Below are 57,210 nucleotides of genomic sequence, written 5' to 3' on the forward strand. Positions count from 1 at the left end.
CGCAACGTCATGTCCCTGACTCCATTACAACGCTACGCGCGCTCATCGCCAGTGCAATCGCAACTCAACTACAGCGTTGCCCTTGCTGCTTTCAGATTAAACTTACTTTGTGACACAGTAAGACTAGTACTGAATCGAGCAACAATCGAGGACGCCCTCGCGACATTTCGGACAAGCCTGGCCGTGCGCAAAATCGAGAACCATCGTTCCCTCGCGCTTGCAATGCGGGCAAATAATGTGGTCGGTAGAATAGTCCACTCCCCACTCTCCCGCACTTTCAGCAATCAGGAATTCGACGGTCGGTTCCAGGCGAAACGTGATGTGTGGTGGTTTCTTTTTATGAAACACATGAACGTCCCGTATGAGCTGATGCACAACGATGAGTTCGTCAACATGCGGGCCCCACCGATTGTCTGTTGGCAGCGCGAACGCTGTCAGGCAAGCATGACAGAGCATCTCGCTACAACCCTGATGATGGGAGTGACCACTGTAAAATTCGAAATCGCACGACCTGCATGCGCAGTGCTGACCCCAACTCATGCGTCGGTTACCGTGTCTGTCACATTGGTCTCTGTTGCCGCCCGCCCTTGTCGGCACCGATTGAGCGAATGCGCGATCCACAGGAGCAGGGCAGGCCAGAGCGACACCCCGATGCACCACAGCAGACATGGAACCAGGCCCATCGTCATGTCACTAAAGCGCGGCATCCCCACGATGAGGGCAAGGCCCAGCGCACTGGCAAGGAAAAAAATTGCCGAGAACAGCCAGCGGTTGCCCTTTCCTGCCACGGCAAGCATGATGCCGGGAGAAATAGCCGACCCCACCACCAAAAAGATCCCCCCGCCCAGCTTTGCGAGCATAAAGTAAGCCGTGACCAGCATGAACACCATCAAACCGACATGGAAATACCAGGGAAGGTACTTCGGGTGGTGCACCAGTGAAGATGACGTGCTTTCGGAGTGCCTGTTCATGAAGCTTCTTTCAGGTGCGCGACGGATTCGTCGCGACATGCGGTGTTGGTCGGCCGAGATGACCTTGAACGCCTGCGTAACAGCGCTGCGCGCAGTGACCACAGCTGCCGTCTCGCTCTCCGGCTGTCGATTCGCATGCGCGTCCACGCCCTACAGCGAGCGCACGTGGTCCGACAGCACCAGCACCGGCCCGCTCGCCACCAGTACCATTTCGCGCACCATCAAATTCAGCCGCATCTGCACCGCGTCGCGCAGCGGTCCCTGGATCGGTTTAAACCCGAACATTTTCAGCACCCCTTTCACGATCTCTTCCTGGCTGGCGCCGAAGTGGCGTTCCACCACCTGGATGATGGCCACCTCAATCTCTTTCGGCGGCAGCATGTCCGCGCGGCGCAGCCCTTCCGAATCGACAAAGGTGCGGTCGCGCGGCGTCACCGGGCTGCCCGGCTTCCACACAAAGCCGTTCAGGCGCGCCACCAGGCCCTGTGCCACGGCCGCATCGACCGCGCGCTCGGTGGCCGCCGCCATGCGCGGGCCGACCCGCTGCAAGCCCCAGGTATTGCGCAGCCGGACCACGATTTCGTCCAGGTGCACCGGGCCTTCGATGTAGACGATCTGCTCGACCAGGTCGACCAGCACATCGAGCGGCGCGTCGTGCAACTCGTAGTCGCCGCCCGGCTTGACCAGCACCGCTTCCACGTAGCGGTTCCTGCGCTGCGGCGCTTCCTCGGCCGGCGTGATCGCCACTTCGGTGAGGATCTCGCGTTCGATCTGCACCCCTTGCGGCGGTGGCGGTTTGTGCAGCTTCTTGCTTTCTTCGGCGCGCAGGTCGAGCGTCTTGCGCGCCTCGTTGATGGCGGCGATCGTGCGTTGCAGCTGCTCCTGCGGGCGCTGGAACCAGTCGGTGCTCCAGATACGGTGGATGATCCAGCCGTGGTCTTCCAGCACCGCCTGGCGCAGGCGGTCGCGGTCGCGCGCGGAACTCGACGAGTGATACGCCGCGCCGTCGCATTCGATCCCCAGCAGATAGCGCCCCGGACGGTCCGGGTCGGGAATGGCCAGGTCGATGAAGAAGCCGGCGATACCTACCTGCGGATGGACCTCGAAGCCGCGCTCCTGGAGTGCGTTCGCCACTTCGACTTCAAACAGGCTGTCGTAATCGCGCCCGCTGCGCACGGCCATGCCCAACTGCCCGGTGCGCGCATAGCGCAGGAACAGTTTGAAGGCATGCACACCCTTGCCCTTGCCGCGTTCGAGGTCGATGTCTTCGTCGGTGATCGACGCGAACACCTCGCAGCGGCGCTTGGCGCGGCTGATCAGGACATTGAGGCGTCGTTCGCCGCCGTCCGCGCTCAACGGCCCGAAACGCATGTTCACCGTGCCGTTGGCATTGCGCCCGTAACCGACCGAAATGAGGATCACATCGCGCTCGTCGCCCTGCACGTTTTCGAGGTTCTTGATAAAAAACGGCTCGCTCGGATGCGACTGGAAAAAGCTCTCGGCGCGCTGGTCGGTGCGCCGCAGCACTTCCAACTGGTCTTCGATGGCCTTGCGCTGCGCCACCGAGAAGGTGGCCACGCCCAGCGAATGCTGCGCCGACTGCAGCGCGTGCCGCATGATGGCCTCGGCCACGGCCCTCGCTTCCTGCTCGTTGGTGCCGGTGTTGCCGCTGTCGAAAACGCCGTCCGCCACGTGCGTGAACGACAGGCCCATGCCCGCTTCCTGCGTGTACGGACTCGGTACGATGAACAGTTTGTTCTCGTAGAACTGGCTGTTCGATACCGCGATCAGCGACTGGTGGCGGCTGCGGTAGTGCCAGCGCAGCATGCGCTGCGGCAGGCCGCGCGCGGTAAACAGCCCCAAAATGCTTTCGATGTCGGACACCTGCGCTTCGCCGCCGTCGGTTTCCTCCTCGCTGGCATTGTCGTCGGTCAGCTTGGCGAAAAAGCGCGTCGGCGGCAGCTGGCGTTCATCGCCCACCACCACCACCTGGCGGCAGCGCGCAATGGCGCCGAGGGCGTCGACCGGCTGGATCTGGCTTGCTTCATCCATCACCAGCAGGTCGAAGGTGAGCAGGCCCGGTGGCAGGAACTGCGCCACCGACAAGGGGCTCATCATCAATACCGGCTTGATCGCCTGGATCGCCGGCGCCGCCTTGAGCATCAACTGGCGAATCGGCATGTGGCCGCGCCGGCGCGCCAGTTCGCCGCGCAGCACGCCCAGCGGGCCGATCGCGCTGCCGCCTTGCGGAATGCGCTGGAAGTGCGCACGCGCCACCTGCAGGCCGGCGGCGCGGATGCGCTGGTGGTCCAGTTCCACGAACTGCTGCACTTCGCTGTCGTGCACCTGGCCGTCGAAACTGGCCAGGGCCGGCTCAAAGCGCACCTGCGATGCGTACAGCGCTTCGAAATAACTCATGTTGAACGAGGCCGGGGCCGCGCCGGTGGCGAGGCGGCCGCTTTCCATCTCGTCGACGAAGCGCGCCATGCCCATCAAACGCGCCATGCCGCTGCGCTCGCGCCAGGTGACCCAGCGCGACAACTGCTCGGCGTAGGTGATCCAGTCGGCAAAGCGCACCAGCAGGTCGGCAATCGGCACGTGGGCCGCGCTGTCGGTGCCGAACAGCGACTGGGCGTCGGCGCACAGCGTTTCGAACAAGCCTTCGAGTTCATTGTTCCAGGCGATGTAGCCCTGTTCCAGCGCCAGCGCGCGCTGCAAGGGCAGGTTGCGGTCGTCGTGGCGCGCAACCATCGCCGGCAGCGCCGGATTGGCGTTGATCCACTGCGCCGCGCCGATCAAAAAGCTCCAGTCCGAGGCCGCGCCTTGCCAGTGCGAGCCGAACGCCTGTTCGCCCAGCACGCGCGCGTCGTCGATGCTGGCCGCGATGCGCTGCGCCGTGATCAGGGCGTCCAGCACCGGCAGCAGGTCGGACAAATGGGCCGGCCGGAACGCCAGCGCGCTGCGCACCGTGCCCAGGGCCGCGTCGAGCGCGACGACAAAGGTGCCTACTTCGGCCAGGTTGGCATGTTCGACCGTCAGGATGTCGGGGAACATGTGGCGGATCGCCGCGCCGCAGTCGTTCCAGCAGTCGCGCAGCAGGGTCAAGGTGTTCTCGAGCGAGCGCTGGACGTGGTCCACGCGCACGCCGAGGGCAGGGCGGTCGCTCACGCTGGCGGCGATCAGGCGCGGTTCCGGCCCCATGCCGCGCAGGGTGCGCATCCACGCCACCAGGGCGCGCAGCGGCACCGGCGACGAGCGCTCGGCGCGCCAGTCGCCGCCAAAGGCGGCGCGTCCCAGCTGGTCGTTCTCGCGCAAGAAGCGCATGGTTTTCTGGCCGGCCGAGAGGCGGTCCAGGATGTCGATCTGGCTGACCAGCTCAATGTCCGGATTGCGCAGCACCGATTTGATCAGGCCATTGGCGCGCCGCCAGTCGTCGCGCAAAAAGCGCAGCATGCTGCTGCCGTGGATGGCAAGTAGCTGGCGCACGCCGGTCAGGTCAAGGTCCCAGGCTTCGTCGAGCACTTTGTCGGCCAGCCAGGTGCGGGCCTCGTGCAAGGTGGCCACCGCCTCGGCAAGGTCGGCGGCCTGCTCGATGCCGTGGTCCCAGACGCTGGCCGACAATACCTCGGCGCTGACGTCCGGCGCGCAGGCGATGCGCTGGCCCAGGACAAGGGCCTTGCCGATTTCGGACAAGGTGTCCGTGCGCGCCGCGGCGCCCAGGTGTTCGCGCAGGCGCTCGGTGTCTTGCAGCAGCGTCGGCAACTGTACCGCCAGGCGCGCCAGGCGCCCGAAGGCCGCGTCGCTCATGCCGGCCGGCAGGGGGCGCAGCGCGTGACGCACCGGTTTCAGGTCGAGATGCCAGGCGTCGGGCGTGGCTTTGCCTTCCAAAAAGGTGACCAGTTGCGCATATTGCGCGCCCTGTTCGACCAGGTTGGTCATGTCTTCGCGCTGCGTGGTCCACACCGGCGACGACAAGGCCTGGCGCGACAGGCGCGGCGCGCTGGCCACGCGCTGCGCCATGTCGGCGATGCGGGCAAAATCGGCGCAGCTGTCGGGCGGGCCCATGTCGAGCGCGGCGGCCAGGGTAGTCTGGCTGGCCGCCAGTTCCGACAAGCCGGCGCTGGCGCGCGTGATACGTTGGGCGAGGCGCTCCATTTCGGTGGGCGAGATATTCGTCATGCGCACCCCGCGCCACGGGTGCTGCGAAGGCAGGCCCATCTCGGCCAGGCGCTGCGCCAGTTCGCTCACCAACTGGTAGCGCTGCGCGCGTTCGTCGGGAGTCCAGGTTTCGGGCTGGTCGAACGGGTTGTTCAAGGGCGCCACGCGCTGGCGCTGCAGTTCGGTGATGTGGCCGATCACCTGGTAGGGCGTCAGGCGCGCCACCGGATGCTCGGCGTGCATGCGGTCCGCATGGCCGTTGAGGGTGTCGCGCGCCAGTTGCAGGCGGGCGTTGAGGGTGGCGGGCAGTTCGCCGCGCGGCGCGCCCAGGTCGGCGGTGCGGCGCAGTTCTTCGAGCAGCACGCGCTTGTTGGCTTTGTTGCTGTGCAGTTCGAGGCAGGCGTCGCCCACGCCGGCATGATCGAGCCGGCGCTTGACCACGTCCAGCGCGGCCATTTTTTCGGCCACGAACAGCACGCTCTTGCCGTCGGCGACCGCCGAGGCGATGATGTTGGCGATCGTTTGCGACTTGCCAGTGCCGGGCGGGCCCTGGATCACCAGGTTGCGCCCGCTGCGCACGTCGTGCACGGCCAGCGCCTGCGAGCTGTCGCAGTCGACGATGTGCAGCAGTTCGGCGGGCGGGATGACGGCGTCGATCGGGGTGCCGTCCGGGATCGTCAAGGTGTCGCTGCCAAAGCCGTCCGACAGCAGGCCGCGCATCAGCGGCTGGCCGAGCAGGCCTTGCTGCACCGGCCACACCGACGGATCGAGGTCGCGGTACATCAGGAATTTGGCGAACGAGAAAAAGCCCATCACCACGTCGTCGGCAAGCACCTTCCAGTTTTCTTTCGAGGCGATCGCTTGCGCCACCTCGTTGATGTAGGCGGTCGGGTTGAAGTCGTCGCCGCCCTCGAAGGCGGGCAGGGTGATGCCGTGCACGCGGTGCAAAAACGCTTCGAGCGAGAGGTTGGCCGACAGTTCTTCCTGGCGCCAGCGCAGCTTGAACTGTTCGGCCGCGTTGCCGCGCTGGAGACTGACCGGGATCAGGATCAGCGGCGCGTAGCGGATGTTCCTGGCGTTGGCCGGGTCGATCCATTTCAGGGTGCCGAGCGTGAGGTACAGGATGTTGACGCCCTGTTCTTCTTCCAGCGTGCGGGCGTCGTTGTACAGGTCGAGCAGGCGCTTTTGCAGGCCCTTGGAGGTCAGCTTGGTCTGCAGCTTGGTGTCGTTATGGCGCAGCATGACGCCGTTTTCATCGACTTCCTCGTCGGGCTGGGCCAGTTCGTCGAGCACGCCGGCGTCTTCGGCCAGCTGCGCCGCGGTGGCCACGAAGGCCGCGCTGTGCCCGGGCAGGAAGGTGAGCGCGCGGTTTTCCGTGACCAGCATGCGGAAAATATCGCTCGAACGCTCGTCGATCACGTCGATGATGCGGGTCGACTTGGCCGAACGCGGAATGTTCAGCAGCCGGTTGCGGGCCGACAGGTCGAGCAGTTCCATGCGCGCGCGTTCGAGCTTGTCGTGCGCGCTCAGGTTGCGATCAAGGAACTCCGAGATCTTTTCCTGCGCCGCATCGGGCGCCGCGCCGGCCACGGGGGCGGACGCGCCATCGGCCGTGCCATCGACCACGGGATCGATCTTCTTGCTTTCAGCTTCACTCATGAATTAATACTCGCGCCGATCCGGTTTGATTTCCTGCAAAATGGTGGTGGCGATTTCCTCGATGGACTTGGTGGTCGACGACAGCCAGCGGATGCCTTCGCGCTTCATCATCAGCTCGGCCTCGTTGACTTCGTAGCGGCAATTCTCGATCGACGCGTACTTGCTGCCGGCGCGCCGCTCATGGCGGATTTCAGACAGGCGCTCCGGCGTGATCGACAGGCCAAAAATCTTGTCGCGGAACGGCGGCAGCGACGAGGGCAGGCGGCCGCGCTCGAAATCGTCGGGAATGAGCGGATAGTTGGCCGCTTTGATGCCGTACTGCATCGCCAGGTACAAGCTGGTCGGGGTCTTGCCCGAGCGCGACACGCCCACCAAAATCACGTCGGCGGCCGACAGGTTCTTGTGCGACTGCCCATCGTCATGCGCCAGCGAGAAGTTAATCGCTTCGATGCGGTTCTTGTACTCTTGGCTGTCGACAATATTGTGCGAGCGCCCGATGGTGTGGGTCGACTTGACGCCCAGTTCCTGTTCCAGTGGGGCAACAAAAGTCTGGATCAAGTCCATGTGCATGCCGCGCGACTGCCGGATCACGTTCGACAGGTCGGGCTTGACCAGGGTCGAAAACACGATCGGCCGCTGGCCGTCGGTGGTCAAGGCCTCGTTGATCTTGCGCGCCGCGTCGTACGCCTTGTCGAGTGTGTCGATAAACGGCAGGCGTACCTGGCGGAAACGCATTTCGAACTGGGTGAGGACGGCGTGGCCGAATGTCTCTGCGGTAATACCTGTGCCGTCGGAAACGAAAAACACGGTCCGGGCGGAGGTGGGCAGGGGTGGGCGTGGTTCTGTGGTCATATTTGTCGTGTCGGCTTCCTGTGCTGCCAATGTTTCAAGTTGTGCGCTGTAAATTCGCGGCGCAAGCTGTAAAATGCTCTGCAACGCATCAATTGTGCGGCACGGCCCCAAGAATAACAAGAAAACATAGTCAGTTCCGCCCTGCGACCAGATTTCTACTATCAGTAAGGGTGTTTGTTATGACCAACTTGTCTACCGCAGCATTGAAGGAACCGGATCGCACTGGCGTCTACGTGGCATCGTTCGAAACATTGCGCATGGCGGATGTCGAATCCGTCGGCGGCAAGAACGCTTCGCTCGGTGAAATGATCAGCCAACTGGCTGGCGCCGGCGTGCGCGTGCCGGGCGGCTTTGCCACCACGGCCGACGCCTTCCGCGACTTCCTGGCGCACGGCATCGACGGCGGCCCATCGCTGGGCGACCGTATCGCGACCCGCCTCGAAGGCTTGAACATCGACGACGTGCGCTCGCTCGCCGCCGCCGGCGCCGAGATCCGCAAATGGATCGTCGAGACGCCCTTCCAGGCCCGCCTGGAAGAAGAAATCCGCACCTTCTACGCGCGCCTGGTGGCCGATTCCGAAGTCGAAATGTCGTTCGCCGTGCGTTCCTCGGCCACCGCCGAAGACTTGCCGGATGCGTCTTTCGCCGGCCAGCAGGAGAGTTTTTTGAACGTCGTCGGCATCGATAATGTGCTCGAAGCGATGAAGCACGTGTTCGCGTCGCTGTACAACGACCGCGCCATTTCCTACCGCGTGCACAAGGGCTTTACCCACGCCGAAGTGGCCCTGTCGGCCGGTGTGCAGCGCATGGTGCGCTCGGACCTGGGCGCCGCCGGCGTGATGTTTACGATCGATACCGAATCGGGTTTTAAGGACGTAGTGTTCGTCACCTCCAGCTATGGCCTGGGCGAGACGGTGGTGCAGGGCGCGGTCAATCCCGACGAATTCTATGTGCATAAACCGATGCTGGAACAGGGCAAGTCGCCTGTGATCCGCCGCAATATCGGCTCCAAGCTGGTGAAGATGGAATTTACCAGCGAGGCCAAGGCCGGTCGCTCGGTCAAGACCGTCGACGTGCCGATCGAAATGCGCAACCGTTATTCGCTCAATGACGCCGAAGTGGTGGAACTCGCCAAGTACGCCGTCATCATCGAAAACCATTACGGCCGTCCGATGGACATCGAGTGGGGCAAGGATGGCCGCGACGGCAAACTGTACATCCTGCAAGCGCGTCCCGAGACCGTCAAGTCGCAGCAAAAACCCACCGACGCCCAGCAGCGCTTCAAGCTCAAAGGCAGCGGCACGGTGCTGGCGCAGGGCCGCGCCATCGGCCAGAAGATCGGCGCGGGCCGCGTGCGCGTGATTCACGATCCGTCCGAAATGGAACGGGTGCAGCCGGGCGACGTGCTGGTGGCCGACATGACCGACCCGAACTGGGAGCCGGTGATGAAGCGCGCATCGGCCATTGTCACCAACCGTGGCGGGCGTACCTGCCACGCGGCGATCATCGCGCGCGAACTGGGCGTGCCGGCCGTTGTCGGTTGCGGCGACGCCACCGAAACGCTGAAAGACGGCATGCTGGTGACCGTGTCCTGCGCCGAAGGCGACGAGGGCATGATCTACGACGGCTTGCTGGAAACGGAAGTGTCGGAAGTGGCGCGCGGCGAACTGCCGCCGATCGCCACCAAGATCATGATGAACGTCGGGAACCCGCAGCTGGCCTTCGACTTCCAGTCGATTCCGAACGGCGGCGTGGGCCTGGCGCGCCTGGAGTTCATCATCAATAACAATATTGGTGTGCACCCGAAAGCGATTCTCGAGTATCCGAACATCGATGCCGACCTGAAAAAAGCGGTGGAGTCGGTCGCGCGCGGCCATGCTTCGCCAAAGGCGTTCTACGTCGACAAGCTGGCCGAAGGGATTGCGACGATTGCCGCCGCGTTCTGGCCGAAGCCGGTCATCGTGCGCCTGTCCGACTTCAAGTCGAACGAGTACAAGAAGCTGATCGGCGGTTCGCGCTACGAGCCGGATGAAGAAAATCCGATGCTCGGTTTCCGTGGCGCCGCGCGTTACCTGTCGCCCGACTTTGCCGAGTCGTTCGAGATGGAGTGCGCCGCCATGAAACGCGTGCGCAACGACATGGGCCTGACCAACGTCGAGATCATGGTGCCGTTCGTGCGTACCCTCGGCCAGGCCGAAAAAGTGGTCAACCTGCTGGCCAAGAATGGTCTCAAGCGCGGCGAAAACGGCCTGCGCCTGATCATGATGTGCGAAGTGCCGTCGAATGCGATTTTGGCCAACGAGTTCCTGCAGCACTTCGATGGTTTCTCGATCGGTTCCAACGACCTGACCCAGCTGACCCTGGGCCTGGACCGCGATTCGGGCATGGCGCTGCTGGCGGCCGATTTCGACGAGCGCGATCCTGCGGTCAAGGCGCTGCTGTCGATGGCGATCAAGGCTTGCCGCGACCAGGGCAAGTACATCGGCATCTGCGGCCAGGGGCCGTCGGACCATCCGGACTTTGCGGCGTGGCTGATGGGCGAAGGCATCGAGTCGATGTCCTTGAATCCCGATTCGGTGATCGATACCTGGCAGAAGCTGGCCGCGCTGTAATTCATCGGCACCCGGCGTGACTGCGCCGGTGCGACCATCGAACCCGTCGTTTCCGTCAATTGCGGAAACGACGGGTTTTTCGCCTGAAGGAACCCTGGCCGCCGATCTCGCGCGACCCTGTCGACCTGTTGCTGCTCGATGGCGCCAAGGCGCTGTACCGCGACGTGCTGGCGCTGCTGGAAGGACGCCTGCGGCCGGGCGTCCTGGTCATCGCCGACAACGCCGATCACAGCCCGGAATACCTGGCGTACGTGCGTGCGCCCGGCAGCGGCTTTTTGTCGTTTCCGTTTGCGGGCGATGTGGACGTGTCGCTCAAGGTGGGCTGAGGCGACGAGGCGCGGTATTCTGTAGTTGACACTTCCCCAGAACCCGCTAGACTAAGCGCATTGAAGTCAATCCAACGAACCCATTATAAAAACCGACTTTTCAACAAATTCGCACCCTCGTCGCCCATTCCGGGTCACGGGGGTTTTTGTTTTCTATAATCAGGAGACGTGTCATGGCTGACTGGACTTGGTGGCTGGCGCTGTCTGGCGCACTGGTAATTCTGGAACTCTTCACGGGCACGTTCTACCTGCTGATGATCGCCATCGGCGTGGCGTGCGGCGCGATCACGGCGCTGATGGGCTACAGCACCCCGGCGCAGATCCTCACCGCCGCCGTGGTCGGCGTGATCGCCACCGGGCTGCTGCACCGCAGCCGCTTCGGCGCGCCCGCTCGCCAGGATGCCGCGCGCGATCCGAACGTGAACATGGACATCGGCCAGAGCGTCTTCGTCGCCACCTGGACCGACGGCAGGGCGCGCGTCATGTACCGCGGCGCGCCCTGGGATGTGCAACTCGGGCCCGGCGCACTGGCCGAAGCGGGCAGTTTCAGGATCGTGGAAGTGCAGGGCAGTCGCCTGATCGTCGCCAACGGCTAACTAACAACAAAGAGGAGAAACAGGCTATGGAAGGTTTCGGAATATTGACACTCATCGTTCTCGGCGCGGCGGTGGTGTTCGTCGTCATGGCGGTCAATGTGGTGCCGCAGCAGCACGCCTGGGTGGTCGAACGCCTCGGCAAATACCACAAGACCCTGGTGCCGGGCCTCTCCATCGTGGTGCCGTTCGTCGACCGCATCGCGTACAAGCACATTCTCAAGGAGATTCCGCTCGACGTCCCGCCGCAGGTCTGCATCACGCGCGATAACACCCAACTGCAGGTGGACGGCATCCTGTACTTCCAGATCACCGATCCGATGCGCGCCTCGTATGGCTCGTCGAACTACCTGGCGGCCATCACCCAGCTGGCCCAGACTACCCTGCGCTCGGTGATCGGCAAGATGGAGCTCGATAAAACCTTCGAAGAGCGCGATCACATCAACGTCACCATTGTCAACGCGATCGACGAATCGGCCGCCAACTGGGGCGTCAAGGTGCTGCGCTATGAAATCAAGGACCTCACGCCGCCGCAGGAAATCCTGCACGCGATGCAGGCGCAGATTACCGCCGAACGCGAGAAACGCGCGCTGATCGCGGCATCGGAAGGGCGCAAACAGGAGCAGATCAACATCGCCACCGGCGAGCGCGAAGCGGCCATCGCCCGCTCGGAAGGCGAGAAGCAGGCCTCGATCAACCGCGCCGAAGGGCAGGCCAAGGCCATCGTGGCGCTGGCCGAAGCGAACGCCGAAGCGCTGCGCCAGATCGCGGCCGCCATCCGCGAGCCGGGCGGGCAGGATGCGGTCAACCTGAAGGTGGCCGAGCAGTACGTGCACGCGTTCTCGGAACTGGCCAAGACCAACAATTCGATCATCGTGCCGGCCAACCTGGGCGAGATGAGCGGCTTGATCGCCAGCGCCATGCAGATCGTGAAAACCCAGAAATAGGAGCGGCCATGCGCGTGATCGTCATTACCGGCAGTTCGGACGGCATCGGCGCCGACATGGCGCGTCAGCTGGCCGCCAGCAACGGCGCCGGCGTGGCGCTGGTGCTGGCCGCCCGCAATGGCGCCATGCTCGATGCGGTGGCGGGGCAGTGCCAGGCGCTCGGCGCGCAGACGCTGGCCGTGCCGACCGATGTATCGGTGCAGGCAGAGTGCATCGCGCTGATCGACGCGGCGGTGGCGCGTTTCGGCCGCATCGACGCCTTGATCAACAACGCCGGGCGCTCGGCCCACGCCTTGTTCGAGGACGTGCAGGACCTGGGCTGGTACGAAGACCTGATGCGGGTGAACCTGTGGGGCAGCGTGTGGTGCACGCATGCGGCCCTGGCGCACCTGAAGGCGTCGCGCGGGAGCATCGTGGCGGTGTCGTCGCTGGCGGGACTGGTCGGCGTGCCGGGACGCACCGCCTACGCCGCGACCAAGTTCGCCATGGCGGGTTTTTTCGAAGCCTTGCGCACCGAATTAAAGGGCGCGGGCGTGAGCGTGACAACCGCCTATCCGGGCGTGGTGGCCACCCAGATCCGCCATCACGGTTACAACGCGGCAGGGCAGCAGCTGGGCAAAAGTTTGCTCAAGGAAGAGGGCGCGATGTCGGTGGAAGAATGCGCACGCCTGATCATCGAGGGCATGGAGGGGCGCCGCCGCGAGGTGGTCATGACGGCCAAGGGCAAGGCCGGGCGCTTTCTCAAGCTGGTCGCGCCGGGCCTGGTCGAGCAGATGGCGCTGGCGGCGGTCAAGGCGTCGTAGCGAGCTTGCGAGCTGATGCCGGCGCCCGTCATCGACATTGCTAGTCTTTCTTCCGAGTGCTTTTCATCATGCAGGGCGGGCGGGCCGCGCCGGCCTTATCGGCAGGCGCGCGCGACGCGCCGTTCGGCTTCGGTGATCGCGGCATCGCGCTGCGGGTCCGAAATGAAATTTCGATTGCCCTTGTTGTCGACGGTATGGACGCCGCGCCCATCCCTCACGACGGCCAATTGCTGGCGCTCGTTGTTGCAGTCAATGGACTTGTTCTTGGCGCGGATTTTGGCATTGTCGGCTTCCAGCTTCTCGGCAGCCAATTTTTGCTCATACTCGCTTTTCGAGGAGCCTCCCGGCGCAGCTTTCTGGGTGGCTGCCGGCTTTGCTTGCGCCTGCACGCCTGGCTGGACCGGCGCCGTGACATGCACCGGCGGTGGCATCGACGCGGTCGGCTTGCGGCTCGGGTCCCAGTTGGCGCCGGGACGGTCGTCGGCGTAGCGCTCTTTCGTTTCAGCCAGCTTTTGCTGCCTGACCAAGGCATTGCGCTCGGCCAAGGTCGGCATCTTTTTCGCGTAGGCGCTGGCCGGCGGCGGGCACGGCGCGTTCTGGTAGACCGGGTGGCCGTTCGGGCCTTTGCATTTGTTCAGGCCCGCGTGGGCGCCGCTGCACAGGCTGGCGAGGATGAGCGTGAGGTAAAGCGAACGTGTTTGCATGCTGGTCGGGATGATGGGATGTCTGAAAGTGGAAGCGCGAGGGGCTTGGGCGTGCGTGGCGTCGCAGATTCTGGCAGCAATGGTTTTATTACGCAAGTAATCTTGCTCAAACAGTCAGGCCGCTGCCGGCCTTAAGCATCGCTAAAGACGTGCCGCGTATAACTTGCTCACCACTTACACAGGAGACTGAGATGAAAAAACTGGTGCGCGAGAACAAGGGTTGGCTGGTGTTTTTGTTGTTATTCGGACTGTTCCGGACTGCGGTCGCGGACTGGAATCCGATTCCATCGGGCTCGATGCGGCCCAACCTGCTCGAAGGCGACGTGGTCTTCGTCAACCGCCTCGCCTACAACGTCAAGATTCCCCTGACCGACGTGGTGCTGGCGCGCGTCGGCGAGCCGCGGCGCGGCGACGTGGTGACGTTTTCCTCGCCGGCGGACGGCACGCGCCTGATCAAGCGCCTGGTCGCGCTGCCGGGCGACATCGTCGAAATGCGCGACGAGCAGCTCATTATCAATGGCCAGCCGGCCAGTTACGCGGCCGCCGGCACGGCGCTCGAGCCGCTCGGCGACGGCACCCGGGTCGCCGCCCAGAACGTCGACGAAACCTTCGCCGGCCACCGGCGCCGCATCCAGGTCATTCCGGAACTGATGGCGCCGCGCAACTTCGGACCGGTGACCGTACCCAAGGACCAGTTCATGATGCTGGGCGACAATCGCGACCGTAGCGCCGATTCGCGCATGGTGGGCATGGTGCCGCGCCATCTGCTGATCGGGCGCGCCGAGCGCATCCTGGCCTCGGCCGCCATCGACGGCAACTGGATGCCGCGCACGGAGCGCTTCGGCATGAAGATGCCGTAAGCCGTGTTGTTACTGGCTCTCCGGTAACTTTTCACAAATGCCGGTAAAATTGCGGGCTCGGTTGGCCGCATGGTGCGCTGCCGTATTTACATAAGGCTTTACCGCATGCAGCGTATGTTAACAGTGATCCTGGCTTGCCTGGGGATGGTCGGCGCCCTCGCCATCGATACCTACCTGCCGTCCATCCCGGCGATCGGGCGCGAATTTGCCGTCGGCCCGCTGGCGGTGCAGCAAACGCTGAGCGTGTTCCTGTTCACCTTTGCTTTCATGATGCTGTTCTACGGCACCTTGTCGGACTCCTTCGGGCGCCGCCCCGTGATCCTGATCGCGCTGGCGGTGTACACGCTGGCCTCGCTGGGCGCGGTGTTCGCGCCCAGCTTCGGCGTGCTGCTGGCCTGCCGCGCCTTGCAGGGGCTGGCGGCGGGCGCCGGCTCGGTGATCGGGCAAGCAATCGTGCAAGACCGGTTTTCGCATGACCAGGCGCACGCGCAGCGCATCATGTCGCACATCATGATGGTGTTCGGGCTGGCGCCGGCCATCGCCCCGGTGCTGGGGGGCTACCTGCACGTGCACTTCGGCTGGCGCTCGACCTTTGTGTTCCTGGCCATGTTCGGCGCCTTGATGATGCTGCTCGTGTATCGCGGTTTGCCGGAAAGCTTGCCCAAGGCGCAGCGCCACGCTTTTCATGGCATTGCGATCGCAAAAAATTATCTGAAGGTGCTGCGCCATCCGCAATTCCTGCTGCTGTCGCTGGCGGTCGGGCTGGCGTTCAGCGGTTTGTCGCTGTACATCGGCTCGGCCGCCAATTTCGTCATGGATATTCTTCACCTGCCGGAAACCGCGTTCGCGTGGCTGTTCATTCCCATGATCGGCGGCATGGTGGTCGGTTCGGCGTGGGGCGGCAAGGCGGCCGCGCGGATTGCCCCGGCAAAGATGATGTGGCTCGGCTTCGGCATCATGGCGGCCGGGAGCGTGATCAGCATCGGCTACAACCTGCTGTTCGTGGCCGCCATCCCGTGGGCGGTGCTGCCGCTGGCGGTGTACACCTTTGGCCTGGCGGTGGCCATGCCGGCGATCCAGGTGGGCGCCTTGTCGCTGTTCCCGCATAACCGGGGCCTGGCCTCGTCGATGATGTCGTTCATCCAGATGATGGCGTTCGCGCTGGTGTCGGGCATGCTGGCGCCGCTGCTGTTCGACAGCGCCCTGAAACTGGCGTACGGGGTAGGCGGCTCGCTGGTGCTGAGCTTTTTGTGTTGGCGCTTGAGTTTGCTGGTGGCGCGGCCTGCGGTGCAGGTGGCGTAAGCGCCGCCGTTTCCGCCCGGGGCGGTAACGGCGGTGTTACAGGCTGTCAGCGGCTGTGCGTCTTCATGGCGGCGGCAACCTCGCGCTTGCCGTCGCGTTCTTTCTCGGTGGCGCGCTTGTCGTGCTGCTTCTTGCCTTTGGCAAGGCCAATCTCGCACTTGACGCGGCCACCCTTGAAGTGCAGGTTGATCGGCACCAGGGTATAGCCGGAGCGCTCGACCTTGCCGATCAGCTTGTCGACTTCGGCGCGGTGCAGCAGCAGCTTGCGCGTGCGCACCGCTTCGGGGTGGGTAAATGACGACGCGGTCGAGAGCGCGCTGATGTGCGCGCCGAACAGGAACAGCTCGTCCCCGCGTACGACCACGTACGCCTCCTTGATCTGGACGCGCGAATCGCGAATCGCCTTGACTTCCCATCCTTCGAGCACGATACCGGCTTCGTAACGGTCCTCGATGAAGTAGTCGTGGAATGCTTTTTTATTGTCAACAATACTCATGAAATGGCTAAAGTGCGCGGTTCGGTTAAACTACTGATGCAACATACCCAACATCATAGCAAACGGTTGATTAATGGCAGTAGTACACAAAACAGTATTTTTGGCTTACAGCGCCGAACAGATGTTCGACCTTGTGGCCAAAGTGGAAGATTATCCCAAATTCCTGCCCTGGTGCGGCGGCGTGAAGCTCATCGAGCGGACCGACGACTCACTGACGGCCAGCCTGGCGATTCACTTCCACGGTGTGAAGCAAAGCTTCACGACCCGCAATATCAACACGCGGCCGACCCAGATGAAAATGAAACTGGTCGACGGCCCGTTCAAGTGCATGGATGGCACCTGGACTTTCAAGGCGCTGCGTGCCGATGCCTGCAAGGTCGAATTCGACCTGCACTACGAATTTTCAAGCATGATACTCGAACAATTGATCGGGCCGGTGTTCGGCGTCATCGCCAACAGCATGGTCGACTCGTTCTGCAAGCGCGCCGAGACGGTATATGGTTGATTCCGTGGCTGACGCCAAGGCTGATCCGGCGGGCGGCAAGTTCACCGTCCAGGTCTGCTACGCCACGCCGCTGCGTGAGTACCTGCATGCGCTGACGGTGGAGCAGGGCTGTACGATCGAACAGGCGATCATCCGCAGCGGCGTGCTCGAGGCGATTCCAGGAATCGACCTGGCGCTCCAGCCGGTGGGCCTGTACGGCAAGAAAAAACCGCTGGATACCGTGCTGCGCCCGCGCGACCGGATCGAAATCTACCGGCCGCTGGTGGCCGACCCCAAGGAATCGCGCCGCAAGCGGGCCGAAAAGAAGGCGCAGCCGACCTGAGTCGCCGCGCCCGGAGCGCTTATTTGCACGCCTCGGCGATGGTTTTGTTGGCGCGCGCCACTTCGGCTGCGCGCTGGGCGTCGTCCAGGTACGACTCCTCGCCATTCTTGTTGGTGGTGCTCACGCGCGAGCCCTGGCCGAGGTTGCGCTTGTAAGTGCGCGCGGCTTCGCAGGCAGCCTTGTTCCTGGCCTTGTCGGCCGCTGCGGTGCTGGCCTTCTTGTCCGCCTCTTCCTTGGCCTTGGCGCGCTTGCGGTAGTCCGCTTCGCGGTCGGCCAGGCTTGGCGGCACCTTGTCGTCGGCGGCGGCGGGCGTCGTGCTCGGGACGCTGATCGCAGGGGCCTCGCCGGCTTTGGCCGCGCTGCCGCCCGGCTGCTTGAGGATGTTCTTGGCCGGGATGCCCGGTGGCGGCGGACGGTCCGAGAATTGCTTGGTGCCATTGGCGTCGACCCATACGTATTGCGCGTAGGACACAGAGGCGAACAGCATCAGCGCGCCTCCGGCCAGCAGCTGCAATGTTCGTTTTCCGATAAGGTTGGCCATGTGAATCTTTCCGTTAGTAATCAATCCCCGATTTCACCGTGATTTGCCCGGCTTGTCAACGAACTTGGCGGGATTCCGGGCATTTTGAGGGCTTGACGAGACGGCGCACGGGAACTTCTGTATAATTCACTTTTGCGCCAATAGGAAAATGCTATGCGTCTACTTCAAAAAGCACTCACGTTCGATGATGTGCTGCTCGTCCCGGCTTACTCGAATGTCCTCCCAGCCGACACCTCCCTCAAGACCCGCCTGACCCGTAATATCGCCTTGAACATTCCCTTGCTGTCGGCAGCGATGGATACGGTCACCGAGGCGCGCCTTGCCATTGCCATGGCGCAGGAAGGCGGGATCGGCATCATTCACAAGAATCTGTCGCCCAAGGACCAGGCCCGCGAAGTAGCGCGCGTAAAACGTTTCGAGGCCGGCGTGCTGCGCGATCCGATCACGATCCCGCCGAGCATGAAGATCCGCGACGTGATCGCCCTGACCGAGCAGTACGGCATCAGCGGCTTCCCTGTCGTCGAAGGCAAGACCGTGGTCGGCATCATCACCAACCGCGACTTGCGCTTTGAAGAAGAACTCGACGCCGAAGCACGCGAGAAGATGACCCCGCGCGACAAGCTGGTCTATGTCAAGGAAGACGCCGACACCGCCGAAGCGAAGCGCCTGATGAACAAGCACCGCCTCGAGCGCGTGCTGGTCGTCAACGACGAATTCGAACTGCGCGGCCTGATCACCGTCAAGGATATCCAGAAGTCGCACGAGCACCCGTTCGCCTCGAAAGATGCGCAGGGCAAGCTGCTGGTCGGCGCCGCCGTCGGCGTCAGCGCCCGCGACGAAGAGCGCATCGAGCTGCTGGTCGCCGCCGGCGTGGACGTGCTGGTGGTCGACACCGCCCACGGCCATTCGCAAGGCATCCTCGACCGCGTGAAGTGGATCAAGGTGCGCTTCCCGCACGTGGACGTCATCGGCGGCAACATCGCCACGGCGGCCGCCGCGCTGGCGCTGGTTGAACACGGCGCGGACGCGGTCAAGGTCGGCATCGGCCCAGGCTCGATCTGCACCACCCGCATCGTCGCCGGCGTCGGCGTGCCGCAGATCACCGCCATTTCCAATGTGGCCGAAGCGCTGGCCGGCACCGGGGTGCCGTGCATCGCCGATGGCGGCATCCGTTTCTCGGGCGATATTTCCAAGGCACTGGCGGCGGGCGCATCGAGCGTGATGATGGGCTCCATGTTCGCCGGCACCGAAGAAGCGCCGGGCGAAGTGATCCTGTACCAGGGCCGCAGCTACAAGTCGTACCGTGGCATGGGTTCGCTGGGCGCGATGGCGGACGGCTCGGCCGACCGTTACTTCCAGGACGCGGCGGCCAAGGCCGACAAGTTCGTCCCGGAAGGCATCGAAGGCCGCGTCGCCTACAAGGGCAGCGTGCTGGCGATCATTTACCAGCTGGTCGGCGGCGTGCGCCAGTCGATGGGTTACTGCGGTTGCGCCTCCATCGACGAGCTGCGCGAAAAAGCGGAGTTTGTCGAAATCACCTCGGCCGGCATGCGCGAATCGCACGTGCACGACGTGCAGATCACCAAGGAAGCGCCGAACTACCGTTCCGGCGAATAAAGGCACACACAAGGCGGCGACCGGATCGCCGCGTTGTTCGCAGCGCGGGCGTGCGTTGCCCGCGAGCGCCGCGTAGTGACACCAATCGGCACCAATTTTGCAATTTCTCCTGGCCCTCCATGCACTCTAAAATTCTTATCCTCGATTTCGGTTCCCAAGTCACCCAGCTGATCGCCCGCCGCGTGCGCGACGCCGGTGTGTTCTCCGAAGTATTCCCGTATGACGTCAGCGACGAATTCGTGCGCAACTATGGCGCCGCCGGCGTGATCCTGTCGGGCAGCCACAGTTCCACGCTGGAAGGCGACGCCCCGCGCGCGCCACAAGCCGTGTTCGAACTCGGCGTGCCCGTGCTCGGCATTTGCTACGGCATGCAAACCATGGCGGCCCAGCTGGGCGGCAAGGTCGAAAACGGCCTGGTGCGCGAATTCGGCTACGCCGAAGTGCGCGCGCGCAGCCATACCGCGCTTCTCAACGGCATCAACGACTTCGTCACCGACGAAGGCCACGGCATGCTCAAGGTGTGGATGAGCCACGGCGACAAAGTCCTTGCCATGCCGCCCGGCTTCAAGCTGATGGGCGACACCCCGAGCTGCCCGGTGGCCGCCATGGCCGACGAGGAACGCCGCTTTTACGCGCTGCAGTTCCATCCGGAAGTGACGCACACGGCGCAGGGCAAGGCGATCATCGGGCGCTTCGTGCACGACATCTGCGGCTGCAAGTCGGAATGGAACATGCCCGACTACATCAGCGAAGCGGTGGCCAAGATCCGCGAACAGGTCGGCAGCGACGACGTCATCCTCGGCCTGTCGGGCGGGGTCGATTCGAGCGTGGCGGCGGCCCTGATCCACCGCGCCATCGGCGACCAGCTCACCTGCGTGTTCGTCGACCACGGCCTGCTGCGCCTGAACGAGGGCAAGATGGTGATGGACATGTTCGCCAAGAACCTCGGCGTCAAAGTGCTGCGCATCGATGCCGAAGACCAGTTCCTCGGTCACCTGGCCGGCGTGGCCGACCCGGAAGCGAAGCGCAAGATCATCGGACGCGAGTTCGTCGAAGTGTTCCAGGTCGAAGCGGGCAAGCTGAAGAACGCCAAGTGGCTGGCCCAGGGCACGATTTATCCGGACGTCATCGAAAGCGCCGGCAAGGGCAAGAAGGGGCAGACCATCAAGAGCCACCACAACGTGGGCGGCCTGCCGGAAACCCTGAACCTGAAACTGCTCGAACCGCTGCGCGAGCTGTTCAAGGATGAAGTGCGCAAGCTCGGCGTGGCGCTCGGCTTGCCGCACGACATGGTGTACCGCCATCCATTCCCGGGTCCGGGCCTGGGCGTGCGGATTCTTGGTGAAGTGAAGAAAGAGTTTGCCGACCTGCTGCGCCAGGCCGACGCGATCTTCATCGAAGAACTGCGCAATACCCCGTGCGAGCTGCCGGCGCTGGAAAGCATCGACGCCGGCGCGGCGCCGAAGAACTGGTACGAAGCGACCAGCCAGGCGTTCGCCGTGTTCCTGCCGGTGAAATCGGTGGGCGTGATGGGCGACGGCCGCACCTACGAGTACGTGGTGGCGCTGCGCGCGGTGCAAACGCTCGACTTCATGACGGCGCAGTGGGCGCACTTGCCGCACAGCTTGCTGGGCAAAGTTTCCAACAGGATCATCAATGAAGTGCGCGGAATCAATCGCGTGGTTTATGATATTTCCGGCAAGCCACCAGCGACCATCGAGTGGGAATGATGATGTCGTGCCCGGGCCGGCAGGCGCGGGCACTAAACGCGTACTAAGCCAGTAAGGAGCCTCTGATTCCAGGGCTTTTTTTCGCCTGGATGGCAGGGGTCGGCAGTAGAAGGCGGGGTCGCCGCTTCCCCTGTCGGCCGCTCGCCGGCTACAAGAATGCCAGCTCGGCCTGGCCTGAATGGGGCGCTGCGTCGTGTTCGCCGCCGTGCGCGTGGCGCCGGTCGTCCTTGAATTGGTAGGGTGGCAGGGCGCCGCTGGCGCGCCAGATGCCGGGAAGATGGGCTGAACTGGCCGTCAGGTCCGGCAGCAGCAGCGCGGTGGCGTGGCACACGACGTCATAGCACTCGCAGACATGCGCGTGCAAGCCGCTACGGCTGAGAACGGTGACATGGCCGCGGCGCCAGCGGATGATGCCCCGTTCCTGCAGCCAGCGGGCGGCATCGGTCACGCCTTCGCGGCGCACCCCGATGATGCCGCCGATTTCCTCCTGCGTTGCGGCCAGCTCGTTCGATGATGAGCGATCGAGCATTTGCAGCAAATAGCGGCACAGGCGCTGCTTGGTGCTGTGGTGGCTGTTGCATGCCGCCAGCTGCGAGACCTGCATCAGGCGTGCCTGGGCATAGCGCAGCAGCAGGCGCAGCAAGGGCCCCTTGTGGTAGAACTCCGCCATCAGTCGTGCCGCGCTGAGCCGGTAGGCGTAGCCGCTGGTCTGCACGACGGCGCGACCGGCGGACCTGTCGCCGCCCATGAATAATGGGACGCCGAGCATGCCTTCATTGCCGACCCGGTTGATTTCCGACGTGCCGCCGTTTTCCAGCAGATAGTCGATCGACATGGTTGCTGTGACCGGGAAATAGGCGTAGACCATTTTGCCGTCCACCTGGTACAGCACATCGCCGCGCTCGAGGGCGATCAGTTCCAGAAAGGGCGACAAGCGGTGATACTCGGCGCGCTCGAGTTCGGCCAGAAGGCGATTTTTGGCCGGACTCAGTATGGTAAGCATGGACAATGTTCCTGATATGTGGCGCACGCGAGCGTGCGCAGACCATCAGCTTGTGCTTGTGTGTTCAATACGTCCGTGCGCTGGCGCACATTCATGATCGCGCCAACGCCCTGGCAAGGGTCCCTTGCGCGCCGGTCCCGGCGGGCGGGAGCCGCCCCGGCGCGCCCGCGTTCAGTCCGCGATCAGTTTGAACTCCTTGAGCAGATCGCTGATTTCCGTTCCCTCCAGCTTTCTCAGGAAATACTCGCGCAGGAAGGCCGGCCCCGGAATGTCGAGCTGCTTGCCATCGCGCAGTGGCGTCACCGCCCCCAGCAAGGTGCGGATGTCATAGGTCGAATTGAACACTTCCGGCACCCCGCGCTCGACATCGAGCAGGGTGTAGACCGCCTCCATCGCCGTGCGCACCGAGTATTCGGTGGTGAAAATGCAGTCGCGCTCGCGGGTCTGGGCAAACTGGCCGATGAAGGCGAAGTTGGCGGCGCCCGCCGGCACGATGGCGGGACGGTCGCCGGCCTGACGCGGCATGAAGAAGGCGGTGATGTAGGGCATCATGACCGGCACCGTGCTGGCGGCCGTGGCAGCGAGCTCGGCAATATCCTCGACCGGTACGCCCAGGTGGTACAGCCATTCCTGGGTGATTTCTTCGCCGCTGCAATCTTGCATGGGCTTTTTGACGTAGTCGCCCGGCACGTCGACGAACAGCGCGTACAGCCAGCCGACCAGCTGGTGTTTCGGCTGCTGCTTGAAGTGCGGCTGGCGGCTCATGGTCCAGCTCATCAGCCAAGCCGAATCCTTGACCGTGACGATCCCGGCGGTGACAACCTTGCCGCTGAACGGATCGCGCTTGGCGATTTTCTCGATGTAGGGAGGAATGCGCGCATCGAGCGTGGTGATGGTGGCCGATTCCCACTTGGTCTGGGCGATGTGCGCGCCGAACACGTCGGGCCGGCCGAACGCCCCATCCTTTGCCGCGATGCGCCGCCACAAGTCCCAGGCCGGCGCCGGCCCCTCATTGAGCCTGGCTGGCGTATGGTGGTCGCCATTGTCGGAATTTTCCGTCAGGGAACCGATGGTAACGAAAAGCAGGTCATCGGCGCCGAGGTCGACGCCGCCGGCGACGCCGTGTTCGCGCCAGTCGATCCTGCTTGCCTGCTTGCGCCCGGGCGCGATGTCGAACTGTACATCGGTGACCTCGACGCCGTAACGGAAAACGACGCCGTGTTCGTGCAGCCATTTCACCAGCGGCAGCACCATCGATTCGTACTGGTTGTAGCGGTTGAATTTAAGCGAAGAAAAATCGGCAAGACCGCCGATATGATGGATGAAGCGGTGCAGATACAGTTTCATTTCGAGGGCGGAATGCCACTCCTCGAACGCGAACATGGTGCGCCAGTACAGCCAGAAATTGCTTGACAGGAAATCCGCGCCGAACACCTCGTCGATGCGCTTGTTTTCCATGGATTCATGACTGGCCAGGAACACCGAGAGCAGGTTCTTTTGTGCCCGTTCATTCAAGGTCAGCAGCGCCTTGTCGGCCACATCGCCGCCGCAGTCCTGCGTTACCCGCTGCAGCGACACATTCGGATCGTCCTTGTCGAGACGATAGAACTCGTCGAGGACACTGGCACCTTCGATCTCGAGCGAGGGAATCGAGCGGTACAGATCCCACAGGCATTCGAAATGTTGTTCCATTTCCCGTCCGCCGCGGATGACGAAGCCCTTCTCGGGCACCTTCAGGCCATCGAGCGCGCCGCCCGCGATGTCTTGCTGTTCGAGGATGGTGATGCGTTGACCGGCCACGCCCGCGTCGCGGATCAGGAAGGCGGCGCCGGCCAGGCTGGCCAGCCCCGAGCCGACGAACCACGCCGACTTGTTGTCGGCGCCTGCGGCCTTGCGCGGACGTACAAAGGCTTCATAATTTCCGCTGCTGTAATGCATGTCTGTTCCCTTGTCGTGTTGTTTGCACTGCCGGCCAAGCGACGCTTGCCGGACAGGCTGCGCTGATCGCGCCTGTGCGCCACGCCTTCGATCGCACAAGGCGCGGCGGTGTCGCCAGAGCTTGCGCGTAGCCAGTCGGGCTGTCAGTGTGTTTGCGCGCTTTCGACCCGGTATTTTTCGCGCGCGGCCGTTTTTCGCCGGGAAAAGCGGCCAAAGCGCGGCGCACACACAGCCATCGCGATCGCGGGCGTACAATCGTCGCGTCCCCCGCACCTTGCCCGGCCATGTCGTCGAGCCGACTGGCCCCCGGTTCCCCCGACCTTCGACGCCTTTGCGTCAAGGAAATCCATTCAAGGCAATCTATCTAAGGAGTAATTAATGTTGCAAACCATGCAGGCCGCTTTCGTCGAGCAATATGGACAAGCACTGGTGTTGAGGGAAGTGGCCATTCCCGTACCCGGGCCCGGCCAGATCCTGGTCAAGACAGAGGCGTGCGGCGTTTGCCATACCGACCTGCACGCCGCCAGCGGCGACTGGCCGATCAAGCCTGCGCTGCCGTTTATTCCGGGGCACGAGGGCATCGGCATCGTCACCGCACTCGGTGCGGGCGTTACAAAGGTCAAAGAAGGCGACCGGGTCGGCGTGCCCTGGCTATACTCGGCATGCGGGCACTGCGAATACTGTCTTGCCGGGCATGAGCCGGTATGCGCCGACGCCCAGTTTGGCGGCTTCAGCAAAAACGGCGGCTTCGCCGAGTACATCGTGGCCGATCCGAATTATGTGGCGCATATCCCGGCGGGCCTGGCGGCGCGCGACGCGGCGCCGCTGATCTGCGCCGGTGTCACCTCCTACAAGGGCATCAAGGAAACGCAGGCCCGGCCAGGGCAGTGGATCGTCATTTCCGGCATCGGCGGTTTGGGACACCTTGCGGTGCAGTATGCCAAGGCCATGGGTTTGCGCGTCTGCGCGGTCGATATCGATGAAGGCAAGCTGGCGCACGCGGCACGGCTGGGCGCCGACGCGATGGTCGATGCGCGCAAAGCCGACGCCATCGACATGGTGAAAAGCGTGACCGGCGGCGGCGCGCACGGCGTGCTGGTCACGGCGCCTTCGCTGGTGGCGTTCCGGCAGGGCGTCGGCATGACGCGCAAGTTCGGCACGTGCGTGTTGGTCGGTTTGCCTGCGGGGGAATTTCCGACGCCGCTGTTCGATGTGGTGGCCAACTGCATTACGATCCGCGGCTCGTTTGTCGGCAGCCGGCTCGACATGGCCGAGGCGCTGGCCTTTGCGCTGGACGGCAAGGTCAAGGCCGATATCGAGTTGCAGCCACTGTCGGCCATCAATGACGTTTTTGACCGCCTCAAGCGCGGCGACGTGCCGTCGCGTGTCGTACTCGACTTCGGCGCCTGACGTCGATGACGTCCTCGTCGCTAGGTCCGCTGCGGCTCAGGTAGACCTGGCGCTGGCTATTGGCGAAGCAGATCTTGTAAGCGCGGAAGACGTCGCTGCCGAGCACCACGTCCGGTTCGCCGGCATGGCGGCCGTAGGTGGCGCGGATCGGCAGGTCGACGTTTTTCATGCTATCTTCGCCCACGGCGATGCTGGCAAAGAGCGAGCTCCAGAAGCCATCCGGGGCGGTGGTCTTGACACCCGCTTTGGCGGCGGCATTGCCGGTGATGCTGCTGTGGGGGCCCGGAACGGCAGTTCGGTCCTGGACTGCGTCGTCTCTGAATACGCGGACCTCAGCGTCGGGTCAGTACGCCCGCCAGCTGGCTGGCCTTGCCCGATACAAGGCAGTGCAGCGGGTTGCCGGGCTGCGGATCGAGTTTGACTTTGCCGCTATTTTTTTGCACTGCGACCAAGGTGCCGACGCAGTAGTTTGGCCCGGGAATGCCTGCGACATAGGTGGCGTAATTGGCCTTGTTATTGGTGGCGCTGGTGCAGTTGGCGCTCAGGTTGGTAATGGTATCGTCCTGGGACAGTTCGGCGCCTTTTTTGAAAGCGTCGGCCGAACACGTCCCTCCACGAATGACGAGACCGTCGGCCATGCTTGGGCCCGCCGCCATCACGCACAGTGCGAATGCCAGCGCCCGCTTGTTGAAAAACGTGTGCGTGCGCGAATTGTCTTCAAAAGAATGTTGAGCTTGAATGTCGTGCTGTTTGGTATTCATGATATTCCTCTATGTGATCAGAATGCTCCGTGAAAGCGGAGGCGGGCGGCCCAGTGTCGTATTCATGTGACGGTAGTTCTCTTGCAATAAATCGATCAACATCCTTGCGTTACAGCGTGCATTTACGCTAGCGCATCAGGTAAGGTTCCATTGGCGCATGATCGCGATCAGCTTGGGACCATACTCGGGGTCCGTCGCATAGCCCAGTTGATGCAAGCCCTCAGCCCAGACATGCGGGTCGCTTGAATTGAACAGCGTGTGGTAGCGCGGGTTGGCGGTCAAGAACGTCGCGTGCGCATCGAGCGACTGCTGAAAGCTGTCGTAGGCCGCGAAGTTGCATTCCTTGCGTTCGGAAACGCCTTTGACTACTTCGTGCGTCCAGATCGTCACGTACCGCTGCTGCGGATGCGACTTGATGCCGAACAGGTTGTAGCTGTAGATCCCGCTGTTGATGTCAGTCGGTACGCTGCGTCCGTAGCTCGTTTCGAGGATGGCTTGCGCCGTCGTGAGCGCAGCCGGGACGCGGGTCGTGGCTTGACTGGCGCGGGCGTCCGCATAGGTTGCCGTGACAAACGAGATTTTCAAGGCGTGCTCGGTGGCCGGACCACACACGCCATCTGGCGCGACACCCAACAGCGATTGGAGTTGCGTTACTTTGGCGCCACGGCTGCCTGGCTGCAAACCGGCAGCCAGGCGTCCAATGGTCGACCAGCATGGCGTTGCGCCGGGGTCGGGCGCCACAGGGGTGTTTGCGTTATTGATCATGGAAGGCTCCTTGCGAATCGAAAAGTACGCCGCTGCCGCTGGCGCGTTGTAAAAACGAGGACGGCGCGGGCGCGTCGGGGTCAACTACAATATCGCCGCCAGTGAGGGAACCAGCTTGGCGATCGCCATCGCGGATTGCCCCAAGGAGGTAATCCGCGTACCGAGCTCGGCCTGCTGCATATTGTGTTCGGTGGCTTCCTCGAGGAGGCGAACCAGGTCGGCATGGGCGGCCGTCCCGCCACCGTCGGGAATGGCATCGGCAATGTCGTCCAGGGACAGGGATGAGACGTTCTTCAAATGCTTGTCGTTGCCATCGCCATTCTCGAACGCCGCTTGATCCTGGGCCAAGCTGTCTTCCAGGGCATGCCGGAAATCGTCGTTATCACTCATGCGTTGCTCCTAATGTGCCGTGCCAAGTTGCATTAACATTTCGAATTGATGGACGATGTTGCTCACGTCGTTTCGTCCGTTGGCTATTTCCTTGTGGGCGTCCTTGTGCAGGGTGTCGATCTTTTCAGACACCTCGGCGAGCGACCTGGACGCCTCTGCCTGCCGGGCCGCAGGCACCATGTTCTTCAGCACCTTGTCCTGTTCATTTTCCAGCTTCGCGAGGGACGATAAATAGGCGGTGACAGCGGTATTGGCCTGCAGCATATGTTCGTACGACTCGGTGATCCTGGTGGTGACGAGCCTTTGCTGTTCGCGTATCGGCCCCAGATTTTTCTTGCGAAAATCTTCGATGTTATTTCGGACCGCAATCAAATACACCTTGAGAAAATCAAGGTCGGCCTGGCGATCCTGGTCGACACCCATCGGACTTGCCGATCGGCCTGTCGCGCTCGCGATTTTCGGGTATTGCTTCCAGGTGGCGTTGAGTTGATGGGGGGCATAGACGTCATCGACGAAACGGTTGGCGTCGGCCTCGACCCTGGCGTAATACAGCGCGACCAGTTTCAGATGGGCGCGCTGCGTCTGCATCAGGTCTTGTCCCAATGCGGTGGACAATTGCGCCGATTGCGTGGGGACTTCGGCACAGCCGGCGAGCGATAAGCTCAACAGCAGAATCGGCAACAAGTTCATTCAACCTCCCCCTTATCAAAAAGTCGTTCGGAAACTTAGGAATTCTTGAGGACAGTACGTATTCTCTGTATTGCTGCCTGGACTTTGGCCGGATCGCCGCTGGCGTCGCGCAGATCCGGCAAGATGTTCTCGACGGCCGCCCGCGTGTCGGCCTGTGTCGCCGTCATCTTTGCCTGCGCCTGGTCGCTGCCATCACCGCGTATCGTCGCCAGCATGACTTCGACGATGCGTTGCATGATCGATTCAACGGCTTCCGCGGCATAACCTCCCAGGATCGCCAACACGCCTGAAGAGCTGAGCGCAATGCCCGGGACCGCCTCCAGCGCTTGTTTCAATGCCGGGCCCAGGGCAGTTGCCAGGATCACGCCGCCGATCACCCCCGTAATGAAGCGCGCGATGTAGACCGCGTTATACCTGGGATCGTAGGAACGCTTGACCAGGTAAGGTTGCGTTTTGACCAGCACATAGAATGCCGCGCCCAATGCCGCGCCGGAAAAAATATGCAACGCCAACAACACCATGCCATCGAAGCCGACGCTGTTCATGGGTGCGCTCCTTTGGCGTCGCCCTGCGCCGTGTCAGCCGCACCGGGGCCGGCCGTGGCCAGTAAATGCGCGGTTGTCATGAACAGCAGCGCGCAGACGACGGCCACCAGCGCCGCGCCCTTGACCACCAGCGGTACCCCGCCCATCAGTCGATGCTTGCCAGGCGACGGTTCCGACACCGCCAGCGTGAGCGCGGTGGCCGGGGTGATCAAGGCCGACAGCTCCTGGTGCACCATCAGCAGCAGCACATGCGCATTGACCGGTCCGGGCGTCGTCCGGCCGGCATCGGCGCCCCCGGCGTCGGCTGCGCCGGACCAGGGCGCCACCAGGGCCTGGGCGACGTCGGACACCGGCTCCATGCGCTTGTCTACCAGGATGGAGTCGAGCTTCGCGATATCGTTGACCAGTTGCTCAACGAGCAGCATGCCGTTCTTGCTGGCGTAGCGCAACATGCGTCGGCAGTCGCATACCAGGTCTGGCGTGGCGACATTGAGGGTGTCCATGTTTGTGGCTGGGAACGGGTCCGGCAGTGCCTGCGGGAGCGATTTTCCGGTGTCCTGCTGAAGCGCGCTTTCGGTCATCATGATCGATCCTTGGGCAATGGCGGGCGTGGGTGGCGGCACATGTCGCGCCGCCACTTGAAGTCAGGTTCCACGATAACTTTTTCATTGCGCCGGCATCAGTATCTGAAGGTAACAGTTACGGTAGCGGCGCCTCTGGCGCAACACGGATGCTCAGACCGCTCGCACTTGACGGGCGGAAAAGTAATCCTGCAATTCGCAGCACACGGCCGTGGCTAGTTGTTCCTGTAAAAGAAGCGTGGCCGAGGCGTGACGATCAAACTGCCTGGACCACGTGATACTGCCATTGCACAGGTCGAGCAGGCGAAAACTGGCGCGCATCCGGTCGTTTTCGAAACGCACGCTGCCTTCTATTCGATAGTGCAGATGCGGACGTGGCTGCCCATGCGCGGCGTGCGTGCCCGGCATGGACTGTACAAACATGTCGTGCTGGACCACGCTGCTGCCAAATTGCTGGTACATGCGGTCAGACAGTTCTTCGCTCAGCCCGAGAGAAAAGTAGCGCGCCGATGCGTCGGTCGCGATCGACTGCACGGGGCCGATGGCCAGCGTGTAGCATGTTTTTGCCGCCCCGGCGTGGCTCCCGGCGCGCTCGATTGCCGGAGCATAGCTGCCCAGTGGCACCGAAAAAATCACGTCCGCATGGGCGCCTTCAAGTGCGTAGTAAGCTTGCAAGCGGTTGCGCAAGCGGCCCACTTGCACCCGCACGATGGGATCGTCGGCGGGATCGTAGCGCGCCGGATCGCGGTCGAACACGTCGATCCCGATAATGACTTCCTTGAAGCTCTGCGCCGGGCACGCCATGCGACGCTCGACGAGAAACCGCAGCAGGCGGCGCATGCGATGGGCCTTGACGAATTGTGCGCTGGCCAATAGCCGGCCCAGCGCGGCTTCAATTTCCGCGCCCTCGATGGGGCGCTCCATGACGTCACGCTCCTTGTCGTCAAGGTTGAACAAGGGCGCGCCGGGCGCCAACCCGGACATGGTAATTTGCTCGCTGATGATCGCTTCCATGGGTGCCTGCTTTCATGTTGGGGAAATAGCTGGTTCGGGACGGCGCTTTGTTCTGTCATTGGCAGGACAACAATACCGCGCGGCATCGTTATCAACGACCACGCCCGATATCACCCGATCACACCCTATAACGGCATCCCGTGAAGGGACGCGATTGCGTCGCCGCGTCGTCAAACTTGTCCGCCGCCACGGTGTGTTGTCGCAGGCCTGGCCCGGTATCGTGCATGCCAGCCAGATCGATCAGCAACAATTGCCGCTGTAACTGTGCGGAGTCGCCGATGCGTCGTTGCTCGTTCTTGTGTGTTACCTGGCGCAGCAGCGCGCCCAGCGGATGCCCCTCAAGTTGCACCGGTATGGGGATCAGCTCGTCGCTGATTTGCTGTTCAATAATGTGTCGCATGCTGCGGCCGGACACGATGGCCTGGCCACTCAGGCATTCGAGCAGCACCAGGCCCCACGCATAGATGTCGACACTCGGGGTCGGGGCCGCGCCGCGTAATTGTTCCGGTGCGCTGTAGGCCGGCGAGCACGCGGTGCGTGCGTCGGACTGCGAGAAGGGATCGACGGGAAGCCGGACGGCACTGCCAAAATCGATGATTTTTGCGCGCCGTAACGCCGGCGTGAGCGGATCAGCCGGCAGCAACATGATATTGTGCGGCTTGATGTCGCAATGGACGATCCCTTGCGCATGCAGATAGACGAGCGCCGCCAGCACCTGGGCCATTAACGACACCGCGGAGCGGCCATCCATGCCACCGCGCAGCAACAGGCGCTCGCGCAGCGTCTCGCCGGGCAGATATTCGAAGACGGCGAACACTTGGCCGTCGGCGGTCTCGCCCCAATCATGCAAGATGGCGAGGTTGGGGTGGCATAGCCCGGCGCCCAGTGTGATTTCGTGGCGCAGGTGGCGGATTTGCTGCAGTGGCGTGGCGCCATTGCCGGATGGGTATGCTGGTTTGGGCGGGTGGATCAATTTGATGGCCACCGTGTCCAGCGTGTCGAGTCGCAAGGCCTTGAACACGGCGCCGTAGCCGCCACGGCCGAGCAATGTCACTAACCGGTAGCGATGACGCGCACTGTCGAAAGTGGTGGTTTGCAGGCGGCGCTCGCTTGGGATCAATTTTTCCGATATCGGTGCCGTTAAATATATTGACTGTACAAGCGCGGACGCCGCCGCTCAATCACGCAGACTGATCGTCAATCAGCGTGGATGACCAGGTGTGTAGGCCGATGGCAGGGTGGCATGGGGCAAGCGCCGGCCGGCGCGGCAGCGTGCATGGGGACCTGATGCGGCTGCGGAGGCCCGGTGTCGGGCATGGAGCAACAACGCGCATGATGGGGCGGTGGCCTCAACCCGGCAGCACTATGCGCCCTGGCTCGGCGTGCGCAGGAATGGGGCGGCGACGTCAGCGCGCGGCGCTGGCGTGCGTGGCGGACTGCGCATGCGTCCTGCTGGGATCAAAGACGGCTTCCAGGCGAGCTCCCACGCGAATCTCGAAAGCGAAATTTCCAAATCGCAATTCACCACGGCGGCGTTCGATGAAATTGACCAGCGTCGGGTCCGCGCTCACGGCGTCGCTGATCTGGTGTCGGGCGCGGTGCAACTGCATGTTGAGGTGCTTGGTGTCGATGCGCAGCATATCGGCTAATTGCCCGGCGCCGAGCCAGCCCTGGCTGTAGCGATCGAAACCGCGCTGCGCGTCGAACACGCGTTGCCGCGCCAGGATCAACAAGCCGTAATGGTGGCTGCGCTCGCCCAGGTCGACGAGCGATGGGCCGAGCGCGAGCCGCAACTGAACATGCTCTTCATTCTGGCTGACGGTGAACGTGAACTTGATGACGCCCCCCCGGGTGTTGCGCAGCACAGCGAGGGGCGCAGTCGCCTCGATCGGCGTGCAGGCGAAATAGTGCCAGGTCTGCTGATTGACGCACACGGTATCGCCATCGTTGAGCAGATGGCAGCCGTCGGCATCTTCATGCAGCCATTGGCCGTGTTGATCCTGATAGACTGCCGCTTCGGGCGAATGCTGGTCCGGCAATAAATGCAGCCCCGTCAGTGCGATGGCTGGCTGGGCTGGATCGGACGGCAGCAAGAGCGGGAGCGGCGGATCGAGATCGAGCACGCGCCACTGCCTGGCGGCGCCGGCGAAGCGAATGGTGTCGCCGGGCGCCAGCACATGCCCGGCGCGCGCGCCGACGGCTTGTCCATTGATGTAAGTGCCGTTGCGGCTGTGGTCGCACAATAGCCAGTTGCAGCCATCCCAGCGTATCGAAGCGTGCACTTGCGACACGTCCGTGCTGTCGACCAAGGTGTCGACCTTGTTTTGATGACGCCCAAATACATGCAAGGAGCGCAAATGGAGGCACTCTTGGGTGTGTTGTCCTTGTAGTTTAGCCATGCCCGCTTCTGTCAAAGCAATTTGACGTCAAGCAAGTCAAATTGCTAAATCAAAATACTGCGCAAGTCACTATGCACGCATAGCCGCAGCGCCAGCTCACCGAGCAATCTGCAAAATTCCCCGTCGAAATCGACCGCAGCATTACGCAACTTGCAACTACGATTATATCTCCGGGGCGATGATTTGATGTCAAGTATTCATCTTTATCCATTATGCATGCGCGCACGCCAGGCGGACGGTCACGACGAAGGCCCACGGTCCGCGCCGACGTGCGGCATGTAACATGCGCGGCGTTACCGTAGTGATACTTATTTCTTTTCACTCCACATCGTATCGTCTGTTGCGCGCGTGCCGAAACGCCCGTGTCTCCCTGCGCGGCCGATGTTCGTCGCCGCTCCATACCGCCAGCAATGGTGCTTCAACTACGAGGAGTTTTCCATGCCTATCACCACCAGTTCTACCGACCTCATTCTCGCCGGCCACGGCAGTTATGAAGGGGGCGCCGACAATTTCGTCATGCCTCCCAACGTGGATTTTTACTTGTTGCAGCCCGTAGGAACGGGTTTGACCGACGGCCCGGCGCTGGCGCTGGTCGGCAACAAGCCGATCGACCGGCTGGTATTGAGGACCTCGATCACGGCGGTGACGGACTTGCAGCCGATGGGCATGCCGAAGGTCTTCAAAGCAGGCGAAATGGCGCCCAACCTGGTGCTGCACGACTTGGCCGACTTGAAGACACTGATACAGGCCGCCATACCCAAGGGCGCGACCAACGTCATCATGGTCGGCAAGGATACCAAACTGCAGGACTTGCTCAAAACCGACGCGGTGCAGAAACTGATCAAAGCCAATACGGCCAGGCAGCCGGGTAGCAAGACGCGTGTTTTTTGGGCTGCGTGCGCCAACCAGGGCACCAATCCCGATGCCGGCTCGTTTGTATGGAGTAACGCTAACGCCGTGGCCCATGCGGCAGTCGCTTACGTCAAGAGCCTGAAGCCAACTGCACCCAATTATGACAAGGCAATCAAGGCGGCCGGTGCGGCGCTGGATGCTGCGAAAAAAGATCCACTCAACAGTGCCGCAGCGGTCAAGGCGGCCAAGGTCTTTGACGCGGCAACGGCGGACGTCCTGAAAGCGCTGTGAAGCCGGTCTTGGCGCACGTTGCGCCAGGCGCTGGCAGTAGGGCAGGGAACGCCCGCTCAGCGGGCGCTTCCTGCCCGCCATTGCGCGCTACACCTGGCGTGTGCTGATCGAGTAGCCCAGGTTCTCGCCGATGAAGTCGACGGCATTGAACATGTTGAGCTGGTTGTCCAGCGGTGAACCACGTACCACGACGATATCCTGCTGCGCGATGAGCGCGCCGTTTTGGCTGGCTATCAGTTTGAAGCCGTTGAGGTAAATGTCGCTGTCGTTGCCGTAGTCTTGCCACTGCGATTCAGAGGGCGCGAGCGTAAATTGCTTGGTGCCAGCCAGATTGTTCGGGTTGTCACTGTGGCGGATCTGCAGTGTGACCGCCAGTGCGTAGGCGCTTTGATTGGTGAACAGCTTTCTTCCTGCCATGATTACTCTCCTTTACTGTCGTTGGTGTGTCCGGGCCGGCGCTTACGCGTCATCTGTGCACGCATCGATCATGCTTTGCTTGATCCACAAGCTCGGCACAGTGCAATCGGTCGAAAAATTGCCGTGACGTTCGGTGCCATCGTCGTGCACGACGCGCATCTGGTAGGGGTGCTCATTGGCCGCACCCTGGCCCAGGATGATGTCGCGGATCGGGCGTTCCAGGCGGACGGTCGCCTTTGGCGTGGCGGGGTCGAGCAGCACCGGTTTGTTGCCGGCAAATGTCAATGCGATTTCAAGCAGCTCCGGATGGTCCTTGAACACGGCAGGCACGGTATTGATGTTGAAGTCGGTGGCATAGGTGTTGCTGGTGGAGACATCCAGAATATCATCGAGGAAGCTGGTTCGATTGCCCGCCGCCAAGCGGCCGTTGAAGTCGATCCGGTCGGCATACCTGCCGGCCGACAGTTCGATGTCGGCCCAGCCGCGAAACAGTGTCTTCTCGGGAGCGTCGCTACAGATCGCCGCCCACAGGGCGCGGAACTGGGTCAGGTTCAAGTCAAGCTGATTGCTCAATCCCTGGGCCAGATTGACGTCGGCCTGCGGCTGCACCATCAGATTGCCGCGGTCGCTGCTCGCTTCACTATTGGGCAGGTACTGGCTGAACGTCTTTTTGACATCGTGGCCATCCTCGATACTGATCATCTGCACCGGCACGCCCAGCCTCTCTTGCAGCGCGCGCGCGGCCTGGTCTATCCTGGTGGGCTCGACCACGGGATTGCCGAAATAGCGGAAGCTGGCGCGGGTTTGCTCGATCGACGTCGCGCCTTCGGGCACGGAAAATTGCAGCAGTGAGATGGTGGGTTCGCCGGTGGGGCCGCGCGCGAATTCAAACCGGTCCGGCAGGAAAAACACGTGCGTGTGCTCGCGGTTGTCCTGGTAATAGTTATACGCCCGTCCATTCCAGCTCACTTGCCACTGCAGGTAGCCGGGCAGCGGCGGCACCCCCACCGATGCGCTGTAGACGCAGGCCAACAGCAGATACTGGCGCGGAAAATCGGGATCGGTGTCGCTGGCCATCTGAAAATAGGTGGACGCCGCGTCGAATGGAATACCGCCAAACAGGTCCAGCAAACCCGTTCGCACCGCGTCGTCAGCCCAATTGCGCTCGATGAAAGCGCTGCTTTGCGGCGCGGCCACGAGCACGGTGTGCAGCACTTCGACGGCCACGTTCGGCGTGGCGTCGAACAGGGCGGTGCGCACCAGGTCGCGCTGTGCACCGGCCAGTTGCACCGATAACTGCAGCATGGCGCCCTGGGGCGTGACGCGCAGCGGGAAGCGCGCCCCACTGGCCGGCAGCACCAGCGTGAAGGCGGCGCCGTCCATGAGCGGCGCGGCGCCATTGCGCTCGCCGGTGAGGTCGTCGGGCATGCCCGCTTCAAGAAACAGGGTCAGCGTGCCATCCGCGCCCAGGGTGGTCGCAAACGCCTCGTGGCCGCCCTGTTGTTGGGCGGCTGGACGGTAGCTCGGCAGGTAGAAGCTGGCGCCGGCCGCGTCGCTCAGCGTGACGGGCGCGGTGAGGTCGGCCGACAGGTTGGTCAGGGCGGCGCCGAGATCGGATTTCGCCGCGCGTCCCCGTTGTACGGTGATCGATGACATGGTTAACATTTGCACTAGCTCCTTTGGTTAAGTACAGATTGCGGAAAGTGGCGCGCAGCGCGAACCGGCAGCGATGTGTCGCACTGTCGGCCTGCGAGCTTCGCCGCACGGGCCATGCGGTGGCTTGCTTGGGCTGACGCCGGTGCTTGGGATACATGGACATCGGGTGGCGGACTGACGGAAATCTGCCATCCGGGCGGCGCCCGCTCGCCGACGGAAAACGTGATCATGTTGTGGAACCCGGCGCCCGCATGAGGCCGCGCGAGCGGCGCACTGAGCGCGTCGTAGAGGCCCAGGTCCAGCCCGCGCTGGCCGGCCACGGCGAGCACCTGCTGGCGCACCCAGGCTTCGCCGCCGGCCAGGTCGGCGGCAAACGCGAGCAGCGAGAACTCCGCTTCCCGCCCGTCCGGCAAGACCGAGTAGCTGAAACCGTACTGGGCTTGCGGCAAGCCGTCCGCGCTGCGCCCGCGCCGGAAATCGAAGCGCCCCACCAGCGCGGCGAGTTCATCGCGCAAGTGCGCCAGGCCGACGTGCGCGAGCAGCTCACGCAGGCAATCGAAGCTCAGCTCGCGGCTGCCGAGCTCGAAGTAAAATTCGCAGCGCTGCGAGCCGGGGGCCGCGCCGAGCATGACCAGTTGGGCGTGCGGCGCCGCCGCCAACGGCGCCGGCCCCAGATACTGCCGCAGCAAGGTCATGGCGGCGTCGTGCGGACCGGCCGGCACTTCCGCATAAATCTTGTAGCGGGTAGGCTCAGGCTTTCGCTGGCCTGGGGCGCGCGGCTGGCGCGCCGCCAGCCATGCGCCCCAGGCCAAGGTGGCATGGCGCTGCAACGCCGGGAAAGAGCGCGCCACGCCATCCCAGTCCGCATCAAGGCCCAGTTCGGTCAGCAAGGCGTCGACGATGGCCAGCCGTGACCCCGGCGCGCTGGCGCGCCCGCCGACTTCCATGGTGTAGCGCAAGTCGCGGCACGCCGTGCTGAAACTAAATTCCAGCGGCGCCTCGTTCTGGTTAAGGCAATCTCCCACCCATGCGCCGCCGCCGCAGGCCGCGGCGGCGGCGCCTGTGACGCGCGCAAATTCGCGCCCCGCGCCGGGGTCGCGCGCGGCAATGATGGCGCGCGCCCGTTGCACCCCGGCGTGTGCCTGGCGGGCCGCCGCCAGGCTCGTCATGAGATCGCACCCGTGGCGGCGCGGATCGTCGCGCTCTGGCCGCCCTTGACGGTGCCGCGGGCCGTGGCGCCCGACGCGTAAACGATTTCGTACTGCGCTTCGAGCGTGCGTTTTTGCGCGATGGACTTCATCGCCGGAACGATGCGCGGGACTCTCGTCTGCCCGGCGTCCAGTGAAAACTGGTCTTCCCATACGACGCCGCCATCGTCATACGTCAAGGTGACATCGACGCTGTCATCGTCGAAACGGGCATTGAAATAGACCGGAATATGTTCGGCGTATTGGTCGAGCACGATGATATGTTTGTCCTGCATCGGCAGCGGCCCGTAGGCGAACAGCGTTTTGTTGCCCTTGGACAGTTCGACCCGGTAGCTGACGGCCTCGGCGCGGAACTTGGCGTCGCTGCGGATGCGCAACACTTGCGGCGCTTCCTTCCCTTTCTGAATGACGACGCGCTTGTCGCCATTCCACTTTTTGCTCGACAGGATGACCAGCGCCTGCTCGGCGTCGTTCCAGACGAAGTCGGCACGCAGTTCGATGTTGATGGTCAGGAATTCCGCCACCGACTCCGCCATGGCGACGACCACGCCCGTTTCAGTGACGCCGGTCAAGGTGTATTGGTAGGTATCGCTGTCCCAGCCGGCGTCGGGCGCGAACACGAAGTCGGCGCTGTATTCGACGCCGGCGCTGCCATTGCCGTCGTATTGGAATGGAAATGGATTGCTTCCGCTGGTCTGGCCGCCATTGATGCTCAGGCTGTATGGCGCCTGCTTGCCCTTCGGGCTACCGACCGGATAGCGCGCCTCCACGTTCAGCGTTTGCAGGCCCAGCCTGGCCTGGCTGTCGGCGCTCGGGACCGACAGGGCGACGTTGTAGCGTCGCCCGAACGGGTCCTGGGCGCGATTGAGCTCGGTGATGTGCTCGCCGGCCTGCTCGTCCGGCCCCAGCCCGACTAGCGCCTGCGGCAACACGACCATGGTTGTCGCGTTTTGTTCTGAGTACAGGAAGTCGATCGAGTTGACCTGGCTGCCGTGGTAGTAAGAGGCGCGGATATTCACTTTCGGTATCATCAGCGTCGCCGCCTTGACGATTTCCTTGACGGCCGCCGCCGACTGCTCGCTCTTTTCCGGACTGTCGGCCTCGCCGGCCGTGTCTTGTTCGACCTTGTCGGCGGCCGCCACCTCGGTCGCTTTCGAACGCTGCACGGCTTCGTCGACCTTCGGTTCGTCTTTCAAGGGACTCCAGGCGTTCGGGTCGTTGCCGAGCTGGACTTCAAAAAAGTTCTTGAGCACGTAGTCGAGCAAGAGCTGGCGCGCCCACTTGAGGCCCTCGAGCTCGGCATCGCCTTTGCCCGTGTAGTTCACGACCTCGATCTTCAGGTCGGTGTTTTGCATGATTTTCTGCCAGCGGGCGTTGATGCCCAGGTCGAGCACGAACGCTTCGAGCGGAATCTGGGTGCCGATGCTGGCCTGGAAATCCTCGATCGTCTTCTTGAACTCGCCCGTGACCTTGAACGACACGGACGGCCGCATGGCAAGAAATTCCAGGCGGTACACTGCGGCGATGTGCTGGCCTTTGCTCTGCAGCGCTGCCTTCATGGCCGCCGCCAGCTTGCCTTCCTTCCTGAAGGTGACCGAGCACACGGCGGCGTTGTCGCCCACCAGCGAGGAGGAGCCCGCACGCCACACCAGTTGCTCCGCGCTTTGATAGACCACGGTGTCGTCCTTGCTGGCATCGGCAGCCTGCGCCGCCATCGGCCCGAGCACGGAAAAATTGACGCTGCCCGTTTGGTAGGGCACGGTGGAGAGGCGGATGCTGGCGCGATCTGTTCCCGCTGGCAAGTCCAGCTGCGCCTTGATCTTGTCCAGCGTGGCTTGCGGCACGCTGGTGTTGACCTCGAAATTGAGGAAGCCGGTGCCGTCGGTGTCGTTTTCAGAGTCGGTGTACCAGAAGTACGACAGCACGCTCTTGCCGGCCCGCTGCGCCAGTGCGATCGTGCCCGGGATATACCAGAACTGGGTCGGCGAGGCGTGGTCCGGGTAGACGTCGACGCCGTCGACGGTGAGCTTGTTCTTGTCAATGTAAATCATGCGCTTCTCCGGTGGGTTAAGGGTTAAGGGACTGCTGGTGCTTGCGGGAAAATCACTTCGAGGGCGCTTGACGTCGTCAATATCTGCGCCGAGGCGGCGTCGGCGGCGTCGCGCAAGCGCCACCGAAAGCTCAGCGTTTTGTCGAACGCGTACCAATAGATAAATTCGCGCTGCGGCTGCGCCGGCGTCAGGGATAGCTTGCCGTCGGCCCACAACTGCGCTTTGTCGGCAGCGCCGGCGATGACCACCTCGATCGCACTCGTGCCTTGCCAGTGGTACCCTGCGGCGACCCGAAAGGTCACCCTGCGCCGGCGCAGGGGATTCAAGAAAATGGCGGCCCCGGCTGGCTGGCCGGGGACGCTGAACTTCGCGCCCAGGCGCGGGGTATAGGTGGCGGTATAGCCCACGGCGTCGAGGTCGACCCTGGTTGGCGCAAACGCATCGATCGCCAGCGCCGCCGTGGTTTTGTCGATGTCCAGCACGGCCGGCGTGCAGACCAGCGCGGCCGGCCCGTTCAGTTCCAGCCGCACCGAGTGCACCAGCTCCCACGGAAAATCGTCGGCCACGCTGGCGAGGTACTGGCGATAGGTGTACCAGAGCGCCGGCACAACGTCGAGATAGGCCTGGCCGGGCACGATGGCGATGGCGCCCGACTGGCATGGCGCGGCGTCGGCCGTCGCACCAGCGCCAAAGTACAGCGTGCAGTCGTAGGTGGTGGGCGCGGTGTTTCCCGGCGCACGCGTGAGCTGCAGCGTCGCCGCGTCGCTCGGCTGGGTAAAGCCGAAAACGTTCGTGTCCCTGGCCGACGGCGCCGGCGTAATGCGCACGTCGGCGCGCTGCAGTGGGCGGCCGCCGAAGCGGTCGTGGCAGCGCACCGTCAATGACTGGATGAAGCTGGCGCTGGTGGACAGTTCGATGTCGGGGCGCTGCGCCAGCGCCTCGGCCAGGCCGCCCGGCGCGCCCTGCAGCACCGCCGTGCGCGCCACCACGCCCGTGACCTGCATATCGGTGTCGAGCCGCCTGGACATGTTTTGCACGTCGTGCACGGTGGCGCAGTCAAAACCGACGAGCCAGTTTCCGCTGCTCGCTTCGGGCGCCGGGGCAAAGCGCGGCAGCGGCGTCAGGATGCTTTGCAGGCTCCTGAGGAAGGCGTCGCGCAAGCCGGGCGGCGCGTCGCCACCGCTCTGGTTGACCGACTCCACGCGCAGCACGCCGTCCTGGCGCAGCTGTTCGAAGGTGTCGGTCTTTTCGACGCTGATGACGACGAAGTTGGCCGAACACTTTTTTTGCACCCAGTCGCGGAATTTCGATTCGTCGAAGTGAATCGTCGCGCCATACATGGGTCGCAAGGCCGCGTACGAAAGCGAGTAGACGATCTGGACGGGCGCCGCCGCCGGCGTGCCGGCGCTCCCCCTGAGCAACACATACTGATCGGTCGTCAAGCCGATCGCCAGCGCGGCCGAATTCTGGCCGAGCAGCGGCGGCGTGGCGCTCACGGCGCCGCCGCCGATGATGGCGGCGGCCACCGTGCCGTCGCTCCAGGCGATGGGCTGGAATTGCAGGTCGGCGCCCGGGTGGCGCGCCGCCAGTTCGCGCTCCATATTGTCCATCTCTACCGGGTCGGGCTGCAGATCGACCACGAACGACAGCATGCCGGCGAGGCCGTCGATAGGCCGGTCGTAATGGACCAGGGTGAGCTGGTAGTTGCCATCGTCGCCGCGTGCGATGGCGGGGCGGGTCGCGGCATAGTAGAACAGCGTGGGGAGCGCGGCATCGCGGTACACCAGCATGCCGCGCGCCGTTTCCAGGTCCACTTTTTGGTCGTCTGCAAGCATCGCTCAGCCTTCCCGCGCGCCGCGCGTGATCAAAACGAATCGACCCGGTCGGAATACACGGTGATGCTCAGTTGCTGCTCGACGGGATCGATCTTGCCTGCGGCCAGATCGGTCAGATCGGTGGTGCCGGTCTTGGTCGTCACGCGCGCTTTGACGATGCGCAAGGCGCATGCCTTGCCGCTGTCGGCCGGCACCTTCCACACCACCTGGCCGCCATCCTTGGCGCTGTCGAGTTGTATCGCCTGGCTGAAGGTGCGATCCGCATCGCTGCTGCGGAAGATGTATTCCACCCGTAGTTGCGCCTTGAGCACATCGGGGGCGAGTTGAAAAGCGATCGGGTTGACCATGTCGCCGAGCGGGGAGGCGAAGGTGATCTCGCCCTGGCCGTTTTTCAGCGTCACCGGCGTGGCCTTGCCCACGACGGATGCCCCGGCCGTCAGGTTCAAGGTCAGTTGATAGCTGAGCTGCTGATCCATGGCCTGGCCGAAGGCCTGGCTGATCAAGGCCGGCGTCTGGTCGCGGCTGAGCGCCACGCTCTTTTGCCAGTCGCCATACGTCAGCACCACGTGGGCGCTGCTGATCACATCCCATGGCAAGTCGACCGCGTTGAGTTTGACGCTGAGCACGCCGATGTCGATGCCCGAGAAGTCAAGATAGTTATTTCCGCTCTGGCTCGCGGCCGATGCCTTGTACGCCGGCGTGCCGTCGGAATACGCCACCAGGTAGCTGTAGCGCACGTGCGTGTCCTTGCTGGTCTTGCCGAACGTGCCTTTGTATTTTTTGCTGACCGGCTGCGGCTCGGACGTCCGGAATTCGATGCTGGAGACATCAGTGCCGGTCTCGTCGCGCAGTTTTTGCCCCGCGTAAGTGAGCTCCGTCACCACAAAACGGTCGACCATGCGGTTTTTCAGGCCGGCCACGTCGGGCGCCGCTACAGCGAGGTCGACCTTGACGTAAGGGACGGCGTTCAGATCGATCACCTGGAACAGCTGCTTAGTGTCGCCCTTCACCAGGCCATTAAGCTTGGGCAACAGCGCCTGCGGATTCTTGGGCAGCGAGATGGCCTGGGTCAGCGTCATCACCCGGTTCTGCTCCATCTGCTGGTTGATCTGGCGCGCGCCGTTCACGTCCAGGTCGTTAAGGCTGACGTCGGGCAGCTTGGCCTTGAGCATGTCCTCAAGTTGCTTGCCGGCCCATTCGGTCAGCAGCTTTTGCACGCTGTCTTTGTCGTCTTTCGAGGCAACGGCAGGCAACACAATGTCGGTGCAACTGTTGACCGCATCGTTGTACTCCTTGCCGCGTACCACGTCCTCGCTGTAAGTCCGGCCCCACGAGCCGTTTCTGACCTGGGTTTCGATGTCGAGCTTGGCGATGACGTCGTGTTTGAGCGTCACGGTGGCCTTGGCCTCCGGCAGCATGCCGTCGAACGCCACCTGGTAGGTCACGCTGATGACGCTGCTGCCGCCTTTGCTTTTGTCGTAGCCGGCCGGTTTCGGGCTGCTGTCGTCGAGTTCCCAGCCGCCGAGCGCCTGCCAGAACAGGGCCGCGCCCGCCTCTTTGAGGTTGAACGTGACCACGGCCGCATTGCTGTTGAACAGCGACGGGGTGGTTTTCAGCAGGCCCGAAGTATAGGCCGGGTCGGATGCGGCATACGCTTGCGGGGTGTTGAATGCCTGCACCAGCACGGTTCCCGAGGTATACGGGACGGGCTTGATCTGGATGTTAATGTCGGGCAAGAACTGCGCCCAATCGTCGCTTTTTTTGTTCCATACGGCCTTTTTCTGGTCCGCCGCAGCAGCGGTCAAACCGAGTTCCACTTTCAGCGCCGCCGCCTTCGCCACGCTTGCCGCGTCCGAAGCGTCCATCGCGACGCACAATTCCAAGGTCTTCCTGGCGATGTTGGAGGTGCTTTGGTCGCCCTTGATGGCATTGAGCAATATTGCCGTCACCTTAGGATCATCCACGTTCGGCATGGGCAGGCCGACCGTCATGCTGCAAATGCCGCCAGTCATGTCGGCGCCAAAAAACCAGGTCAAGTTAAAGCTTGGAGCGCCCTGCCCATCCGGCAAGAACGTCGGTTTCTCGGCCATGGCATAAAACACGTTCTTGTCTTCGCTGTCCGGGTACAGGATATAGTCATTGAAGGTATTCTCGAAATCCCCGGGAACCTGTTTGACTGTGACTGCTGGCGAAATTGTTAACATGCGCTACTCTCCTTCGGTTGGATGTGACATGGGTGAAAAACTGCCTCTTAACGGCGCGGCTCGGGAATCGCACTTGCCGTGTCGGTGATCATGCGGGCGCCGCCGTTGTCGGCAAACCATTGGCCAAGGTCGGCCGAGCCGCCGACCAGGAAGGTGGCGCGTTCCAGTCCCTGTTTGCCGACCTTGACCGGGAACGACTTCATGTAGATGGCGTCGGCGCCCATCTGCAAGACCTTGGCGAGCAGCGTGTCGGCCAGCGTGGCAAACAGCGCCGACGTGGCGTCGTCGCGCGCTTCCTGCGAGACGTTGGGCGTGTCGTGGTTGGCCACGGACAGTTGGCCGGCCGCGACGGCGGCGCGCACGGCGGCGCCGCACGCGGCCAGGGTGGGTGGCGCCGGCGGCGGGCTTTCCTTCTTCTTGCCGAACAAGCCGCCGGACGCTGGCGCCGCCTTCGGCGCCAGCGACTGCAGCGCGGCCGCCAGGTCGCCGCTGATCTCCACGCCGGCTACCTCGTCGAGGGTCAGCGTGCCCTCGTACTTCAGTGTCAGCACGCCCGCTTCGCCGCGAAAGGCACGCAGCGCCGCAGCCTTTTCGCTCGTGGTCAGCGTCTCGCTGAAGACCGCGCGGTTGGCCGCCGTTGCCGACGCCGGCTGCGGGCCGATGGCATGCGCCGCCTGCGCGTCGGCATGCAGCGTGAGCGTGGCCGTCACATCGGACAATTCGGCGCTGGTCAGCGTGACGGCGCCGAGCTTTGGATAGCGCTGTGCGATGCTGGCCAGAACTGCATCCAGATCGCTCGCCTCGGCGCGCCAGACGCTTTGCAGCGACAGCACGGCGCCGTCGGCGCTCGCGAGCAGCGCCGGCTTGGCGCTGTCCTGGCTGGTTTCAATGGTTGGCGCTGGCGGGATGACGGCAAAGCTGCCGCCGCCGTCCGGACCGATGGGAAAGCAATACAGTGCGTCGACATAAAAGCCTTGCGGTAGCTGGTTCATGAGGCGAGTACTCCTTGGGGTGAGGGCATTGCTTCGGCGCGGGCGCCATCGTCATCGATGCCGATGACCAGTGCGCGCTCTGGCGGGAGGAAGGCGGACCATGGCGCCGATGCGTCTTCCCGATCGCTGTACACGCGAAAGCGATAGCGGTTGTTGAACATGCTGCTGGCGAAATAATTCAATTGGCTGGTGGGCGTGGCCGTCGAAAATTCCAGCAGCACGGAATTGGCGTCGGCGTTTTCTGGCAAAAATTCCAGCTGTACGCAGGTGCTGCCGGCGTGAAAGCGTACTTCGACCGGCACCGCCTGCGGTCCGTACTGACTGAACGCCGTCTGTTCCAGCGTCACCGAGTGGCATGGCAGGTCGAGCGTGATGGTGTTCGCGGGGGCGCTTATGTTGTGCGCGACGACGCACAGGCGCGCCGCGTCGGCGGTGGCGCATACGAGGAAGGAGGCACTGGGGCAGTTGCGCTCCAGGGTCGCCGCCAGGCGGCCCGGGTCCGCCGCCGCGCCGCGCAATCCGACTGTCACGACGGCTTCTTCCAGCAGGGCCGCCGCGGCGCTCACCGTCACGATGCGCATCGGCGAGGGGAGCGCGCCGGCGTCGATGAACAGGTAATCGTCGCTGGCATCGCGCCAAGGCCCATCGATGACGTCGTCGTACTGGACCACGGTCAGGCTGACGCGATAGGGTTGCTTCGATTCCACGAGGGCATAACGCAAGTCGAGGCAGGCGGCTTGCGGCTGTGACGGATACAGGTCAAGCGAGTACGGGGTTGACCTGCCGGAAGCGGCTTCGGCGGCGGTCACTTGCAGGTTGACGGTAATCTGTTCGCAGTTGCGCAGTTGCTCGGGCATTCCCGAAGCGACCGTTACCCGCCGTGTCAACAGTTGATCGGGCAGCCGTGGAATGCGCGTAAACGTGCTCACCTTATCGCGCGTCACGCTGCTCTTGAGAACACTGAACGGGTCGTAGCGCAGCGCTACCGGCACGGCGCCGAGGCACGGTGTGCGCAGGTCCCAATTCGTGCAAGCGGCCACGCCGGTGGCGGGCAGGTCAAGGCTGATATACGGCCCGTCGTCGATACGGCGGCAAGGCATGTAGCGGCCGAACGCCAGGCGCAGGCGCGCCGCCAGCGCCAGCGCGAGCTGCGGGGCGGCCGCGCCGCCAACGGTGGCGCTGAAGGTGAACAGGCCACTGGGCGGGGCGGTCAGATACCTGATCAACGCGGCAAACGGCATGCCCGCGCCGTTGCCGTCCAGGGCCTGTCGCAATGCCCGCAGCGTGGCCCCGGTGTCGAAGCGCACCTGGAGATCGAGGCGCGGGAGCATGGCGGCCACTTCGCATTCGATGGCGGCGCGCACCACAGTCAGGTTGCCGTGGTCCAGGGCACCGTAAAACAAGAGCGCGGTGTCCGCCGGGAGGCGGGCATTGAGCGTGGCGCGCCCGGCGTCTTGCCACGCGAATGGGGCCGAGACATGGGTGTCGTTCAGTTCAAAGTGCACATGGCAGCCAGTGGTGAATGTGCACGGCAGCAGCGCCGCGCCGCTGCCGGCCGCCTTGAGCGCCTCGCAGGCAGGGGCCAGGTCGCAGCTCTTTTCCAGGCCCATGGTCAGCATGGCGTACTGGCACTCGTCCGCACTTTCAATATTTTGATCGGAAATGAATTCGAGGTGGAAGTCGGGTGTGCCGTCCAACTTGCTCGCCAGGCGAGCCGCCTTTGGCACGGCAAAACGCAGGCCCGGATCGTCATAGGCGCCCAGCAAATCAAAGTTTTCCGTCTTGATGATGCTTTGCCAGTCGGGCATCCCTTGGGCGGCAGTCATTATTGGTGAGTCCATGGTCGTTCCTGCCGCGTGAGCGGGGTGAGTGACATCAGCGGATGTCGGGCGTGGGTCGGAAGGTCGTTCACTGCTGTGAGTAACTGGTGATGAAGCGGACCCGGCTTATGCCATGGGTGACGTGTTCATTCACTGTACGGAAGCGACACTGGGCGGATAAGTATCAGGCTGTTACATGTCGGGACGGGGCGCGCCGGGCGCATGAGCGGCAACCGCTTCCTGCCGCGGCGCCGCTCGACCCTGACAGATCTGATGCTGGCCACGCGCTGGCCTGGAACGGTCGCGCGCCGGGCCAAAGGGGGCAGTCAGCCGAATTGCCCGTTCCGCATAAATGGCCGTCAATTAGCGCCCGAAGAAAATGTAGCGCCGCCACCCCGATTTTTTAGAAACCCTACTACAACGCTTGGCCATCGAAATATTTTTTAAACAGCCAAGATTTTTATGTTCTAATATTTACAAGGAGACATTCAAAGAACAGGCGCACGTTTCAACGGCGATGCCTGTCGCGGATGTGCTGGATCGTCTATTCAATTTTCCGGGGATCTTATGCATTGTGTATTCATATACTTCATGCCAGGATGCAGCCATGAATAAGATTCTGGGAATATTCTCCGGACCGGCGGTCAAAGTCGCGGTGATCCAGTTATGTATACTTCACAATCAAACTGAAAAGAACCTGGAAGCCGCAGTCAAGCTGATCCACGAAGCCAAACTGGCCTCGCCCGACATCGTCTGCCTGCCGGCCGCCTTCGCCACCGGCTTGAATTTCCCCTCCTTGAAACGCGATGCGCAAACCATCGACGGTCCTATCGTCACCACTCTGCGGGCGCTGGCGGCGTCGCTCGGCATCGCCCTGGTGTTCGGCTTGCTCGAACGCGACGGCAACGATATTTACGATGCTGCCGTGTATATAGACGAATCCGGCACAATTGCCGGACGCTACAGGAGAAACAGCATCTGGGATGGCGAGCGCGATTATATTTCGCGCGGCGATCCGGCCCCGCTTATCGATAGCCGGCATGGCAAGATCGGATTGCTGGTTAGTTATGATGTGCGTTTCCCTGAGGCATCAAGGGGGTATTTCACAGAGAATGTCGATATCATCATCTGTGTTGCCAGCCTGTTCCATATTTATGGTTTTGCAGTCGAATCTTTATGCCGGGCCAGGGCCGCCGATAATGCCTGCTATTTCGTCTTTTGCAGTTGTGTTGGCGAAAATGGTTTTGCCATGCTGGAATATATGGGCGGCAGTCTGGTCGCCGATGGAACGGTCATGAAAGTCGATGAGAATCGCGAACTCGACTTGCTCGCCCGCGCAGGCCAAAGGCAGCAAATCGTGCATGCCGACCTCTTGATCCGCCGCAAAAACAAGATTGGCAAGGAGCTTCCCTACAAAGCCGACTATCTCGACAATTGGCAGCGGCCTGTGCACGGAGAATTGCAGGCATGAACGAGTTCGCGCCGAGCCGCGCCATGTCGTGCCGCTTATGGATGATCGACCTGTACCGCCAGATCTATTGGGACATGGTGCAGTTCTTCCGCTATCGCCTGATCGTCGTCTCCACCATGCTGACCTCGGTCTCCATGGTCCTGTCCTTCGGGTTCGGCACCTCGCACGTGCAGGCCATGGGGCAGGGGGGATCGAGCTACTTCGCCTTTGCCCTGCCCGGCATCGTGGGGGTCGGCATCATGTTCAGCTGCACCTACACCATCGGCTACGCCTTCATCGTCGACCACAACCGCCGCGCGATGGAAGATATCGTCCTCTCGCCGCTGTCGTATGGCGGCTTCCTGCTGGGCCGCCTGATCGGGATGATGCTTAAATGTTCCCTGCAGTTCATCGCGGTCTTGCTGCTGGCGTCATGGATGTTCGGCGTCCACGTGGGCTTGCCGTGGCGCTTGCTGCTCGGCTTTGTCAGCGCCTGCCTGTTTTTCGGGGGCTTCGGCATCGTCGTGGCCTGCTTTACCAACGAAGTCTCGTTTGCCAGCGTGGTCAACCTGGTGCTGATACCGCTGACCTATATGTGCGGCGTGTTCTTCCCGCTCGAAAATTTCGGCTCGGCCCAATCGCTGATTTCGTGGCTGCCGCTCTCGGCCCAGGTCGACGTGCTGCGCTCGGCCATTTCGGGGGCGGCCGCCACCAGTTTCGCGCATAGCGCCAGCTTGTCGCTCGTGTACGCCGTGCTCATGATGGGAGGAGCGCTGTATGTTTTCAAGCACCGTGTCACCCGCCGCTAGCCTGCCAGCCGCCGTCCCGGCAGCGGGCGTGTCGCCTGTGCTGGAAGTGTGCGGCTTGCGCGCGGCGATCAACCAGCGCTTCGCCATCGCGGGTGTCGACTTTAGCCTGGGTCGCGGCGAGACCATCGCCATCATCGGCCGCAACGGTTCGGGAAAATCGTCGCTGCTTCGTTTGCTGTCCGGGCTGGCAAGTCCGGATGCGGGAGCGGTGCGCATCGCCGGCCATGCCAGCACCGACTGGAACAAGACCGCGCGCCATCTGGGACTGGTGCAGCAATCGAAGGAGATGCCGGCCCATACCACGGTAGGCGAGTATGTCTTGCAGCAGATCGATCTGCGCCGCGCGCGGCGCGACAGCGCACCGCGCTTGCTGGCCATGGCTGGCCTGAGCGACTTCCTGAAGCACGATGTGGCGGCTTTGTCAGGCGGCAACCGGCGCAAGCTGCACATCCTGTGCGCGCTGGCGCATGGTCCCGACCTGCTGCTGGCCGACGAGCCTTGCGCCGGTCTCGATGCGCAGTTCCAGAGCGAGGTGATCGACTATTTGAACGAGCTCAAACAGCAACTGGGCATGAGCGTGGTGATCGCCACGCATCAGCTGGAAGAAGTCGAGGCGCTGGCCGACCTGGTCGGCGTGATGGAGGGCGGGCGCCTGGTGCGCCTCGAACGGCGCAACCGGGAACACCGCGCGGACGGCCCCGCGAGCGATACATTGGCGCTCGACTTCGCCGACCGTACGCTGGTGGCGCAGCAGTGGACCCGCCTGGCCAGCCTGTTGCACGCGCTGCCTTACGTGGTCGATGCCACGCGCGAGGGCGAACGGGTGGCGCTACGCTGCCGCAGCGGCGACGCCGCGCTGCTGTCGAGGACGGTCGGCGCGCTCGCCGAGCACGAAATTCATCTTCGCAACATCAAGTGGGCCGAGCCCGGAATGAAGGAATTGATTCAGGGGCGTGGCATGGGCGATCGCTGGCAGAGGGCAGTGCGGTCGGAATAGTGGACGGTCGTGTAGCAAACAACGAGGAGAGACCTGTGATCAGCAATAACCGGGATTTGCCGTTTTGGAAAGAATATCCAGAGCGGGACAGCGAATGGGTTCGGCAATATCCGACCAAGCACGTTGCGGTTTCCGAAGAAGATGTGTTTCGCAAAGAGCCAATGGGCTTTTATGTCCATATCCCGTTTTGCAACCGGCTCTGTTTCAGCTGCCCCTACATCAAGCACCAGACCGACAAGAGCGTCACCCAGCGCTACGTCGATGCCTTGAAAAAGGAAATGTCGAACTATGCCGCGCGGCCGTATGTGAAAGAGCATCAGCTGACGGTCGGCTACATCGGCGGCGGCACCCCGACCGCCCTCAGCACCGAGCAACTGGTCGACTTGCTGACCCATATGAAGGCCGAGTTCGACATGAAGCCGGGCCTGGAAATCTCCACCGAATCGACCCCGCTCGATATCTCGGAACAAAAGGCCAGCGCCCTGCTCGAACATGGCGTGAACCGCATCAGCCTGGGCGTGCAAACCTTCATCGACCAGGAACTCGAAGACCTCGGCAGGGCCGGCAACGCGGCCATGATCATCGATGCGATCAAGATGCTGCAACGGATCGGCGTGCCGCGCATCAATATCGACCTGATGCATGGCCTGAACGGGCAAACCATGGAAAGCTGGCATCAAAGCTTGCAGACCGCGGTCGACCTGGGCGTTTCCAGCGTGTCCTTCTATACGTATATGGAGTTCGCCCAGATCAGCACCAAGCGCCGCAAGCTGCCGCCCGTGCCGCCGCGCGAAACGGTCGACGAGATGTTCATCTACGCCGCCGAATTCCTGACCAGGAATGGCTACGAAGGTTACTTCGGCGACTGCTTCGCCTTGCCGGGCCAGCGCCCGGCCTACGGCAGCGTCACCTGGACCGAGGAATTCCCGATCATCCCGATGGGTCCCACGGCCACCGGGCACTTGAAGGATTACTGGTATTTCAACGAACCGAGCATCGAGCTGTATATCGAGGCCGTGAATGCCGGCCGCCTGCCGATCGCCATGGGCAAGCAGATCAGCGCGGAAGAATCGCTGCGCCGCGCCGTAATGCTGGGCATTAAATCGTCGCGCCTGGACCGCCAGCGCTTTCGCGAACTGCACGGGGTCGACTTCGCCCACCTGTTCCCGGAAGAAATCGCCGACCTGCAAGCGAAGGGCCTGGTGCGCCTGACCGACGAGGCCATGGAAGTGGTGGGGCCGAAGGGCTGGTACTACATGGACAACATTTCCAAGGCGTTCTATTCGAAGGAATTCCGGCGCTACCCGCAACACCTGGGCGCCAATATTTCTCCCTTCATCATCAAGGCCGCCTGATTCCACAAGGAGTACACCAACATGATCAATGCAACCCTCTTTGATTTGGAAAATCGTGTCCCGCAGGTCAAGCCGTTTTCATCGATCGACGAAGTCCGCAGCTACGACCTGGGCATGCGCAAGTCGGCGCTGGTGGCCTACCTCAAGCCGGCCAAGCGCATCCTGAGCTACTGCAATGAAAGCAACCGCGACCTGTTCGAGGTCGGCACCGGCACCGGCCTGCTGTCGCTGTATGTGGGGGGCAAACGGCCCGAGCACATCATCTCGAGCGTCGAAGAAAACGTCACCCTGCTGGAGGTGGCGGAAGAAAACCTGAGCCTGAGCGTCTGGTGTACCGCGCCGAGCAATATCGAGTTCGAGCTGTGCAAACTGCACAAGTTTCCCTTTGCGAATGCCAGCGCCGATATCGTCTACTCGTTTTCTTCCATGCATTTGTGGAAAAAGCCGGTCGAGACCCTCAAGGAGATCAGCCGCATCTGCAAGCCGGGCGGCGTGGTGCTCCTGTTCGACACCAACCGCCATGCGGAAGAGGGGCATATCACCTTCGTGCTGCAATTCGTCAAGGAAGGCGCGAACGAGTTCATGGATTCGCTGCGCGCCTCCTACAGCCCGCGCGAGGTCAAGGACTTGCTGGCCCAGGCCGGGCTGTCCGAGTGGCGCGTGTATGAGGACGAACTGGGCCTGGTGGTGTCCTCGGTGGTGCTGGACGACCTGGAGGAATGCCCGTGAACGACCGCGCCCCGACCGTGGAGCAAGCCATCGTCGCTTGCTTCGAGAAAGTCCTGGCGGCGTTCGGATCGAGCTTCGCCCTGATGTACTTCGGACCGGAATGGTTCTACACCGATGACGACGGGCGCGACCCGCCGCCGCCTGTGGCCCCCGTTCCGCACGACAACCGCCTACACTGAGACCGCCCTATGAAAGTCGGAATCGTACAGCTGGACTGCAAGATCAATCGCAGCGACAGTAATATGCGGCGCGCCGAGCGCTATATCGAACAGGCCATCGAGGCCGGCGTCGACCTCGTTTGCCTGCCTGAAGCCTTCCTTACCTCGGGCAATATCCTGGAAGTGGCCGACGTCGCCGTGGTCATCCCGGGCGCCGCCACCGAGGCCCTGGGGGCGCTGGCGCGCAAGGGGGGCATCAGCATCATCGCCGGCCTGCTCGAAAAGGATGGCGAGGCCTACTACAGCACCGCCGTCTTGATCGGGCCCGACGGCGCCATCGCCGCCAGTTACCGGCGCGTGCACTGCTTCGAGATGGAACGCAAGTACCTCGCCTGCGGCGACCAGTTCGCCTGCATCGATACCCCGCACGGGCGCATCGGCCTGATCCTCGGCTACGACCTGAACTTCCCGGAAACCTGCCGCGCCCTGTACCAGGAAAAGGTGGACATCATCTTTTGCCCGGCCTTGATTCCGGAGCAGTTCTCGTACGTGACCAACCAGCTCCTGACCACCCGCGCCATCGAGAACCAGTGTTTCATCGTGTTCGTCTCCGGGGTCGGCACGAATGTGTATGCGGGCTTTAACTACATGGGCGAGAGCTGCGTCGTGGCCGACCCCCTGTTTCTCGAAGATGAGCTGTTCGACTTCGTCGACGGCGGCGAAACCCTGCTCAGGCTCAACCAGGACGAACAATTCCAGGTCATCGAACTGGACGTCGGGCGCCTGCAGCGCTACCGGGAAACCCGTTCCCTGATCGGCGATACCCAGCCCGACGTCTATCTGAACAGTTGGCAAGGCATCCATAGCCGCGCGGCTCTTTCCGGCAGTAACTCATAACCAGGCCCATCATGCGAATTCTCTTGATCTCAACCAACAAGATCCGTGTGCCGCGGCCTGCGCTCCCGATCGGGGTCGCCTACATCAGCGCGGCGTTGAAGGCGGCCGGCCACGAGGTGCACATGCTCGACTTGCTGTGGGAGCCGCGCGAACTGAAGGCGGTGCTGTCGACCTTGCAGGAAATCAAGCCCGACGTGGTGGGCATCGCCATCCGCAATCTCGACAATCTCACCTTCATCGATCCGGTGTTCTTCGGCCCGATCACGCACAAGATCGTGCAGTGCGTGCGCAAGTACTCGACGGCCTACGTGGTCATGGGCGGCAGCGGCTTTTCGGTCGAGCCGAAAGACATGTTCCAGTACGCGCGCCCCGATTTCGGCATCGCGGGGGAGGGCGAGGATGCGATTGTCGAATTGCTGGACTATCTGCAGACCGGCAAAGGCAGCCTGACCACCATCTCCGGGCTGTGCTACATCGATCCGGCCACCGGCTACTTCCACCAGAACCCGACCCTGGGCAAGGTCAATGTCAAGCTGCTCGTACCCGACCGCAGCATTTACGATCCGCGCTACTTCGAGGAAACGGTGGCCGCCGCCACCGACCTGACCCGCGACTACCAGCCGGCCATTGAAACCTTGCAAACCAAGCGCGGCTGCAAGCTGCATTGCTCGTACTGCATCATCAAGAAGACGGAAGGGCGCGGCAACCGCTTCAAGGACCCGCGCGAAGTGGTGGAAGAAATCCGCATGGCAATGCTGACCAATCCGATGGTGCGCGAATTCGAGATCGTCGACGCCACCTTCAACTATCCGCTCGACTATGCCATGGAAGTGTGCGAAGAAATCGTGCGCGCCGAGCTGAACGTGCCCTGGTACTGCCAGCTCACCCCGAATGCGATCACGCCCGAGTTCGTCAACCTGCTGGAACGGGCCGGCTGCATCCGGGTCGACCTGGGCACCGATTCGTTCTCGGACGCCTCGCTGGAACAGTTGATGAAGGGCTTCGACATGGCCAAGGTGGTCGAAGTCGACCAACTTTTACAGAAAAGCAAGGTTGAATTCACCCATTGCGTGTTCCTCGGCGGCCCCGGCGAGGGTTCGCGCGAATTGCGCGAATCGGTGCTGGCCCCGACCAAGTACCTCAAGCCGAACCAGATCTACGCCAACCTGGGCATCCGCATCCTCAGCGACACCAAGCTGCAGCGCATCGCCGTGAAGAATGGCTTGATCGAAGAAGACCACAATATGTTCATTCCCACCTTCTATGTCGAGCCGGAGCTGCTGGAAGACCCGGCCACCCTCACTTTTGTCCGCGATATGTACTTGCAAAACAAGAACTGGTATCTGTGGTGGGGCTTGAAGGGCCAGGATCTGTACCAGCGCAGCAGGGAAACCATCAAGCGGGTCGACGACATGCACAAGGAATACCGGCATGCGATGCAGGGCGTCGAGCCGCTGATCCTGCCGCCGGTCAAGGCGCCGATCGCGACCCAGGTGCGCTTCATGCCGATGCCCCAGCAGGCGCCGGCGGCATGAGGCACGCGGCCATCATCGCCGAGCTGGAAAGCGCACTGGAGGCGGGCGCGTCGGCGCAGCTGGCGCTCTCCTTGCAGCGCTACTTTCCCGAGCCGATCCGCCTGCTCGGCGTATCGAACACCGAGGTGGTGAAAATCGCCGCCCAGGCGTTCGCGCGCCATGCCGCGCTCTCGCCCGACGAGTGGCTGGCGCTGGCCGATCATTTCGCGCACTCGCATGCGTATCACGAGCACTTCATCCTGGCCTCGGCGCTGGTGGCGAAAGTGGCGCCGGGTTTGGACGACGAAGGGCGGCTGCTGGACCGCTTCCAGGCCTGGCTGGAGGCCGACGTGAGCAACTGGGCGCAATGCGACGACCTGTGCATCAAGCCGCTCTACGTTTACCTCAAGCGCCGTCCGCACTTGCTGGAACGGATTTACGCCTGGGGCCAGTCCGACAGTCCGTGGTGCCGCCGGGCGTCCAACGTGGCCCTGGTCAAATTCGTCGGCCGCAGCGAAAATTTTGATCTTGAACAGATGTTCGCCAACTGCAAGCGCCTGCTCGCCGATGGCGACCCCTACGTGCAAAAAGGGATCGGCTGGATGCTGAAGGTGGCCAGCCAGTACGAATTGCAGCCGGTACTGGCCTTCGTGCGCAAGCACTTGTCGCTGATGGAGCGCCCGACCCTGCGCTACGCCATCGAAAAGCTGCCGGCCGAGATGCGGCGCACCTTCACGCAAGCTTGATCAGTCACAGAATTGAAAGGGTAACAAATGCACATACATGCCTATCAGCACCGGGCCGGTTTGAATTGCGAGACAACGTGCATGCGCAACGTGCTGGCCGTGCACGGGGTGGAATTTTCCGAGGAAGTCTTGCTCGGCCTCGATGGCGGTTTCGGCTTCGGCTACTTCGAGCGGCGCGACAACGGGCCCGATATCGTCATCGGCCGCCAGCAGATCTTTTCCGGGCAGGCGCTGCGCCTGCTCGGCGTGCGGGCCAGGAGTTTGCAGGGCAGCGGCGCGGCCATCCTGCTCGATCAACTCAAGCTGGAGCGCCCGGTCATCGCGCGCGTCGACCTGAGCGAACTGCCGTACTGGAACAGTCACGGCGGTGCGCCGTTCGGCGGCTATTTCATCAACCTGGTGGGCCACGACGACGGCCAGTTCACGGTGTCGGACGCCGGCTTTCCGGAACTGCAAACCATCAGCGAGGACGCATTGAACCGGGCGCGCACCAGCAAGCGTTCGCCGCCGATCAATCCGGAGCGCTGGTGCCACGTCATCGAATCGGTGTGCGGCACGCCCGACCTGGCCCGGGTCGGCTACTTCGCGGTCGAAAATTGCGTGCGCGACGTGCTCAAGCCCAGCATCGGCAATCTCGGCCTGCCAGGCCTGAAGCAGTTCGCCGCCGGGGTGCGCAACTGGTCGCGCACCAAGACTGGCACGGTGAAGATGCAATTGTGGTCCGACGGCGGGGTTCACGAGGTGTCGGCGCTGGCTTGCCAGCTGCAGAGCCTGGGACGGGCGATCGAAGTGTTCGGCACTGGCGGCGGCTTGTTCCGGCCCATGTGGAGCCGCTTCCTGCACACCTTCGGCGACCTGGTCGGCGACGAACGCCTGCTCGACGCCGCCCGGACCATGACGTCCAGCGCCCACCTGTGGACCATGCTCGGCCGCAACCTGCTCGAGGTCGCCCCGGAGAGCAGCCAGGCCGCGCTGGACCAGCAACTGGCCGCACTGGTCGAGACGATCGATCGTATTTACCAGCTCGAGCGCAAGGCCATGGACGGCCTGAGGTCGATCCGGCCGCTGGCCACGCGGGTGCCGCCCGCCGCCGCCCACCTCAACACCACTTCCAACTTCGCCTGAGAAAGCAAGCTGCCATGGCCAAAGACACCATCCGCCTGGACGGCGTGCGCACCCACAACCTGAAAGGGGTGAGCCTGCGGATCCCGAAAAATCAGTTGGTGGTCGTGACCGGCGTGTCGGGCTCCGGCAAGTCCTCGCTGATCTTCGACACCTTGTACAAGTACGCCAAGGCGCTCTACCTGGGCGCGCTCGGCAGCGCCAATATGGACGCCGGCGAGAGCGACTACCAGGTCGAGCAGATCGGTGGGGTGCAGGCGCCGGTGGCGCTGGAACAATCGACCCGGCGCCTGTCCAACCCGCGCTCCACGGTCGGGACCCTGCTCGGCATCGAGCGCTCGCTGCGGGTCCTGTTCGCCCGCTGCGGCGCGCCGGCCTGCCCGGCGTGCCTCGGACCGGTCGATGCGCGCCTGCAGTGCGGCGCCTGCGGCTGCATTGCCGAGCCGCTCACCCCCAGCCACTTCAGCGCCAACCGCAAGGAAGGCATGTGCCTCGAATGCAATGGCATGGGACGGGTGACGGCGTTCAGCGAAGAGAAGGTGGTGCCGGACCGCGCGCGCAGCCTGACCTGGATCTGGGACAATGCGGTCGGCGGCACCTACAGCATTCCCAACGTGCGCAAGGTGTTCGAGGCCATGTGCGCCGACAAGGGCATCGCGCTGGACGTGCCCTACGACAGCTTGAGCGAGGCGCAGCGCGCGATGGTGCTGCATGGCTGCGACGATACCTACTTCGTCTCGGTCGGCAAGGTATCGAACAATATGCGCTTTGACGGCATCCTCGGCTACCTCGACAAGCAGTACCGCAATACCTCGTCCGCCACCCGCCGCGTGGCGCTCGAATCCTACCTGGGCGAATCGCATTGCACGGCCTGCGGCGGCGCCCGCCTGCGGCCGGAGTCGCTGGCCGTCAGGATCGCCGGCTACACCATCGCCGAGCTGCAGCAAGTGTCGGCCCGCCAGTTGGGCGAGACCTTGCAGGCGCTGGCCGGGAGCCTGGCGCTGTCGCCGGCCGCCGCCGAGGTGTTGCGCCTGTGCCTGACACAGTGCCGCAACCTCAGCGATGTGGGCTTGCCGTACCTGACCCTGGCGCGCAAGGTCACCTCCCTGTCCGATGGCGAGCTGCAGCGCATCCTGCTGGCCCAGCATGTCGCCTCCGACCTGAGCGGCGTGATGTATATATTGGATGAGCCGTCCATCGGCCTGCATGAACGCGATACCCGCAAGCTGTTGTCGGTGCTGACCCAACTGCGCGACATGGGCAACAGCGTGATCGTCATCGAGCACGACGAGACCATCATCCGCGCCGCCGACTGGCTGATCGAGATCGGACCGGGCGCGGGGCAGGACGGCGGCCAGGTGGTGTTCGAGGGCAGCTTTGCCGACATGCGCGCCAGCGCCGCCAGCCTCACCGCGCGCTGCCTGGCGCAGCCCCTTGGCCAGCGCCCCCGGCGCGACCTGTCCGGCGCGCCATGGTTTACTGTCGCGCCCAGCAACCGCAACAACCTCAAGGCCGCCAGCGCCAGCTTCCCGTTCAATGCGCTCACCTGCGTGACGGGTGTGTCGGGCGCCGGCAAAAGCAGCCTGGTGCGCAGTGTCTACGAGCAGGCCGTG

The 57,210-nt window shown here is 63.1% G+C and carries 49 protein-coding genes and 1 pseudogene (1 of these 50 only partly in view); 24 read left to right on the forward strand and 26 right to left on the reverse strand.

Annotation, left to right across the window (positions count from 1 at the left end; all coding sequences use genetic code 11):
* Positions 1 to 536: 536 nt before the first annotated feature.
* From F2P46_RS00005 to F2P46_RS00015, 3 genes are all read right to left on the reverse strand, one after another.
* Positions 537 to 971 (reverse strand): hypothetical protein, encoded by a 435-nt coding sequence (locus F2P46_RS00005; RefSeq protein ID WP_166884084.1) that lies wholly within the window; start codon positions 969 to 971, stop codon positions 537 to 539.
* A 150-nt stretch (positions 972 to 1,121) separates the two neighbouring features.
* Positions 1,122 to 6,788 (reverse strand): DUF3320 domain-containing protein, encoded by a 5,667-nt coding sequence (locus F2P46_RS00010; protein WP_166884086.1) that lies wholly within the window; start codon positions 6,786 to 6,788, stop codon positions 1,122 to 1,124.
* Between the two features lie 3 nt (positions 6,789 to 6,791).
* Positions 6,792 to 7,640, reverse strand: coding sequence for a pyruvate, water dikinase regulatory protein (locus F2P46_RS00015; RefSeq protein WP_166878825.1), 849 nt, complete (start codon positions 7,638 to 7,640; stop codon positions 6,792 to 6,794).
* 257 nt (positions 7,641 to 7,897) lie between these two features.
* Here F2P46_RS00015 and ppsA point away from each other — a divergent pair, with 257 nt between their 5' ends.
* The 5 genes and pseudogenes from ppsA to F2P46_RS00040 all read left to right on the forward strand — a co-directional run bounded on the left by ppsA (position 7,898) and on the right by F2P46_RS00040 (position 12,921).
* Positions 7,898 to 10,252, forward strand: a complete 2,355-nt coding sequence (gene ppsA, locus F2P46_RS00020; protein ID WP_229508941.1) for a phosphoenolpyruvate synthase — start codon at positions 7,898 to 7,900, stop codon at positions 10,250 to 10,252.
* Positions 10,253 to 10,343: 91 nt separating this feature from the next.
* Positions 10,344 to 10,578: pseudogene (locus F2P46_RS00025) on the forward strand (O-methyltransferase); the annotation flags it as partial.
* 173 nt (positions 10,579 to 10,751) lie between these two features.
* A complete protein-coding gene (locus F2P46_RS00030; protein ID WP_166884090.1) occupies positions 10,752 to 11,174 on the forward strand; it encodes an NfeD family protein in 423 nt (140 codons plus the stop codon).
* Positions 11,175 to 11,200: 26 nt separating this feature from the next.
* Positions 11,201 to 12,118, forward strand: coding sequence for a stomatin-like protein (locus F2P46_RS00035; protein ID WP_166884092.1), 918 nt, complete (start codon positions 11,201 to 11,203; stop codon positions 12,116 to 12,118).
* An 8-nt stretch (positions 12,119 to 12,126) separates the two neighbouring features.
* On the forward strand, positions 12,127 to 12,921 hold the full coding sequence (locus F2P46_RS00040; RefSeq protein WP_166884094.1) for an SDR family oxidoreductase: 795 nt from the start codon (positions 12,127 to 12,129) through the stop codon (positions 12,919 to 12,921).
* Between the two features lie 95 nt (positions 12,922 to 13,016).
* On the opposite strand, the gene F2P46_RS00045 is transcribed toward F2P46_RS00040, so the two are convergent.
* Entirely contained in the window at positions 13,017 to 13,625 is a 609-nt protein-coding gene (locus F2P46_RS00045; protein WP_166884096.1) for a DUF4124 domain-containing protein, read from the reverse strand.
* Between the two features lie 191 nt (positions 13,626 to 13,816).
* Here F2P46_RS00045 and lepB point away from each other — a divergent pair, with 191 nt between their 5' ends.
* Positions 13,817 to 14,485 carry a signal peptidase I gene (lepB, locus tag F2P46_RS00050; RefSeq protein WP_166884098.1) on the forward strand — a complete coding sequence of 223 codons (669 nt, stop codon included), beginning with the start codon at positions 13,817 to 13,819 and terminating at the stop codon, positions 14,483 to 14,485.
* Between the two features lie 105 nt (positions 14,486 to 14,590).
* Complete coding sequence (locus tag F2P46_RS00055; RefSeq protein ID WP_166884100.1) at positions 14,591 to 15,787, forward strand: multidrug effflux MFS transporter; 1,197 nt, start codon at positions 14,591 to 14,593, stop codon at positions 15,785 to 15,787.
* 46 nt (positions 15,788 to 15,833) lie between these two features.
* On the opposite strand, the gene smpB is transcribed toward F2P46_RS00055, so the two are convergent.
* Positions 15,834 to 16,283 (reverse strand): SsrA-binding protein SmpB, encoded by a 450-nt coding sequence (gene smpB / locus F2P46_RS00060; protein ID WP_054262876.1) that lies wholly within the window; start codon positions 16,281 to 16,283, stop codon positions 15,834 to 15,836.
* 73 nt (positions 16,284 to 16,356) lie between these two features.
* On the opposite strand from smpB, the gene F2P46_RS00065 reads away from it, so the two are divergent.
* Both F2P46_RS00065 and F2P46_RS00070 read left to right on the forward strand, forming a co-directional pair.
* Positions 16,357 to 16,788: a type II toxin-antitoxin system RatA family toxin gene (locus tag F2P46_RS00065; protein WP_166878796.1), complete on the forward strand. Its 432-nt coding sequence runs from the start codon at positions 16,357 to 16,359 to the stop codon at positions 16,786 to 16,788.
* Complete coding sequence (locus tag F2P46_RS00070; RefSeq protein ID WP_166884102.1) at positions 16,781 to 17,110, forward strand: RnfH family protein; 330 nt, start codon at positions 16,781 to 16,783, stop codon at positions 17,108 to 17,110. Before F2P46_RS00065 ends, F2P46_RS00070 begins: the two co-directional genes overlap by 8 nt.
* A gap of 19 nt (positions 17,111 to 17,129) precedes the next feature.
* Here F2P46_RS00070 and F2P46_RS00075 read toward each other — a convergent pair whose 3' ends face one another.
* Positions 17,130 to 17,651 carry a DUF4124 domain-containing protein gene (locus F2P46_RS00075; protein ID WP_166884103.1) on the reverse strand — a complete coding sequence of 174 codons (522 nt, stop codon included), beginning with the start codon at positions 17,649 to 17,651 and terminating at the stop codon, positions 17,130 to 17,132.
* A gap of 153 nt (positions 17,652 to 17,804) precedes the next feature.
* Between F2P46_RS00075 and guaB the strand changes: the two genes are divergently transcribed.
* Both guaB and guaA read left to right on the forward strand, forming a co-directional pair.
* Positions 17,805 to 19,268, forward strand: a complete 1,464-nt coding sequence (guaB, locus tag F2P46_RS00080) for an IMP dehydrogenase (RefSeq protein WP_166884105.1) — start codon at positions 17,805 to 17,807, stop codon at positions 19,266 to 19,268.
* A 119-nt stretch (positions 19,269 to 19,387) separates the two neighbouring features.
* The gene (gene guaA / locus F2P46_RS00085) at positions 19,388 to 20,998 is read left to right on the forward strand and encodes a glutamine-hydrolyzing GMP synthase (RefSeq protein ID WP_166884107.1); all 1,611 of its coding nucleotides are present in this window, start codon (positions 19,388 to 19,390) and stop codon (positions 20,996 to 20,998) included.
* Between the two features lie 148 nt (positions 20,999 to 21,146).
* On the opposite strand, the gene F2P46_RS00090 is transcribed toward guaA, so the two are convergent.
* Both F2P46_RS00090 and F2P46_RS00095 read right to left on the reverse strand, forming a co-directional pair.
* The gene (locus F2P46_RS00090; RefSeq protein WP_166884108.1) at positions 21,147 to 22,001 is read right to left on the reverse strand and encodes a Crp/Fnr family transcriptional regulator; all 855 of its coding nucleotides are present in this window, start codon (positions 21,999 to 22,001) and stop codon (positions 21,147 to 21,149) included.
* A gap of 171 nt (positions 22,002 to 22,172) precedes the next feature.
* Positions 22,173 to 23,939, reverse strand: a complete 1,767-nt coding sequence (locus F2P46_RS00095) for an oleate hydratase (protein WP_166884110.1) — start codon at positions 23,937 to 23,939, stop codon at positions 22,173 to 22,175.
* A gap of 378 nt (positions 23,940 to 24,317) precedes the next feature.
* Here F2P46_RS00095 and F2P46_RS00100 point away from each other — a divergent pair, with 378 nt between their 5' ends.
* Positions 24,318 to 25,349: a zinc-dependent alcohol dehydrogenase gene (locus tag F2P46_RS00100; protein ID WP_166884111.1), complete on the forward strand. Its 1,032-nt coding sequence runs from the start codon at positions 24,318 to 24,320 to the stop codon at positions 25,347 to 25,349.
* On the opposite strand, the gene F2P46_RS00105 is transcribed toward F2P46_RS00100, so the two are convergent.
* From F2P46_RS00105 to F2P46_RS00150, 10 genes are all read right to left on the reverse strand, one after another.
* Complete coding sequence (locus F2P46_RS00105; RefSeq protein ID WP_166884113.1) at positions 25,300 to 25,518, reverse strand: hypothetical protein; 219 nt, start codon at positions 25,516 to 25,518, stop codon at positions 25,300 to 25,302. The genes F2P46_RS00100 and F2P46_RS00105 overlap by 50 nt on opposite strands.
* 163 nt (positions 25,519 to 25,681) lie before the next feature.
* On the reverse strand, positions 25,682 to 26,110 hold the full coding sequence (locus F2P46_RS00110) for a hypothetical protein (protein WP_166884114.1): 429 nt from the start codon (positions 26,108 to 26,110) through the stop codon (positions 25,682 to 25,684).
* Between the two features lie 135 nt (positions 26,111 to 26,245).
* Positions 26,246 to 26,875 (reverse strand): glucosaminidase domain-containing protein, encoded by a 630-nt coding sequence (locus tag F2P46_RS00115; protein ID WP_166884116.1) that lies wholly within the window; start codon positions 26,873 to 26,875, stop codon positions 26,246 to 26,248.
* Positions 26,876 to 26,959: 84 nt separating this feature from the next.
* A complete protein-coding gene (locus F2P46_RS00120) occupies positions 26,960 to 27,265 on the reverse strand; it encodes a hypothetical protein (protein ID WP_166884117.1) in 306 nt (101 codons plus the stop codon).
* Between the two features lie 9 nt (positions 27,266 to 27,274).
* A complete protein-coding gene (locus F2P46_RS00125; RefSeq protein WP_166884119.1) occupies positions 27,275 to 27,955 on the reverse strand; it encodes a hypothetical protein in 681 nt (226 codons plus the stop codon).
* Positions 27,956 to 27,990: 35 nt separating this feature from the next.
* Positions 27,991 to 28,500 carry a hypothetical protein gene (locus F2P46_RS00130; RefSeq protein WP_166884121.1) on the reverse strand — a complete coding sequence of 170 codons (510 nt, stop codon included), beginning with the start codon at positions 28,498 to 28,500 and terminating at the stop codon, positions 27,991 to 27,993.
* The gene (locus tag F2P46_RS00135) at positions 28,497 to 29,084 is read right to left on the reverse strand and encodes a hypothetical protein (RefSeq protein WP_166884122.1); all 588 of its coding nucleotides are present in this window, start codon (positions 29,082 to 29,084) and stop codon (positions 28,497 to 28,499) included. The genes F2P46_RS00130 and F2P46_RS00135 overlap by 4 nt, the downstream gene beginning before the upstream one ends.
* A gap of 150 nt (positions 29,085 to 29,234) precedes the next feature.
* Positions 29,235 to 30,095, reverse strand: coding sequence for a hypothetical protein (locus F2P46_RS00140; protein ID WP_166884124.1), 861 nt, complete (start codon positions 30,093 to 30,095; stop codon positions 29,235 to 29,237).
* 118 nt (positions 30,096 to 30,213) lie between these two features.
* Positions 30,214 to 31,215, reverse strand: a complete 1,002-nt coding sequence (locus tag F2P46_RS00145; RefSeq protein ID WP_166884125.1) for a serine/threonine-protein kinase — start codon at positions 31,213 to 31,215, stop codon at positions 30,214 to 30,216.
* A gap of 286 nt (positions 31,216 to 31,501) precedes the next feature.
* Positions 31,502 to 32,494, reverse strand: coding sequence for an FHA domain-containing protein (locus F2P46_RS00150; RefSeq protein WP_166884127.1), 993 nt, complete (start codon positions 32,492 to 32,494; stop codon positions 31,502 to 31,504).
* 381 nt (positions 32,495 to 32,875) lie between these two features.
* On the opposite strand from F2P46_RS00150, the gene F2P46_RS00155 reads away from it, so the two are divergent.
* Complete coding sequence (locus F2P46_RS00155; protein ID WP_166884128.1) at positions 32,876 to 33,637, forward strand: putative adhesin; 762 nt, start codon at positions 32,876 to 32,878, stop codon at positions 33,635 to 33,637.
* 87 nt (positions 33,638 to 33,724) lie between these two features.
* Here the strand turns inward: F2P46_RS00155 and F2P46_RS00160 are convergent, their stop codons facing one another.
* The 8 genes from F2P46_RS00160 to F2P46_RS00195 are packed head-to-tail and all read right to left on the reverse strand — an operon-like array spanning position 33,725 to position 45,841.
* Positions 33,725 to 34,054, reverse strand: coding sequence for a hypothetical protein (locus F2P46_RS00160; RefSeq protein ID WP_166884130.1), 330 nt, complete (start codon positions 34,052 to 34,054; stop codon positions 33,725 to 33,727).
* A gap of 42 nt (positions 34,055 to 34,096) precedes the next feature.
* Positions 34,097 to 35,719 (reverse strand): hypothetical protein, encoded by a 1,623-nt coding sequence (locus tag F2P46_RS00165; protein ID WP_166884131.1) that lies wholly within the window; start codon positions 35,717 to 35,719, stop codon positions 34,097 to 34,099.
* A 5-nt stretch (positions 35,720 to 35,724) separates the two neighbouring features.
* Entirely contained in the window at positions 35,725 to 36,879 is a 1,155-nt protein-coding gene (locus tag F2P46_RS00170; protein WP_166884133.1) for a hypothetical protein, read from the reverse strand.
* Entirely contained in the window at positions 36,876 to 38,969 is a 2,094-nt protein-coding gene (locus F2P46_RS00175; RefSeq protein WP_166884135.1) for a hypothetical protein, read from the reverse strand. Before F2P46_RS00175 ends, F2P46_RS00170 begins: the two co-directional genes overlap by 4 nt.
* A 23-nt stretch (positions 38,970 to 38,992) precedes the next feature.
* The gene (locus F2P46_RS00180; protein ID WP_166884137.1) at positions 38,993 to 40,804 is read right to left on the reverse strand and encodes a hypothetical protein; all 1,812 of its coding nucleotides are present in this window, start codon (positions 40,802 to 40,804) and stop codon (positions 38,993 to 38,995) included.
* A gap of 29 nt (positions 40,805 to 40,833) precedes the next feature.
* Positions 40,834 to 43,008, reverse strand: coding sequence for a hypothetical protein (locus F2P46_RS00185; RefSeq protein ID WP_166884139.1), 2,175 nt, complete (start codon positions 43,006 to 43,008; stop codon positions 40,834 to 40,836).
* A gap of 47 nt (positions 43,009 to 43,055) precedes the next feature.
* Positions 43,056 to 44,000: a hypothetical protein gene (locus F2P46_RS00190; protein WP_166884141.1), complete on the reverse strand. Its 945-nt coding sequence runs from the start codon at positions 43,998 to 44,000 to the stop codon at positions 43,056 to 43,058.
* Positions 43,997 to 45,841 (reverse strand): hypothetical protein, encoded by a 1,845-nt coding sequence (locus tag F2P46_RS00195; protein ID WP_166884143.1) that lies wholly within the window; start codon positions 45,839 to 45,841, stop codon positions 43,997 to 43,999. Before F2P46_RS00195 ends, F2P46_RS00190 begins: the two co-directional genes overlap by 4 nt.
* Before the next feature lie 586 nt (positions 45,842 to 46,427).
* On the opposite strand from F2P46_RS00195, the gene F2P46_RS00200 reads away from it, so the two are divergent.
* The 11 genes from F2P46_RS00200 to F2P46_RS00250 all read left to right on the forward strand — a co-directional run.
* Entirely contained in the window at positions 46,428 to 47,291 is an 864-nt protein-coding gene (locus F2P46_RS00200; protein ID WP_166884145.1) for a carbon-nitrogen hydrolase family protein, read from the forward strand.
* A complete protein-coding gene (locus F2P46_RS00205) occupies positions 47,288 to 48,079 on the forward strand; it encodes an ABC transporter permease (protein WP_208296464.1) in 792 nt (263 codons plus the stop codon). Before F2P46_RS00200 ends, F2P46_RS00205 begins: the two co-directional genes overlap by 4 nt.
* A complete protein-coding gene (locus tag F2P46_RS00210) occupies positions 48,048 to 49,076 on the forward strand; it encodes an ABC transporter ATP-binding protein (protein ID WP_166884147.1) in 1,029 nt (342 codons plus the stop codon). Before F2P46_RS00205 ends, F2P46_RS00210 begins: the two co-directional genes overlap by 32 nt.
* 161 nt (positions 49,077 to 49,237) lie before the next feature.
* The gene (locus F2P46_RS00215; protein WP_208296465.1) at positions 49,238 to 50,431 is read left to right on the forward strand and encodes a coproporphyrinogen-III oxidase family protein; all 1,194 of its coding nucleotides are present in this window, start codon (positions 49,238 to 49,240) and stop codon (positions 50,429 to 50,431) included.
* Between the two features lie 21 nt (positions 50,432 to 50,452).
* Entirely contained in the window at positions 50,453 to 51,160 is a 708-nt protein-coding gene (locus F2P46_RS00220) for a class I SAM-dependent methyltransferase (RefSeq protein ID WP_166884151.1), read from the forward strand.
* Entirely contained in the window at positions 51,157 to 51,339 is a 183-nt protein-coding gene (locus tag F2P46_RS00225) for a hypothetical protein (protein ID WP_166884153.1), read from the forward strand. The genes F2P46_RS00220 and F2P46_RS00225 overlap by 4 nt, the downstream gene beginning before the upstream one ends.
* A 9-nt stretch (positions 51,340 to 51,348) precedes the next feature.
* Positions 51,349 to 52,215, forward strand: coding sequence for a carbon-nitrogen hydrolase family protein (locus F2P46_RS00230; RefSeq protein WP_166884155.1), 867 nt, complete (start codon positions 51,349 to 51,351; stop codon positions 52,213 to 52,215).
* A gap of 11 nt (positions 52,216 to 52,226) precedes the next feature.
* The gene (locus F2P46_RS00235) at positions 52,227 to 53,750 is read left to right on the forward strand and encodes a radical SAM protein (protein WP_166884157.1); all 1,524 of its coding nucleotides are present in this window, start codon (positions 52,227 to 52,229) and stop codon (positions 53,748 to 53,750) included.
* Positions 53,747 to 54,475 (forward strand): DNA alkylation repair protein, encoded by a 729-nt coding sequence (locus F2P46_RS00240; protein ID WP_166884159.1) that lies wholly within the window; start codon positions 53,747 to 53,749, stop codon positions 54,473 to 54,475. Before F2P46_RS00235 ends, F2P46_RS00240 begins: the two co-directional genes overlap by 4 nt.
* A 27-nt stretch (positions 54,476 to 54,502) precedes the next feature.
* Positions 54,503 to 55,600, forward strand: coding sequence for a DUF4872 domain-containing protein (locus F2P46_RS00245; RefSeq protein WP_267875811.1), 1,098 nt, complete (start codon positions 54,503 to 54,505; stop codon positions 55,598 to 55,600).
* 14 nt (positions 55,601 to 55,614) lie between these two features.
* A protein-coding gene (locus F2P46_RS00250; RefSeq protein WP_166884163.1) for an excinuclease ABC subunit UvrA crosses the window boundary here: on the forward strand, positions 55,615 to 57,210 show its start. Its footprint extends 1,605 nt past the window's final position; 1,596 of the gene's 3,201 nt are visible here — the first part of the coding sequence; its start codon is at positions 55,615 to 55,617; its stop codon lies beyond the right edge, outside the window.

The organism is Massilia sp. CCM 8734 (assembly GCF_011682155.1).
Taxonomy (GTDB): domain Bacteria; phylum Pseudomonadota; class Gammaproteobacteria; order Burkholderiales; family Burkholderiaceae_D; genus Telluria_A; species Telluria_A rubra.

Excerpts from the sequence above, each read along its gene's own strand:
- F2P46_RS00005 (WP_166884084.1), bottom strand. The coding sequence starts at position 971 with ATGAACAGGCACTCCGAAAGCACGTCATCTTCACTGGTGCACCACCCG.
- F2P46_RS00010 (WP_166884086.1), bottom strand. The coding sequence starts at position 6,788 with ATGAGTGAAGCTGAAAGCAAGAAGATCGATCCCGTGGTCGATGGCACG.
- F2P46_RS00015 (WP_166878825.1), bottom strand. The coding sequence starts at position 7,640 with ATGACCACAGAACCACGCCCACCCCTGCCCACCTCCGCCCGGACCGTG.
- ppsA (WP_229508941.1), top strand. The coding sequence starts at position 7,898 with ATGGCGGATGTCGAATCCGTCGGCGGCAAGAACGCTTCGCTCGGTGAA.
- F2P46_RS00030 (WP_166884090.1), top strand. The coding sequence starts at position 10,752 with ATGGCTGACTGGACTTGGTGGCTGGCGCTGTCTGGCGCACTGGTAATT.
- F2P46_RS00035 (WP_166884092.1), top strand. The coding sequence starts at position 11,201 with ATGGAAGGTTTCGGAATATTGACACTCATCGTTCTCGGCGCGGCGGTG.
- F2P46_RS00040 (WP_166884094.1), top strand. The coding sequence starts at position 12,127 with ATGCGCGTGATCGTCATTACCGGCAGTTCGGACGGCATCGGCGCCGAC.
- F2P46_RS00045 (WP_166884096.1), bottom strand. The coding sequence starts at position 13,625 with ATGCAAACACGTTCGCTTTACCTCACGCTCATCCTCGCCAGCCTGTGC.
- lepB (WP_166884098.1), top strand. The coding sequence starts at position 13,817 with ATGAAAAAACTGGTGCGCGAGAACAAGGGTTGGCTGGTGTTTTTGTTG.
- F2P46_RS00055 (WP_166884100.1), top strand. The coding sequence starts at position 14,591 with ATGCAGCGTATGTTAACAGTGATCCTGGCTTGCCTGGGGATGGTCGGC.
- smpB (WP_054262876.1), bottom strand. The coding sequence starts at position 16,283 with ATGAGTATTGTTGACAATAAAAAAGCATTCCACGACTACTTCATCGAG.
- F2P46_RS00065 (WP_166878796.1), top strand. The coding sequence starts at position 16,357 with ATGGCAGTAGTACACAAAACAGTATTTTTGGCTTACAGCGCCGAACAG.
- F2P46_RS00070 (WP_166884102.1), top strand. The coding sequence starts at position 16,781 with ATGGTTGATTCCGTGGCTGACGCCAAGGCTGATCCGGCGGGCGGCAAG.
- F2P46_RS00075 (WP_166884103.1), bottom strand. The coding sequence starts at position 17,651 with ATGGCCAACCTTATCGGAAAACGAACATTGCAGCTGCTGGCCGGAGGC.
- guaB (WP_166884105.1), top strand. The coding sequence starts at position 17,805 with ATGCGTCTACTTCAAAAAGCACTCACGTTCGATGATGTGCTGCTCGTC.
- guaA (WP_166884107.1), top strand. The coding sequence starts at position 19,388 with ATGCACTCTAAAATTCTTATCCTCGATTTCGGTTCCCAAGTCACCCAG.
- F2P46_RS00090 (WP_166884108.1), bottom strand. The coding sequence starts at position 22,001 with ATGCTTACCATACTGAGTCCGGCCAAAAATCGCCTTCTGGCCGAACTC.
- F2P46_RS00095 (WP_166884110.1), bottom strand. The coding sequence starts at position 23,939 with ATGCATTACAGCAGCGGAAATTATGAAGCCTTTGTACGTCCGCGCAAG.
- F2P46_RS00100 (WP_166884111.1), top strand. The coding sequence starts at position 24,318 with ATGTTGCAAACCATGCAGGCCGCTTTCGTCGAGCAATATGGACAAGCA.
- F2P46_RS00105 (WP_166884113.1), bottom strand. The coding sequence starts at position 25,518 with ATGAAAAACGTCGACCTGCCGATCCGCGCCACCTACGGCCGCCATGCC.
- F2P46_RS00110 (WP_166884114.1), bottom strand. The coding sequence starts at position 26,110 with ATGAATACCAAACAGCACGACATTCAAGCTCAACATTCTTTTGAAGAC.
- F2P46_RS00115 (WP_166884116.1), bottom strand. The coding sequence starts at position 26,875 with ATGATCAATAACGCAAACACCCCTGTGGCGCCCGACCCCGGCGCAACG.
- F2P46_RS00120 (WP_166884117.1), bottom strand. The coding sequence starts at position 27,265 with ATGAGTGATAACGACGATTTCCGGCATGCCCTGGAAGACAGCTTGGCC.
- F2P46_RS00125 (WP_166884119.1), bottom strand. The coding sequence starts at position 27,955 with ATGAACTTGTTGCCGATTCTGCTGTTGAGCTTATCGCTCGCCGGCTGT.
- F2P46_RS00130 (WP_166884121.1), bottom strand. The coding sequence starts at position 28,500 with ATGAACAGCGTCGGCTTCGATGGCATGGTGTTGTTGGCGTTGCATATT.
- F2P46_RS00135 (WP_166884122.1), bottom strand. The coding sequence starts at position 29,084 with ATGATGACCGAAAGCGCGCTTCAGCAGGACACCGGAAAATCGCTCCCG.
- F2P46_RS00140 (WP_166884124.1), bottom strand. The coding sequence starts at position 30,095 with ATGGAAGCGATCATCAGCGAGCAAATTACCATGTCCGGGTTGGCGCCC.
- F2P46_RS00150 (WP_166884127.1), bottom strand. The coding sequence starts at position 32,494 with ATGGCTAAACTACAAGGACAACACACCCAAGAGTGCCTCCATTTGCGC.
- F2P46_RS00155 (WP_166884128.1), top strand. The coding sequence starts at position 32,876 with ATGTTCGTCGCCGCTCCATACCGCCAGCAATGGTGCTTCAACTACGAG.
- F2P46_RS00160 (WP_166884130.1), bottom strand. The coding sequence starts at position 34,054 with ATGGCAGGAAGAAAGCTGTTCACCAATCAAAGCGCCTACGCACTGGCG.
- F2P46_RS00165 (WP_166884131.1), bottom strand. The coding sequence starts at position 35,719 with ATGTTAACCATGTCATCGATCACCGTACAACGGGGACGCGCGGCGAAA.
- F2P46_RS00170 (WP_166884133.1), bottom strand. The coding sequence starts at position 36,879 with ATGACGAGCCTGGCGGCGGCCCGCCAGGCACACGCCGGGGTGCAACGG.
- F2P46_RS00175 (WP_166884135.1), bottom strand. The coding sequence starts at position 38,969 with ATGATTTACATTGACAAGAACAAGCTCACCGTCGACGGCGTCGACGTC.
- F2P46_RS00180 (WP_166884137.1), bottom strand. The coding sequence starts at position 40,804 with ATGCTTGCAGACGACCAAAAAGTGGACCTGGAAACGGCGCGCGGCATG.
- F2P46_RS00185 (WP_166884139.1), bottom strand. The coding sequence starts at position 43,008 with ATGTTAACAATTTCGCCAGCAGTCACAGTCAAACAGGTTCCCGGGGAT.
- F2P46_RS00190 (WP_166884141.1), bottom strand. The coding sequence starts at position 44,000 with ATGAACCAGCTACCGCAAGGCTTTTATGTCGACGCACTGTATTGCTTT.
- F2P46_RS00195 (WP_166884143.1), bottom strand. The coding sequence starts at position 45,841 with ATGGACTCACCAATAATGACTGCCGCCCAAGGGATGCCCGACTGGCAA.
- F2P46_RS00200 (WP_166884145.1), top strand. The coding sequence starts at position 46,428 with ATGAATAAGATTCTGGGAATATTCTCCGGACCGGCGGTCAAAGTCGCG.
- F2P46_RS00205 (WP_208296464.1), top strand. The coding sequence starts at position 47,288 with ATGAACGAGTTCGCGCCGAGCCGCGCCATGTCGTGCCGCTTATGGATG.
- F2P46_RS00210 (WP_166884147.1), top strand. The coding sequence starts at position 48,048 with ATGTTTTCAAGCACCGTGTCACCCGCCGCTAGCCTGCCAGCCGCCGTC.
- F2P46_RS00215 (WP_208296465.1), top strand. The coding sequence starts at position 49,238 with ATGGGCTTTTATGTCCATATCCCGTTTTGCAACCGGCTCTGTTTCAGC.
- F2P46_RS00220 (WP_166884151.1), top strand. The coding sequence starts at position 50,453 with ATGATCAATGCAACCCTCTTTGATTTGGAAAATCGTGTCCCGCAGGTC.
- F2P46_RS00230 (WP_166884155.1), top strand. The coding sequence starts at position 51,349 with ATGAAAGTCGGAATCGTACAGCTGGACTGCAAGATCAATCGCAGCGAC.
- F2P46_RS00235 (WP_166884157.1), top strand. The coding sequence starts at position 52,227 with ATGCGAATTCTCTTGATCTCAACCAACAAGATCCGTGTGCCGCGGCCT.
- F2P46_RS00240 (WP_166884159.1), top strand. The coding sequence starts at position 53,747 with ATGAGGCACGCGGCCATCATCGCCGAGCTGGAAAGCGCACTGGAGGCG.
- F2P46_RS00245 (WP_267875811.1), top strand. The coding sequence starts at position 54,503 with ATGCACATACATGCCTATCAGCACCGGGCCGGTTTGAATTGCGAGACA.